Source organism: Pelomonas candidula (assembly GCF_043555985.1).
In the GTDB taxonomy this organism is placed as follows: domain Bacteria; phylum Pseudomonadota; class Gammaproteobacteria; order Burkholderiales; family Burkholderiaceae_C; genus Pelomonas; species Pelomonas candidula.
Genome location: NZ_JBIGIC010000017.1, coordinates 57,032 through 103,152, shown reverse-complemented (window position 1 = coordinate 103,152; position 46,121 = coordinate 57,032). Strand labels below are relative to the sequence as shown.

The 46,121-nt window shown below is 64.0% G+C and carries 32 protein-coding genes and 1 pseudogene (1 of these 33 cut by a window edge); 19 read left to right on the top strand and 14 right to left on the bottom strand.

Annotation, left to right across the window (positions count from 1 at the left end):
* Nucleotides 1–52: 52 nt before the first annotated feature.
* From ACG04R_RS25495 to ACG04R_RS25485, 3 genes are all read right to left on the bottom strand, one after another.
* Entirely contained in the window at nt 53–901 is an 849-nt protein-coding gene (locus tag ACG04R_RS25495; RefSeq protein ID WP_394416771.1) for an ABC transporter transmembrane domain-containing protein, read from the bottom strand.
* 467 nt (nt 902–1,368) lie between these two features.
* Nucleotides 1,369–2,049: an RES family NAD+ phosphorylase gene (locus ACG04R_RS25490; RefSeq protein ID WP_394416769.1), complete on the bottom strand. Its 681-nt coding sequence runs from the start codon at nt 2,047–2,049 to the stop codon at nt 1,369–1,371.
* Nucleotides 2,046–2,459, bottom strand: coding sequence for an MbcA/ParS/Xre antitoxin family protein (locus ACG04R_RS25485; protein WP_394416767.1), 414 nt, complete (start codon nt 2,457–2,459; stop codon nt 2,046–2,048). The genes ACG04R_RS25490 and ACG04R_RS25485 overlap by 4 nt, the downstream gene beginning before the upstream one ends.
* A gap of 162 nt (nt 2,460–2,621) precedes the next feature.
* On the opposite strand from ACG04R_RS25485, the gene imuA reads away from it, so the two are divergent.
* The 3 genes and pseudogenes from imuA (at nt 2,622) to ACG04R_RS25470 (ending at nt 7,893) form a co-directional block, all read left to right on the top strand.
* A complete protein-coding gene (gene imuA / locus ACG04R_RS25480; protein ID WP_394416765.1) occupies nt 2,622–3,515 on the top strand; it encodes a translesion DNA synthesis-associated protein ImuA in 894 nt (297 codons plus the stop codon).
* Nucleotides 3,430–4,767, top strand: a complete 1,338-nt coding sequence (locus ACG04R_RS25475) for a Y-family DNA polymerase (protein ID WP_394416763.1) — start codon at nt 3,430–3,432, stop codon at nt 4,765–4,767. Before imuA ends, ACG04R_RS25475 begins: the two co-directional genes overlap by 86 nt.
* A 15-nt stretch (nt 4,768–4,782) precedes the next feature.
* Nucleotides 4,783–7,893, top strand: a pseudogene (locus ACG04R_RS25470) (error-prone DNA polymerase).
* Nucleotides 7,894–8,466: 573 nt separating this feature from the next.
* Here the strand turns inward: ACG04R_RS25470 and ACG04R_RS25465 are convergent.
* The 5 genes from ACG04R_RS25465 to ACG04R_RS25445 all read right to left on the bottom strand — a co-directional run bounded on the left by ACG04R_RS25465 (nt 8,467) and on the right by ACG04R_RS25445 (nt 14,755).
* Nucleotides 8,467–9,537: a hypothetical protein gene (locus ACG04R_RS25465; RefSeq protein ID WP_394416761.1), complete on the bottom strand. Its 1,071-nt coding sequence runs from the start codon at nt 9,535–9,537 to the stop codon at nt 8,467–8,469.
* A gap of 323 nt (nt 9,538–9,860) precedes the next feature.
* On the bottom strand, nt 9,861–11,324 hold the full coding sequence (locus ACG04R_RS25460) for an HlyD family type I secretion periplasmic adaptor subunit (RefSeq protein ID WP_394416759.1): 1,464 nt from the start codon (nt 11,322–11,324) through the stop codon (nt 9,861–9,863).
* Nucleotides 11,321–13,504, bottom strand: coding sequence for a type I secretion system permease/ATPase (locus ACG04R_RS25455; RefSeq protein WP_394416777.1), 2,184 nt, complete (start codon nt 13,502–13,504; stop codon nt 11,321–11,323). The genes ACG04R_RS25460 and ACG04R_RS25455 overlap by 4 nt, the downstream gene beginning before the upstream one ends.
* A 652-nt stretch (nt 13,505–14,156) precedes the next feature.
* Nucleotides 14,157–14,405, bottom strand: coding sequence for a helix-turn-helix domain-containing protein (locus tag ACG04R_RS25450; protein ID WP_394416757.1), 249 nt, complete (start codon nt 14,403–14,405; stop codon nt 14,157–14,159).
* A 98-nt stretch (nt 14,406–14,503) separates the two neighbouring features.
* Complete coding sequence (locus tag ACG04R_RS25445; protein WP_394416755.1) at nt 14,504–14,755, bottom strand: helix-turn-helix domain-containing protein; 252 nt, start codon at nt 14,753–14,755, stop codon at nt 14,504–14,506.
* Nucleotides 14,756–14,913: 158 nt separating this feature from the next.
* On the opposite strand from ACG04R_RS25445, the gene ACG04R_RS25440 reads away from it, so the two are divergent.
* The 5 genes from ACG04R_RS25440 (at nt 14,914) to ACG04R_RS25420 (ending at nt 22,818) form a co-directional block, all read left to right on the top strand.
* Nucleotides 14,914–15,735: a transposase gene (locus ACG04R_RS25440; RefSeq protein WP_394416753.1), complete on the top strand. Its 822-nt coding sequence runs from the start codon at nt 14,914–14,916 to the stop codon at nt 15,733–15,735.
* Between the two features lie 10 nt (nt 15,736–15,745).
* Complete coding sequence (locus ACG04R_RS25435) at nt 15,746–16,231, top strand: RNA polymerase sigma factor (protein ID WP_394416751.1); 486 nt, start codon at nt 15,746–15,748, stop codon at nt 16,229–16,231.
* Complete coding sequence (locus ACG04R_RS25430; protein WP_394416749.1) at nt 16,228–17,292, top strand: FecR family protein; 1,065 nt, start codon at nt 16,228–16,230, stop codon at nt 17,290–17,292. The genes ACG04R_RS25435 and ACG04R_RS25430 overlap by 4 nt, the downstream gene beginning before the upstream one ends.
* 78 nt (nt 17,293–17,370) lie before the next feature.
* On the top strand, nt 17,371–20,397 hold the full coding sequence (locus ACG04R_RS25425) for a TonB-dependent receptor plug domain-containing protein (protein ID WP_394416747.1): 3,027 nt from the start codon (nt 17,371–17,373) through the stop codon (nt 20,395–20,397).
* A 96-nt stretch (nt 20,398–20,493) separates the two neighbouring features.
* Nucleotides 20,494–22,818, top strand: a complete 2,325-nt coding sequence (locus tag ACG04R_RS25420; protein WP_394416745.1) for a prolyl oligopeptidase family serine peptidase — start codon at nt 20,494–20,496, stop codon at nt 22,816–22,818.
* Here the strand turns inward: ACG04R_RS25420 and ACG04R_RS25415 are convergent.
* The 5 genes from ACG04R_RS25415 to ACG04R_RS25395 all read right to left on the bottom strand — a co-directional run bounded on the left by ACG04R_RS25415 (nt 22,815) and on the right by ACG04R_RS25395 (nt 27,602).
* The gene (locus ACG04R_RS25415) at nt 22,815–24,566 is read right to left on the bottom strand and encodes an ABC transporter ATP-binding protein (protein ID WP_394416743.1); all 1,752 of its coding nucleotides are present in this window, start codon (nt 24,564–24,566) and stop codon (nt 22,815–22,817) included. The two genes, ACG04R_RS25420 and ACG04R_RS25415, sit on opposite strands and share 4 nt — an antisense overlap.
* Before the next feature lie 61 nt (nt 24,567–24,627).
* The gene (locus tag ACG04R_RS25410) at nt 24,628–26,433 is read right to left on the bottom strand and encodes an asparagine synthase-related protein (RefSeq protein ID WP_394416741.1); all 1,806 of its coding nucleotides are present in this window, start codon (nt 26,431–26,433) and stop codon (nt 24,628–24,630) included.
* A 13-nt stretch (nt 26,434–26,446) separates the two neighbouring features.
* A complete protein-coding gene (locus ACG04R_RS25405) occupies nt 26,447–27,214 on the bottom strand; it encodes a lasso peptide biosynthesis B2 protein (protein ID WP_394416739.1) in 768 nt (255 codons plus the stop codon).
* Complete coding sequence (locus ACG04R_RS25400) at nt 27,211–27,336, bottom strand: hypothetical protein (protein WP_394416737.1); 126 nt, start codon at nt 27,334–27,336, stop codon at nt 27,211–27,213. Before ACG04R_RS25400 ends, ACG04R_RS25405 begins: the two co-directional genes overlap by 4 nt.
* A gap of 143 nt (nt 27,337–27,479) precedes the next feature.
* On the bottom strand, nt 27,480–27,602 hold the full coding sequence (locus ACG04R_RS25395) for a rubrivinodin family lasso peptide (RefSeq protein ID WP_394416735.1): 123 nt from the start codon (nt 27,600–27,602) through the stop codon (nt 27,480–27,482).
* Nucleotides 27,603–27,908: 306 nt separating this feature from the next.
* Between ACG04R_RS25395 and ACG04R_RS25390 the strand changes: the two genes are divergently transcribed.
* Complete coding sequence (locus ACG04R_RS25390) at nt 27,909–28,916, top strand: hypothetical protein (protein ID WP_394416733.1); 1,008 nt, start codon at nt 27,909–27,911, stop codon at nt 28,914–28,916.
* Nucleotides 28,917–29,206: 290 nt separating this feature from the next.
* Here the strand turns inward: ACG04R_RS25390 and ACG04R_RS25385 are convergent, their stop codons facing one another.
* Complete coding sequence (locus ACG04R_RS25385) at nt 29,207–30,667, bottom strand: efflux transporter outer membrane subunit (RefSeq protein ID WP_394416731.1); 1,461 nt, start codon at nt 30,665–30,667, stop codon at nt 29,207–29,209.
* 83 nt (nt 30,668–30,750) lie between these two features.
* On the opposite strand from ACG04R_RS25385, the gene ACG04R_RS25380 reads away from it, so the two are divergent.
* From ACG04R_RS25380 to ACG04R_RS25335, 10 genes are all read left to right on the top strand, one after another.
* Complete coding sequence (locus ACG04R_RS25380; RefSeq protein ID WP_394416729.1) at nt 30,751–31,368, top strand: TetR/AcrR family transcriptional regulator; 618 nt, start codon at nt 30,751–30,753, stop codon at nt 31,366–31,368.
* Between the two features lie 75 nt (nt 31,369–31,443).
* Nucleotides 31,444–32,562 (top strand): efflux RND transporter periplasmic adaptor subunit, encoded by a 1,119-nt coding sequence (locus ACG04R_RS25375; RefSeq protein ID WP_394416727.1) that lies wholly within the window; start codon nt 31,444–31,446, stop codon nt 32,560–32,562.
* Complete coding sequence (locus tag ACG04R_RS25370) at nt 32,559–35,687, top strand: efflux RND transporter permease subunit (protein ID WP_394416725.1); 3,129 nt, start codon at nt 32,559–32,561, stop codon at nt 35,685–35,687. Before ACG04R_RS25375 ends, ACG04R_RS25370 begins: the two co-directional genes overlap by 4 nt.
* Before the next feature lie 114 nt (nt 35,688–35,801).
* Nucleotides 35,802–36,608: an oxidoreductase gene (locus ACG04R_RS25365; RefSeq protein ID WP_394416723.1), complete on the top strand. Its 807-nt coding sequence runs from the start codon at nt 35,802–35,804 to the stop codon at nt 36,606–36,608.
* 82 nt (nt 36,609–36,690) lie between these two features.
* Nucleotides 36,691–36,837, top strand: coding sequence for a hypothetical protein (locus ACG04R_RS25360; protein ID WP_394416721.1), 147 nt, complete (start codon nt 36,691–36,693; stop codon nt 36,835–36,837).
* 8 nt (nt 36,838–36,845) lie between these two features.
* Nucleotides 36,846–38,252, top strand: a complete 1,407-nt coding sequence (locus ACG04R_RS25355; RefSeq protein WP_394416775.1) for a porin — start codon at nt 36,846–36,848, stop codon at nt 38,250–38,252.
* A gap of 173 nt (nt 38,253–38,425) precedes the next feature.
* Nucleotides 38,426–38,680, top strand: coding sequence for a hypothetical protein (locus ACG04R_RS25350; protein WP_394416719.1), 255 nt, complete (start codon nt 38,426–38,428; stop codon nt 38,678–38,680).
* A 313-nt stretch (nt 38,681–38,993) separates the two neighbouring features.
* Nucleotides 38,994–41,321: a GH32 C-terminal domain-containing protein gene (locus tag ACG04R_RS25345; protein ID WP_394416717.1), complete on the top strand. Its 2,328-nt coding sequence runs from the start codon at nt 38,994–38,996 to the stop codon at nt 41,319–41,321.
* Nucleotides 41,322–41,448: 127 nt separating this feature from the next.
* The gene (locus ACG04R_RS25340; protein WP_394416715.1) at nt 41,449–44,109 is read left to right on the top strand and encodes a TonB-dependent receptor; all 2,661 of its coding nucleotides are present in this window, start codon (nt 41,449–41,451) and stop codon (nt 44,107–44,109) included.
* A gap of 15 nt (nt 44,110–44,124) precedes the next feature.
* A protein-coding gene (locus ACG04R_RS25335; protein WP_394416714.1) for a hypothetical protein crosses the window boundary here: on the top strand, nt 44,125–46,121 show its 5' portion. The gene runs 139 nt beyond the window's last position; the window shows 1,997 of its 2,136 coding nt (coding positions 1–1,997); the start codon lies at nt 44,125–44,127; the stop codon falls past the right edge of the window.

Here is a 46,121-nt window from a genome sequence, read left to right as displayed (position 1 = left end):
CGCGACGAGGCGGGCTGACCGAGCTCAGCGCTACAGTTGTCCACAGCCGGCGTCAGCCGATGCCGGCCCCAAGCCCTGGGTCAAAGTTCAATCGGCAGGGTGGGTCAAATTTAGATCGGCGCCAACAGCGCAGGGGCAGCTTGAGGAGGTGCTCCCAGACCGCGGCACCCAGCACCGCATCGACACGGTTGCCGGTATGCAGGACCAAGTACTGGCGGACCCAGGTCAGCAGGCTGGAAAAGACCGTGAATATGACCATCGCGATGGCGATGGCAATCAGCGTGCTCTCTGTCCTGTGAACGACGACCTTGTCGATGATGGCCTGCGTGAACAGTGGCGTCGCCAAGGCGATGAGTTGCAGTGCCAACGAAGCGAGCAGCACATCGCGCCAGACCTTCCCGTGTTTCAGCAGTTCAGGGACAAACCACTGGAAGCCAAACTTCCGGGCCGACGCAGGCGCATCGGGATCCAACGCAGTTTCGACTTTCGGGCTTAACAGCCAGGCATCGCCTTCCAGACGCTTGGTTAGCTCGTGCAGAGGAACGGGCAGCGGTTGGTTGCTGCCGGCCTCGAACAGTACGGCTTGCCCATCGCTGATGGCCGTGATGATGCCCAGGCATGGCGCTGGTTTTTCTTCGTCTTGCCGTGGGTCCGCCTCGGCGGCGCGCAGGGAGACGACCAGCGGGAACACCATGTGCTCTACGCGCTTGGCATCCAGGCTGACGTGCTTGACCTTGAAGCCAATCGCCCGCGCCGCCGCAACCAGCACGGCGGACGAACAAGGCGGGGGAAACATCCTGGCGACCAACTCGGCCGCGAATGGAACCCTGTGCAACGCGCACACCGACCCCAAGGCCCAGAGCAACTGGTCCTGCGGGATCGCTTTTGCGATCTCTTTCATTCTCTCCCTCGCTCAGCCAAAGTTTGCTGAGCCCCTCACAAAGCGACACGAAATTTAACCTAACGGAAGTCTAGGTCGGTACCTTCATGTCGGGGTGGCGTTAGGGGGCGCGGGCGTGTGCAAAGCTACCGGTCAGTCTCTACGGTTCCTTGCAGAAAGCCTTCAGAGGCGTTATGCGCTCAGCAGTGGGAGACTTCACTCTGCGGACAGCCCCTCGGACTTTGAGAAGTCGCGGAAACCCAGTGCTCAGCCTTTCCCGAGCTTCGAGTCAACACGCCGCGCCGATATGCCACATGCGCGTCGCAGCATGTACAGCGCCATATGTGCCGCTCGGCCAGTTCCTCCCGCATCGGATATACCTCGACACCTGTGACCAGCCCGACGGCCGAATGGCAGTACGGGCGGCGCTCCGGTGGCCCCCGCGGTACGCGCGACGTCAGTTGAGCCATGGCGCAAGCGCTGTCTTGTCAGACCGCGTGGATGTCCGACTTGCGGTACCAGGCCTTGACGCGCTGGCCGTCCCAGCACAGGGTCACGTGCGGCCCCTGCGTCACGGGCACACGGATGGCGGGCGGCCTGAAGATCGCCACGCACTCATGCTCAGGGTCTCGTACGGAGCGGTAGAGCAGGCCGGCGGCACCCTGGGCTCGATGGGCTTTTGCGAACTCGCGTGAGGCCGCGTAGCTGTCCGGGACATGGATCTCCGCCACGGCGCGCACGTCCAGAAGCGGCGCCTGGACGGTCGCGATGTAGCAGCGCAGGTCGACGTCGATGGCCGGCTGTGCCGTGGCTTCCAGGAACTTGGTCCGGTGGTGGCCGACCTCGGCCACGGCGGTCTCCAAGGTCTGCGCCCCGTAGTACACGCCCCAGGTGCCGTCGCTGAAGCGTGAGCCCTCCGGGTTCAGGTGGCAGAACGCCGCCATGATCGGCGAGCTGCCGACGCCGAACACGCGGTCGGCCGCCGGCACCAGGTCGATCTCGCCAACCTCCTGCCGGATGCGCGGGTTGACCAGCGCCTGCACGGCGTACAGCGTGTCGAAGTCCTCCGCCGACGCCACATTCTCGAAGACAGAGATGGGCGGAAAGCGGCTTGGGATCAGCCGGTAGCAGGGGTTCCAGGGCGGATCGACCGCCGTCAGGTTGCTCATGAGAACTCGCCGCCTCGCATCGCGTCCAGGTAGTCCGCAACGACCTTCAGGTCGCCCACCCTGCCACCGAGCATGCGCTTGAGCGCAGGCCCGCCGCCAAACAGTGGCGCCGTGTTGGGCTGGCGAACCCAGGCATCAGCTCGCTCCTGGATGGGCAGCAGGATCTGCAGCGCGGCATAGATGTTCAGGATGTAGCCCAGTCGCTCCAGGGTGTCGCCGCTCAGGGCAGAGGCGACCTGGTCGTTTCGCCACCGATAGCAGGTGGGCTGGCTCACGCCCAGCAGCACCTCTTGCTCGCCAGGGGTCAACTGCCAAGCCCTTGCGATGTTGAAGAATGCGCGCAGCACCTTGCGAGCCGCCTCCACGGTGCCAAGGTCTCTGATCTGCGGATGGGTTTGAACTTCAGGCATATCGACTCTCCTGCATGCTTGAAGTAATTTTCCATTCTTGGGAATTCAAGTGCAAGCAAAGAATTCTTGGGAATTTTTCATGCCACCGGGCGATCGCGGGTGGACGGCGGTCATTGGGATGGTGTACTGTATAAAACAACAGTAATTTGTACCAGTCCCAGCATGCTTGCGCCCAACCAGACGGAGTTCATTCTGTCCTCCGCCCCAGAGCCGTCCAGTGCCCCTCCAGCGGCGCCGGCCGAGGGCGACCTGGTCGCACCTGCACAGAACGCCCAGTCGCCTGCGACCAACCTCCCGCCCGAGCTGATCGACACCGTCTGGCGTGGCAACCAACTGGGCGGCGGTCGTGCCAGCTTTGTCGCCACCGGCTTCCCCGCGCTTGACGCCGAACTCGTCGACGGCGGCTGGCCCGTCGGCTGCCTCATCGAGGTGCTGCAGCCGCAGCCCTCCTTGCTCGAATGGCGCCTCATCGGCCCCTGTTTGCGTCCGCTTGTCAGCGGCGGCCGCGGCGTGGTCGTCATCGGCCATCCCAAGCGGCCAGGCACCGAAGGGCTTCGCCACCTCGGCATCGAAGATGAGAACCTGCTGTGGGCCAAGGTCGACCCGCCGTCGCATCGACTCTGGGCCACCGAGCAGGCCATCCGCGCCAACTCAGCCGCAGCCATCCTGACCTGGCTGCCGCAGGCTCGCCCGGAGCAGCTGCGCCGGCTGCAGGTCCTGGCGCAGGGCTGCGAATGCCCTGTCTTCATCATCCGACCGAGCCAGGCTCGCCACGACCCCTCACCGGCGCCACTGCGCGTCTTCGCGTCGCTGCTCATCGACTGGCAGATACGCGTGGAGGTCTTCAAGCGTCGTGGGGCGCCGCTGGAGACGCCGCTTCTTCTCGATTCCACCCCGGGCGGCCTCCACCATGTGCTCACCGAGCGCATGCGTCGACCCAGCCAGCTCATTGCCCTCAAGGAGGCCCAACGTGCTCTGGGTCGCCCTCGTCATCTCGCCGACACCACCGCCCGAACCGCCGCGGACGCCATCGCCCGAGCAGCCAGCCTCGCCTGACCCGCTCGACGGCCTGGCGCTGTGGTGCCTGCAGTTCACGCCGCGGGTGGCGAAAGTCGAAGGCTGCGCGGTCGTCCTGGAGGTGCAAGCCAGCCTGAAGCTGTTCAAGGGCGAGGCTGCGCTCAAGGCACGCATCAGTGACGAGGCGCCAGACCTGGGCGTCATCGGCATCGGCTGGGCGTCCAACGCCAAGGCCGCGCTGGTGCTCGCCCGCTGCGGCATCCTGGATCTCGGCGGCCGCGACCTGCAGACCGTGCTCGACGCGCTGCCGCTTGTCGAACTCACGGCATCCGCCGAACACGCAGAGGTACTGGCACGCATGGGTGTCACCACGCTGGGCCACCTGCGGACGCTGCCGCGCGACGGCGTCAGCCGTCGCTGGGGCGACGACATCCTCATGGCGTTGGACCAGGCCTACGGTCGCATGCCCGAGGCATTCAAGTGGGAAGTGATCCCGGAGACCTTCAGCGTCCGGTACGAACTGCCCGCGCGCGAGGACAACGCGTCGGCATTGCTGGCCTACGCGCGACCCATGCTGATGCAGATGTGCGGCTGGCTCGCGTCACGCCATGCTGGGGCCGAGGGCTACACGCTGCGATGGGTTCACGACTCGATGCGCGCGAAAGACGCGGGCGACGGCGGCGAGGTCACCATCCGGTCGGCCGAGCCGATGCGGGATTTGGAGCACTTCACGCGGCTGCTGGCCGAGCATCTCGCCAAGCTGGAACTGCTCGCCCCCGTCGGCGAGCTGCGCCTGGATGCCGTCGGCGTCGAGCGTGTCACCGAGCAGTCCCTGTCGCTGCTGCCGCAGAGCCTCGGTAGCGGCGAATCGCTGATCCTGCTGGCCGAGCGGCTGGCCGCCCGTTTCGGGCCCGAGTGCGTGTTGACGCCGTACCGCTGCGACGACCATCGCGCCGCCTTCGCCGCGCGCTGGTCGCCAGCGGCCAAGCGCAAGCCGCGCAAGCCCGAAGCCGTGCCAGAGCTTCCTGCACCGACGATGCTGCAGGACACACCGATCCGCCTGGCGGTTCGGGAGGGCTGCCCGCACTACCAGGGGCCGCTGACCTTGCTGGTCGGGCCCGAGCTGGTCGAGTGCGGCTGGTGGGACCGCGTCCCCGGCACGTCAACGACGCAGAGCGTCCAGCGCGACTACTGGGTTGCCATCTCGGAGACAGCCGGCGCGCTGTCGATCTTCTGCGAACAGCTCGACAGCGGCGAGCTGGCTTGGTTCCTCGATGGCGTCTACGCCTGAGCCCATGGTGTTGCGATGGCCGAGCTACCCGCCTACGCCGAGCTGCGGTGTGTCAGCAACTTCTCCTTCCTGAAGGGGGCCAGCTGGCCGCAGGAGCTGGTCGAGCGCGCCCAGCAGCTGGGCTACTCGGCGATCGCCATCACCGATGAATGCTCGGTGGCCGGCATCGTGCGGGCGCACGTGGAGGCGAAGGCGCGCGGCATGAAGCTGCTTGTTGGCAGCCAGTTCAACGTGGCCTGCGAGTTCCCGTTCACGCTGGTGGTCCTGGCCTGCAACATCAACGGCTACGGCAACCTCTGCCAGTTCATCTCGCGCCTGCGGCGCGCCGCCAAGAAGGGCAGCTACCGCCTGGCGCTGGAGGACTTCCATCCCGGTTCGCTGGACGACTGCGTCGTCATCGCCTGCCCCGAGCGCCACGCCAAGCCCGCCGCGCTGATCCAGCTTGGCCGCTGGCTGCTGACCCACTTTATGGGGCGTGTGTGGCTGGGGCTGGATCAGCTGCGGCGCAGCGACGACGAGATCCGGCTCGAACGCCTGCGCGCCGTCAGCGCCGAGACCGAGATCCCGCTGGTCGCGGTGGGCGACTCGAGCATGCACGTGCGCGGTCGCAAGGCGCTGATGGACGTCATGACGGCGGTGCGCCTGCGCAAGCCGCTCACCGAATGCGGCAGGGCCCTGGACATCAACGCCGAGCGCCATCTGCGCACACGCGGCCGGCTGGCCAGGACGTTCCCCGAAGACCTCATCGCGCAGACCGTCGTGGTGGCGGACCGGTGCGAGTTCAGCCTGGACGAGATCCGCTACAACTACCCGCGCGAGGTCGTGCCCGAGGACGAGACGCCGGCGAGCTACTTGCGCCGCCTCACCTACGAGGGCGCAGGCCGGCGCTGGCCCGATGGCGTGCCGGCGTCGGTGAACGAACAGATTGAGAAGGAACTCGAGCTCATCACCGAGCTGGGCTACGAGCACTACTTCCTTACCGTCGCGGACATCGTGCAGTTCGCGCGCAGCCAGCACATCCTCTGCCAGGGCCGCGGGTCCGCGGCCAACAGCGTCGTCTGCTACTGCACCGGCGTGACCGAGGTCGACCCGGCCAGGCTCAGCACGCTGCTCGAACGCTTCATCAGCAAGGAGCGCGACGAACCGCCGGACATCGACATCGACTTCGAACACGAGCGCAGGGAAGAGGTCATCCAGTACCTCTACGAGAAGTACGGCCGCGAGCGCGCGGCGTTGACTGCCGTCGTCATCTCCTACCGGATCAAGAGCGCCCTGAAGGATGTCGGCAAGGCGCTGGGCTTCGAGCTGGACCTGCTGCAGAAGCTCAACGACAACTTCCCGTGGTGGGAGGAGGGGGTCGAGCCCCAACGGCTCGTCGAGGTCGGCATCGATCTCAACGACCTGGGCGTCAAGCAGCTCATCGCGCTGGTGCGGCAGATCCTGAACATGCCGCGCCACATGTCCCAGCACCCCGGCGGCTTCGTCCTCAGCAACGGCCCACTCACGCGCCTCGTTCCTGTCGAGAACGCCTCGATGGACGACCGCACCATCATCCAGTGGGACAAGGACGACATCGACGCGGTCGGTCTCATGAAGGTCGACGTGCTCGGCCTTGGCATGCTCACCGCGATCCGCAAGACGCTGACGCTCGTCAGCGAAACCAAGGGATTCGAGTTCCTGATGCAGGACATCCCGCCCGAGGACCCGAAGACCTACGACATGATCTGCCGCGCCGAGACCATCGGCGTGTTTCAGATCGAGAGTCGGGCGCAGCGGTCGAGTTTGCCGCGCATGTTGCCGCGCAACTTCTACGACCTCGTGGTGGAGGTGGCCATCGTGCGGCCGGGGCCGATCCACGGCGGCATGGTGCATCCGTACATGAACCGGCGCCAGGGCATCGAGCCCATCGTGATCCCGAGCGAGGAGTTGCGGCCGGCGCTGGAGCGCACGCTGGGCGTGCCGATCTTCCAGGAGCAGGTCATGCAGATCGCCATGATCGCGGCGGGCTACACCGGTGGCGAAGCTGACGGCCTGCGACGCGACATGGCGGCGTGGAAGCGCAAGGGCGGTCTCGAGAGGCACTACGACAAGATCACCAAGGGCATGGCGGCGCGCGGCTATGAGGCGTCGTTTGCCGAGTCGATCTTCAAGCAGATCCAGGGCTTCAGCGAGTACGGATTTCCGGAGTCGCACGCGGCTTCATTCGCGCTGCTGGTCTATGCCAGCTGCTGGCTCAAGTGCCATCACCCGATGGAGTTCTTCGCGGCGATGGTGAACGCGCAGCCGCTGGGCTTCTACAGCACCAGCCAGTTGCTGCAGGACGCCCGGCGCAACGGCGTGGCCGTGCTGCCGGTCGACGTCATGTACAGCGACTGGGAATGCGTGCTGGAGCCGCACGCTGGAGGTACGGCCGTGCGGCTGGGCATGAAGATCATCAAGGGGCTGCAGCTGGAGGCAGCGCAGGCGATCTGCGCGGCCCGGCGCGAGGCGCCGTTCCGCAACGCCGAGGATTTGGCGCGTCGTGCCGGCCTCAACCGGCAGCAGATGACGGTGCTGGCATCGGGCGACGCGCTGGCCAGCCTGAGCGGCCATCGGCGCCAGCAGGTATGGACGGCGTCAGCACTGCAGGCAGCCCTGCCGCTGCTGAAGGACGCGCCGGTGCATGAGGACTACCTGGAACTTCCACAGGCGCCCGAGGGCGAAGAGGTCACGTTCGACTACGACGCGCTCAGGTTGACCCTGAGGAGTCATCCGCTGCAGTTGCTGCGGCCGGCGCTGCAGGCGCTGCCCAACCGCCGGCTGCTCACGTCCAGGCAGTTGCTGGATATGCCGGACGGGCGGGAGGTTTAGACTGTGGGCCTCGTGACGACGAGACAGCGGCCGGAGACCGCCAACGGGGTCATCTTTGTCTCACTGGAGGACGAGGAAGGCGAGATCCAGCTGATCGTCTACCGCACCATCTCGGAGAAGCCTCACCTGCGGCACACGGTGCTGGGCGCACGGCTGATGGCAGTGAAGGGGCGCTGGCAGCGCCAGGGCGAGGTGTGCAACATCATCGCCAAGCACCTGGAAGACCTGACCCCGATGCTGGGCGAGCTGGCGACGAAGAGTCGGGATTTCAGGTAGCCGCTGAAACCGACTGGATTTCCGGAAGGCCGTAGGCGTGCGGCGAAGGCATCTTGAACCAGCTGCCGCCTACGGATGCGGTTGTTGTACTACTACCTCGTCTTGGTCGGCTTCGAAGGCTTGCTCGGCTGGACCTGTGCGGGCCGGCTCAGTAGATTGCAAATAGACCCATCAACCTTGAGCGCGTTGCTTTCCTCGATTGCCAACTTAATCGCCTTTTTCTCTACACGAGCAAAGTCATCCAAGGGATAGCCAGACGCTCACGCCCTAGCGGCTGGCCATCAATTTGCGGCGCTCGACTGGCTCTAGACGGCCCGCCGAGAAGCCAATCCGCGGCTGCCCGTACGCTGATTCGACAACTTGTCGCGAAGGGATGGACGTGGCGCGGATCGTGCAGTTTCGAAGCGCGCCGTATTCGTAAGTCTGCTTCTGATCAGGCTGCCGCTTGCGAGGGCAAGTAGCCCATGCCCTCGCAGCCTTTGTGCTTCAACTCGTGAAATCTATATCCCTAGAGAATCTGAACGCAAATACCAATAATTATCTAGGCCGAGATGCTGCCAATTATTGATTGATCTAGACAATAGAGGCGTACAGATCTGCTGGGCGAACCATTGCCATTGAAGCGAGCTGATCTCCGCTCAATGCGGCATCACCACCCGCAGTGAATGAAGCCATTGCTGAAATGAGGGAATCAGCAGTGTTGAGGACGGCGACACTGCTATTTGGACGAACATCTTGCACATACTTTGCCTGATCGAGGTTGAGTGACTCAAACTCACTTCGACTGGAGTCGGTGCGTTCCTTGCCTGCGTCCATATTGCTAGCAGACGTGACGCTGATATCGGCATTTCCCGAGATCTCTACTCGGGGCGCGCGAAGAGCCTGCTGCTCCTCAGTACTATACTCGCGCTCGCCTATCTTGTAGTCATGCGCATTATAGATATCATACTTCCAACGCATGTGGGGCTGACCGTTAAAGAAATACCGCTCCTCCGAAACCTGGACCTCATATGCCGGGATATCCCAGTCAGCAAATGGGTCGGTAGTCGAGCCATTCCCGTCGTCATACCAGTGATGCTCCCAAACTCCTTCAGGATTATATCCACCACTGTAAATAACACCCGTTGGATCGTATTGCGACGGTTCGCCCCCTACACCGCCACCCCCTCCACCGCCACCTCCTCCACCTGACGGTCCCCCAGTCAAACTGCTGATGGCCGTACTCACATCATTTACGAATGCACCGAATCCCCCAGATGCATCGATTGCGTTTGCGACTGCGCCCGCGCTCGCAAGAGCAAGGCCGAGCGCCGCAACCGTTAGGGAAATAGGCGCTCCCGCCGTAATTGCGACGGACGCGCCTACGAATCCAATTGCCGAACCAGCCAGCGAGAAAACGTCTCCCGGCGCGATGCCTCGGCCGTCGTCAATGTCGATTGCCACCTTGAAAGCGGTGGCAACAAATGCTGCCGGTGCAGAAATAAACGCACCCAACGGCGTGAAAGACGCTACGCTGGATGCGATGGAAGCGCCGGACGCGAATACCGCCAGATCGCCCGCCAAGTCGCCGTTCGATGAGTTCAAAGTGGCCGCACCATCCGCGGTCGTTATAATAACCACAGCGAAATCAACAATATTAGCCATATTTTAACCTCAAGACAGTTTGTATGCGAACAAAACGACAAGTTGGACTAACAGGAACACAACTATCGCCCTATGCTTTCCTCGCCCAATGATTGATATCAACCATGTTTTGTCCTTAGATTTAAATCCTCCCAATGGGCTGGTTGCAACCTTAAATCCCACATATATTGCAATTAGTAGGTCAATTGCAATCGCAGCAATTAAGAATAGAGTCAAGAAAATTTTTAAGGTATTCACAGTGAATTCAGCAGCTCAATTAATTAACGCCAGAAAATGCACCAAAACACATATCCACAAAATGACTCGAAATATCGATAAACAATCTAGCGCTCGACAAAACTTTCATGGGCATGTTTCTTGAATGGACTCAAGATATAATCGATTGCCGAACGTGTGCCAGTTTTTATCTCGGCAGTGAGGTTCATGCCCGGAACGAGCTTTATCTGCTTGCCCTCAACTTCGATGGAAGGTTTTTTTAGCACCAATATGGCAGGGAAAATTGCACCTCGTTTTTCGTCCTGGACTGCGTCTGCGGTGATACTTTCAACCTTCGCCTCAACCATGCCGTACCGGGTGTACGGGAAGGTCTCCAGCTTGATCGTCGCGACTTGGCCTGCTTTAACAAACCCGATGTCCTTGTTCTCCAGCACCACTTCAGCGGTAACCGCGCCGTCGTCCGGGACAAGGACCAGCAGCACCTGCGCTGGCGTGACGACGCCCCCTGCCGTATGAATGGCCAACTGCTGGACCGTGCCGGCCACCGGCGCGACCAGCCGGGTCAGCTCGTTGCGCTTGTCGGCCTTCGTGCCCTCCATTGCTAGCTGACGCGATTTCAAGCCGGCTTGAGATTCACGGTCCTTCAGCGCACGGAGAGTCTCGGCGCGATAAGCATTCAAACCTTGCTCGGCTTCAAGCAGAGATGCCTTTGCCTCCTCCAGGCGCGCCTGCGACGTTGCTAAGTCGCGTTCCAACTCGATGCGCTCACGGGTGCGATCCTGCCCAGCGTGATGCGCAACGAATCCTTGATCGGTCAGTGACTTGAAGTCCTTCTCGCGCTGCTGAGCCAACGGTAGCGTCGTCTGCAACTTCGCGACGAGTTGCTCCGCGGTTGCAATCTCAGCTTTGCGCCTTGCAAGCTCAGCCGCATACCTCATCAGCTTGGCGCTGATATCCGCCCACTCACTTTGCAGCTGAATTTCGACGTTCGCGCGATCAGACGCGCTCAGGCCAGCAAATATGCCTTGGTCGACTGCAGGCGTGCTGTCTTTGCTCAGCGCAGTAAGCAGTGCTTGGCTACGCAGCGCCTCTGCCGTCGATGCGCTGCGCTCCTCAGAGACCCTGGCGCTGTCAGCCGAAGTCAGGGTGCTGTCCAGTTCGATGAGGAGGTCGCCTACCTTCACCCTGTCGCCGTCCTTCACATGAATCGCCTTGACGACGCTTGTGTCCAGCGGCTGAATGGTTTTGCTGCGCTGGCTGACGACTATGCGGCCTTGCGCTATAGACACGATATCGATTTGGCCAATGCACGCCCATAGCAGCGCGATGGTGAAGAGTGCGCAGATGGCGATGATGGCCCGGCGGGGCGCGGGATGTGGCGGCGTTTCCTGCAACGAGATAGCTGCGGGCAAAAAGGCTTGCTCGTCGAGCATGCGCTTCGGGCCGGCGAGTTCGTCGCGGCGGTCCCAGGCCGCCTTGAAGACGGCGCGGTAGCGGCCTAGTAGGTCAAGGAGTGGATAACGTGGGGTGTCGGCGACTTCCGGCTTGATCGGGGCGGTGGTCGCGTTCATGCCGTGGCCTCCGCCGTGTTGCCGGCCTGCATGCGCCACAGGTGCGCATAGAGGCCCTTGGGGTTGGCCAGCAGCTGGTCATGGCTGCCCATCTCGACGATGCGTCCCTTGTCCATCGAAATGATGCGGTTCGCATGGCGCACGGCGCTAAGCCGGTGGGCGATGATGAAGACTGTGCGCCCCTGGCAGATGGCGCGCATGTTCTTCTGGATGATGGCCTCGCTCTCATAGTCGAGTGCACTGGTTGCCTCGTCGAAGATAAGGATGCGAGGCTGACTGAAGAGTGCCCGCGCGATGGCAATGCGTTGGCGCTGGCCTCCTGAGAGGCTGCTGCCCTGCTCGCCGACGATGGTGTCGTAGCCCTGTGGCAGCTCGGTGATGAACTCATGAGCGCCAGAAAGCTTGGCAGCGTGAACGACGGCATCCAACGGCGCCGCCGGATCCGCGATGGCGATGTTCTCTCGCACAGTGCGGTTGAAGAGCATGTTCTCTTGCAGCACGACACCGATCTGACGACGTAGCTGTGCGGCATCGATCAAAGCGATGTCGTGCCCGTCAACCAAGACTCGGCCGCTCTCCGGAACGTACAGCCGCTGTATGAGCTTAGTTAGAGTGCTCTTGCCGGAGCCACTGCGACCGACGATGCCGATGATTTCCCCAGAGTGGACATCAAGGCTGACACCATGAAGCACTGGTTGCGCTTCCGGGCGGTAACGGAAGGTCAGTGCGTCGAGCGTGACTCGCCCGTGCAGATACGGCAGCGCGCTGACGCTTCGCGGTGGCAGTTCGTTCCGAGTGTTCAGGATGTCACCCAGTCTCTCCATCGACAGACCGGTCTGTTGAAAGTCGGTCCACATCTGCGCGATACGCATGATGGGTTGCGCGACACGTCCGGCGAACATGTTGAACGCGATGAACATGCCCACGCTGAGCTGGCTGTCCATGACCAAGTGCGCACCGTACCAGAGCGTGGCAGCGTTGACGATCTTGCCGATCAGGTTAATGCCTTCATGGCCGTATTGAGCAAGCGTCTGGGTTCGAAGGGACGCACTGACATAGGCAGCGAGTTGCTCGTCCCAACGGCGGGCCATTTGGGGCTCCAGTGCGCTTGCCTTGACAGTCTGGATACCAGTGACGGTTTCCACCAGCAGCGACTGGTTTTCAGCGCTGCGCGCAAACTTTTCGTTCAGGCGGCCACGCAGGACAGGGACGATGCTCAAGCTGAGCATTAGGTAGAGTGGTAGTGACGCCAGCACAATTAGCGTCAGCGGCACGCTATAGGCGAACATCACCGCGATAAAGATCAACGAGAAAACTACGTCCAGCACCAACGTCAACGCATTGCCGGTGAGGAATTGACGAATGTTCTCCAATTCACGAACGCGCGCAACCGAATCCCCAACCCGGCGAGCCTGGAAGTACGCAAGCGGCAGGTTGAGCAGATGGCGGAACAGCCGAGCACCCAGTTCGACGTCGATGCGGCTAGTGGTGTGGCTAAAAACATAAGCGCGCAATACAGTGAGCACGCTTTCGAAGAGCATGATCACGGTCAAGCCGATAACAATGACGTCTAGCGTCGTTGCCCCCTTGTGCACGAGCACTTTGTCCATCACCACCTGGAAGAACAGTGGCGATGCCAGCGCGAATAGCTGGAGAAATAAGGAGACCAACAGGACCTCGCCCAGCAACTTTCTGTGTTTGACGATGCTGGGAAAGAACCAGGAAAAGTCAAACTTTGCGAGAGCCCCGACCAAGCTTGCTCGGCTGGCAAAAAGTATCAGATCGCCGGTCCAATGCTCGGCAAACACTTTTAACGGCTCGATAGTGGGAGGTGCGGCGCGCACACTGTCAACAGGAGTTGGGTCAACGAAGAGAACGCGCTGGCCGTCGCATTGCGCCAGGACAACCATGCGACCATCACGAAGGGTGGCGACGGCCGGTAAAGGCACGAGGTTCAGCCGCTCTAACGTTGAGTGCGACCTCTTGGCCCTCAACCCAATGCGCTGGGCTGCGGTCAGAAGATCTCGCTCGCTGACTGGTTCAGAAGCGCCTAGGCCGAGCTCATGCCTAATTGAATGTGGCTCCGCTGCGATGTGGTGAAGCCTGGCGACGACGCACAACGCATTTAACACGCATGTTCGCTGCCCAGTCTCATTTTTCCTCTGCCATTCGCCGAGCAGGTCAGCACCTGGACCGTGACCCTGGACTTGCCCACCCACTCTTTGCCTCCCCACATAGTGCCGTGCCTGATGACTCTTGACCGGCGTTAAGTTTTTTTGCCGAACGAATGTAGCTGCAATCAGATTGATAGTTAGGTGTTTTCAACCCTTGCCGAAAATCAATCATTCTTTTGATCGAATCGCGTGCGATAGATCCCCGGGGGGGCGCCAGGCTCTCCTCTCCAGCCGATAGATGGGCATAAGACACGATGCGACAGTTCCTGGAGTACAACACGGTCGCATCGCTGTTGGGGGGGGCAACCGGTCTGATCGGATTACTCGGCGTTTGAGTCAACGCGTCGAAGACGCCCCCCAGACGCGCTGTGAGACATTGTCGAGAGCGATCTATTCGGTCCGCTACGCGCGACCAATTCGTGCGAGAAATTGCTGATCACGGCCGGCAGCCGTCAACGACCGGTTTTCGCCGTTGCGGTCCCTCGGTCCAGAACCGTGAACGTCTCAGGCCAGCCTGTTGTGATCTCGCCTGCGCATTTGCACGCTATGCCGCCGCCAGGCTATGTATGCACCTTGATGTAAGGGGCCTACCGAATCAGGTCGGCCAGGAACGGCGGAATGTCAGGGGCTTCCACGGCGAACCGTGCAATGCGCGGTGTTACCCGCGCTTACTGCGTCTAACGATGGCGCCAATGAGTTCCGCGGCGTCCGTCTCGAGCGCTGCAGCGATACGAACCAGCACCGCAAGAGTAGGTTGTGAACTACCGACTTCGAGTCTGGCAATGTACGAGCGATGAACCTCAGCGCGATGCGCCAATTCTTCCTGATTGATGTCAATGCGCCCACGACGCCATTTGATCTCTGCTGCTGCAGCCTTGACTATGCGTTCGTCGTGCTCTTTCCCCATTCTGGGGAATGTCGGTTTCTCATCCTATATATGCACCCGCATATCGGGTACAAAATGAACGCTGCATGCTGATGCTCCGCAGGGAGCCTTGCGGTGGTCTACGGCCCGCGCTTGCAGCGCTTGAGAATCGAGCTGACCAACTCCTCCGCGTCTATCTCCAGGGCACCAGCGATTCTTACAAGGACTGCTAGTGACGGCTGCGACTTGCCCACTTCGACCTTCGCAACGAAAGACCGATGAACGTCGGCCCGATGGGCAAGTTCTTCCTGGCTGATATCGAGGTGTCCTCGGCGCGCCTTGATCTCAGCTGCCGCTGCCTTAACAACACGGGCGTCTTGCTCTCCCCTCATTCATTGGAATGTCGAAATTTGTGCGCATATGTGCACCCTCATATGTGGTACAAAATGAAGTCGGCGACTAATGTTTAGGACGCCGTAGCAACTGACTCCTTCACACCAAGGACGATGCTGACCACGCCCACTTGCGATCCAGGTTGAGGAGCAGTGCGATGAAGACTCTTGACCCCAGCGTGCAGCGAGAAAGATGGCTGCGCCGCACGCTTTGTCGGCGGTATGCCGCGGTTGTGTTCAGCACGTTTTCAGCACCTCCCCTCAAAGGGCAACAGGCTGAAAACCGAGCGATTTGTTGGGCGTTCGGCAGCCTGATCAGGGGCGAATGCGAAATATTGGGCGCATGGAATTTGAACGGCGAGACCGCAACGATGCCTGCAGTGTTCGGCGATCTTTCCGACCGTGGCGTCGAATTCGTTCGCTGCGGCCTTGGCGATCTCAGAGGCGCCGAGGCGGCTTTCCTGGCGACTTTCAGGATGTCTGCGCTGTACCCGTCCATCGAACAAGATTTGGCGTCCGCGCTCAGCTCCGTGAAGCCACGGCACCGTGCCGCCATGTCCAGCGAAATGCGGAGCATGCTCGGCGAGCCGAGCGGGGTTCCGGCCACGGTCTTACAGCCCGGAATTTCAAGTGAAGGCTTGCGCCAAAAATACCCGGGAATCCTGGAGCGATGGAGCGGATCCGTAGCAGCATTTCGGCAGCTCTTTGCGCTGCCTGAACCGTACCGGCAGCTTGTCCGTTCGGTCGACCGGACCGCCATCGGGATGCAGCAGCGCCTGATGAAGGCGATCTCTCGGCATGGCCCGTTCGTCGACTCCGTCGAAGCGTTCGACTTTGTTGTTGACGGGCTGTTGCGCGCTGATCTTCAGCTTCGGCGAGAGGCGGAAGCCAAGCAGCTGGCGCGCGAGGCACTGGTGTTGCAGTCCGGCCGCTATGCGCCGGTGTCGGGCGGTGCCTATGGCGCTCCTGTGTTGGCCTGAGGGTGATGCCATGAACATCGACTGGCGGAAGGTATTCTCCGAAACGAAGGCCATGCTGATGAGGCATGGACGCTCGGCGCAGGACGCGGAGGACTTCATGCAGGATGCGTGCATCCGCTTGATGGACTTCGCGAAGAAGAACCGCGTCGACAACCCGAAGGCACTGTTCATGCGAACGGCATACAACCTGTCCATCGATGCGCACCGCGTCAAGGCAACCCGTGGCGACGAGGTGCAGCCAGAGGAGGTCGAGATTGTCGACCCGCAGCCCAGCCTTGAAGCCGGCGTTCTGGGGCGTGAATGCATCGAGCGTATGGATGTTTGCCTGGGGCGGCTCGACGAGCGCACGCGCCAGATGGTGTTGCAGTACCACGTGCACGGGATGACGTTCGAGGAGATCGCGCGCAAGCATGGGGTGAATGGCAGCACGGTGCACTACCAGGTGTCGACGGCCATGTTCAAGATCGCTGGCTGGATGCATGGCTGGTACCCATGAGCCATCCCGAATCAGGCGCTGACGATCATCAGGGCTCCGGTGGGCGGGTGAAGGTCACGCCTGAAATCGCCGCGGAGGCCGCGGCGTGGATCGCGAGTCTTCATGGGCCTGACCGCAGCCAGGAGATGGAAGAGGACTTCCGCGCTTGGCAGGCCCTCTCGCCGTCCCACCGTGAGGCGTTCGAGAAGATGACGGACATCTGGCAGGCGATCCCGGGCACTCAGGCGGCGCGGGCATTCGCGGAGGCCAGCGAACGCGAAGAGCGCAAGGCCAAGCAGGCGCGGAGCGCAGCATGGCGCTGGGCTGGCGCGGCTGCATTGGGCGTGTTCGTGACGGCCGGTGTGGTCGGGTTGCAGCAATGGCGGGAGCGAGATCACTACGTCACAGCGACTGGTGAGCTTCGCTCGGTGATGCTGGCCGACGGCACGCGGATGCTGTTGAACACGGCGACCCAGGCGCGCGTGGACTTCGGGCCAAAGCAGCGGACTGTCGAGGTCAACGCGGGCGAGGCCCTGTTCGAGGTCGCGAAGGATTCCTCGCGGCCCTTCGTGGTCCGGGTGGCCGGCAGCGAAGTGGTTGCCGTCGGCACAGTCTTCTCGGTCCGCCTGGAGGATGGTCCTCGGAAGGAAGACGCGCTCACCGTGACGCTTGTCGAGGGCCAGGTGAACGTACGGCCGGCGACCGGGGGGGGGGATAGCTTGCGTCCTCAAGCAGCCGTTGCGCTCAAGCCAGGGGACCGCCTGACCGTGCAGTACGACGCCCGTCAGTCGTCAGCGGGCGTCGAGTCGAAGATGGACCACCCGAACATGGAGCGTGCGCTGGCCTGGCAGCGCCACGAGGCATCGTTCGATGCGACGCCGCTCGCCGATGCCATTGCCGAGTTCAACCGCTACAGCCGAACAAAAATCGCGTTGTCCAACGACGTGCTGGAGGAAAAACACCTCATCAGCGGGGTCTACAAGACTGGCGACAACGCCGCTTTTGCCAATGCCGTTGCGATGTTGTATGGCCTGAAGGTCCGCGAAAGCAGCGGACGAATCGACCTCGAGAAAATCCGATAGGGCAATCACGGGGCAATTTGCCTATCGACAAACCCGTCTTCTTGTTGTCACTCCGACAACTACAGAAAAGGGTACGAGATGCTCGAAAAGCCGAATGCCAAAGAACGCCGACAAGCGCTTTGGCGTCCCATCCCGATCGCGATATCGCTTCTCATCGGCTTCGGTGCGGTCGATGCCGCCGAGCCTACGCTGGTGGTGCGTTACCAGATCGAACAGCCCGCGCAGGACATGGGCGATGCGCTGCGCGCGATTTCGCGGGTCACGGGCACGTCTGTGATCTTCGACGCGCGCGTCACCGCAGGCCGGACGGCGAAAGCGGTCTCAGGAAACCTGTCAGGCGTGGAGGCCATCGGGGCGGCCATCCAAGGGTCAGGTCTTGAATTGCAGGTGGCGCGCGATGGTGCGGTGATCGTGCGGCCCGCTGCACTGCCGGCTGCGGCCCCGGCAGTTCCCGCCAGCAGCGGGCCGGCGCCGGTCCGGACCAGCGCTACTTTTCAGCCTGCCGGCTTGCAGGCATCCGCCAACGACGACGAAACGCGCACCGCAGGTCGCGCGGGGACCGATGGCGAGGGGCGTATCGAACAGATCACACGTGTCGAGGTCACCGGGTCGCGGCTGCGGCGCGTCGACGCGGAAGGGCCGGCACCGGTCAACATCTACACGTCGAAGGACATCGAAAAGAGCGGACAGCCCAATCTGCAGCGTTTCCTGGCCGGCCTGACGGAAGTCTCGACATCGGCCGGGGAGGGGGGCGTCAGCCGAACATTCGGGCAGGGCACCGTGCAGCTGCGCGGCCTGCCGCTGGGCTCCACACTCGTGTTGATCAACGGGCGGAAGGTGGAAGCCGTCGGTTCATCGACCGGAGCGGTCTTCAACCTCAACCTCATCCCGATGGCCGCCATCGACCGGATCGAGGTCGTCCCGTCGGGCTCGTCGGCGGTCTACGGTGGAGATGCGCTGGCCGGTGTCGTCAACGTGATCCTGAAGAAGGCCGTGGATGGCCAGTCGCTCACGATGCGCATCGGTGCGGGCCGTGGCTTCGGAGACGGCAACATCTCACTGGCGACGGGCGGCCGGTCCGCCGGAAGCAGCTACCTCGTGATGGGCTCATACAGCCGCTCCTCACCGCTGACGATGCTGGACCGCGCCTTCTTCCTGGATGCGGACTACCGGCGGTTCGGCGGCGACGACGAGCGCCTGACCTACTGCGCGCCAGGCACCGTGCGCAGCGCGAACGGATCGAACCTGCCCGGGCTGACCGCCAGCGTGGCGGCCATCCCGAAGGTGGCGGTGGGACAGACGCTGCGCATCTCGGACTTCCAGGCAACGGCGGGCACGCAGAACCTCTGCAATCTCTATGCGACCGGGGGAGGGGTGGCGCTCGTCCATGGCGCCGAGACCTTCGCGTTGCATTCGCAGGCTGAGCACCAACTCGCGGGCAGCTGGGCGGTGTTCGGTGAGCTGACGCTGACCAAGGACCGCATGTACGCGCCGGGGAATGGCCTGCCTTTGACCAACGTGCTGGTGCCAGGCGCGAATCCCTTCAACCCCTTCGGCGTGGACGTTCGGGTCACGGCCGCGTTGGGCGGGGAGAACGGCTCGCAGGGCTACTCTCGCCAAGGTCGATTCACGCGTGCCCTGGTAGGCGTGAAGGGCGAACTGGCCGGTGACTGGGAAGCCGAGTTGACCGTCTCCACGAGTCGTGACCACGGCGGCGCGCAGAGCTGGATGGACAGCCGCAGTGCGACCGCACTGGATGCCGCGCTGGCCTCGACCAATCCGGCGTCAGGGATCAACCTTTTCACGTCGGGACGTGCGGCCAATGACGAGGTGCTGCACGGCATCTGGTCCGACACGGTCCGTCGTGACAGCGGCCGCAAGGACCAAGTCAGTGGCATTGTTCGCGGCAGCGTGGGCCGGTTGTGGGCAGGTTCGGTGGATGCCATCGTCGGCGCCGAGGCGGTGCGAGATGCGTACGACATGTCCATCCCATCCCAGTCGTCCGAGGCTCATGGCACGCGCAGCAGCTCCGCGATCTATGGGGAAGTCCGCGCACCGCTGTTGAGTGGTGGCGAAGGCGGGCGCAACACCTGGGACATGGCTGCCGTCACACTGGCCGGGCGCCGCGACCGCTACAGCGACTTCGGTGCCGCCAGTACCTTCCAAGGCGGCATTGAGGTGCGTCCGTTGCACAGCCTGTTGATCCGTGGCTCGGCAGCCGGCTCCTTCAAGCCGCCGACGCTGCTGCAGACACATGTGGTGGACGTCTCGAGGTCAGCCGTGAGCTCCCGCCTGGTCGACCCTGCCCGCAACAACGAGCCCATCACGTCCGGCACCGTCGTGCGCACGACGAACACGGAACTCCGCCCCGAGCGCGGCCAGTCGCGCAACATTGGTGCAGTCTGGGAACCAGAGGGTGGGCTGGGGACCCGCTTCAGCGCCACCTACTGGCAACTGCGTATCCGCGGCATGATCGCCGTGCTGAACTCCCAGTCGGCGCTCAACTACGAGAGCCTCTTCCCATACCTTGTCACCCGCGGGCCTTCCGTGGACGGACAGCCCGGCGTGGTGCTCAGCGTCAAGAACACCGAGGTCAACGTCGGCCGCGTGGACACGGCCGGCACCGATGCAGATGTCGCCTACGTCTGGAAGACTGCGCTCGGCCGCGTGACGGCCGGCGCCGGTGCCACGCGTGTCAACAAGTACCGCGTCGTGGTCACGGCCGGTGCCCCCGAAGTGGACCGCCTCGGGCGCCGCTTCACCGACTACTGGGCCCCGCAGTGGAAGGGGCGGCTGTCGCTTGGCATCGACGGAGGTGCCTGGAGCTTGGGCATGACGAGCCGCTACCTCGGCAGATACCTGGACGCTGGCACCAGTACCCGGCAGCTCGGCACCTTCTGGCTGCACGACCTTGCCGGCAGCCTCAACCTGCGCAAGCTGCTGCCGAATGTCCTGCCGGGCTTCAAGGCCGCCACCCTGGCGGTGAGCATCGCCAACGTCACGGACCGTGATCCGCAGTTCGTGCCCGGATCGCCGGACTTCGACGTCACCCAGGGTGATTGGCGCGGCCGCTACGCCGCGGCCCGGCTCTCGCTGGACTGGTAGCCCCTCGGTCCCCCGGCCGGCGTCTCGCCGGCCATTCCCTCACGCGCTGCCCTGCCGCCAGTCGGCGGGTGGGCGGCGCCATGCCTGAAAGTTCCTATGCAGTTTCCCCTTCTCGCCCCGCTGCTCGCGGGCCTCCTCGGCATGCTCACCGCGGTAGGCGCGTGTGCGGCCGATGGACCGACCGTCCGCGATGTCGTGGAGTTCACGGCCTTTGTTCAGCCTCGCAACAACAACTCGGAGTCGCTGCGCCAGCAGGTCTCCCCCGACGGCACCCGCGCCTTCTTCGTGACCCGCAAGGCCAATGTCGCCAGTGACAGGAACCGGTACGAGATCCGGTTGCTGGATATCTCGTCCGACGTGCTGGCGTCAGGGGAGGCACGGGCCCCGGAGTTGGTGTTCTCGTTCGAGTCCGACCAGGACTACAACTTCGGCGATCCGGCCATTGACCGCGTCCGCTGGTGGGACGACAAGACGCTGGTGTTCATGGGCCGCCTGAAGGACGGCCAGGAGCAGGTCTACCGGCTCGACCTCCTGACCCACGACCTTCAACAACTCACGTGGGCGACCACGCCCATCGTGTCGTTCGCGGCTTCGGCCGATCTGAGGCGCGTGCTGTACGCGGCTCAGGTTCCCAACCCGCCGTTGAAGGCTGGCGCCCGCAGCTTCGTGATGGCGGACCAGTCGGTGTGGAGCGCCAAGTTCGGACAGAACCGCCTGGCGAGCCAGATCCGCAAGTACGGCTTCTTCGTCGCGGACGCGGGCGCGACACAGCCCCGTGCGCTGGGAGAGCCGTTCTTCATGGCGAACCTGGCGCCGCCGCAGGTGAGCATCTCGCCCGATGGCCGCTGGGCGCTCCTGCCGCGCTACGAGCCGCAGAGAACACTCGACTGGAGCCGGCAGTACCCGATGGTCGCGGAGATCATCGCGGCCTACGGGCCGGCAGTCCGCAACGATCCCCTGCGGTACTACTCCGGCTCGAGAGTGCAGTCCGCCCGGCGCAAGACGGTCTGGCGGCTGGATGACGGCCTGGAACAGACTGTGGTGGATGCGCCTGACGATTCGCAGCCGGCCGGCTTCCAGGAGCGGCCGGACCATGTCTGGCAGGGCGGTGGCACGTCGGTCGTCCTGGCCGGCACCCATCTGCCCTTGGGCGTGGGCGGCAACACATCGACCGCGTCCCACGTCATCGAGTACTGGCCGGACACCGGTCGCTGGACGGTCGTCGCGAAGTTGGCAAACAGGTTGGATCGACTGCTGCCGCGCCGCGAAGGCTTTGCGGTGATCGACGGCGCTCGACGTCGAGAATTCCGACGTGATGGGGCCGGGTGGCGGGAGATCGCGGGACAGGGCAGCGAAGCGTCATCTTCGGCCTGGACCTTGCGCGTCCGCGAAAGCCTCAACGAGCCGCCCGATATCGTCGCAGACGGCCCTGCCGACCGGTCAATTCGCCTGACCACGCTGAACCCGCAATTCGATGCCGCGACCTGGGGCGTGATGAGGACCTACACGTGGCGTGACGCCAAGGGACGCGAGTGGCGAGGGGGCTTGATGGGGGGCGAGGAGGGGGGCGCGTCGAAGCGGCTCCCGCTCATCATCGAGACGTATGCCTACTCGCCCGACAACTTCTATCTGCAAGGGCCGAACGCGTCATCGCGCAACGGCACGAGCGCCTTTGCCGGCCGTGCCTTTTTGCGGGAGGGCTTCCTGGTGCTGGCAATGGGAAAGAGCTCCCCGGACGCTCGCATTGCGCCCGACCAGTCGTTGTTTCGGCTCTTCAATGAGGGCGTGCGCGGCGCGGTAGACGCATTGGTCAAGGAGGGCCGCGTCGATCCTGCGCGCGTGGGGATCATCGGCTGGAGCACGACGGGCGAGCGAGTCCTCAACCTGGTGACGTTCTCCGACCTGCCGATTCGTGCAGCCACCCTGGCCGACGGCGACGCGAATACCCAGTTCTTCTTCACGATGACCTACGGATTCACGGACTCCGCGTGGGCATGGTTCGAGAGCGTGAACGAAGGCCTGCCGTTCGGGCCAGGCCGTGCAAATTGGTTGCGCAACGATCCTGCGCTGAACACGGATTGCGTGAACACGGCGCTGCGGATCGAGTCCTATGGTGTGCCGCTGTACAGCAACTACGACATCTATGCGTTGCTCAGGCGGCAGTTCAAGCCCGTCGAGATGGTGCTGATCCCAGGCGGCGCGCATTCGCTGTCGACGCCGAGCGAACGCATGGTCTCGCTGCAGGGCAATGTGGACTGGTTCCGGTTCTGGCTCAAGGGCGAGAGTCGCACCGAGCCGTTCCTCGCGGGCGAGACGTCCGCGTCCCTGCAGGCCCAGTACGACGCCTGGCGGCAGATGGAGACGATGAAGGCTGCAAACGACAAGTTGCCTCGATGTGAGCGGGAGGCCAGTCGCGGCTAGCTGTCCACACGGGCGGTCTGCTGATGCCACAGCTGGGCATACAGGCCGCACTTCTCGACGAGGTCGTCGTGCCGTCCGCGCTCCCGTATCCGGCCTCCCTCCAGCACGACAATCTCGTCCGCATGCATCGTCGCTGCAAGGCGGTGGGCAACGAGGATCGTCGTGCATCCTGACGTTACCTGCCGCAGTGTCCGCATGACGGCCGCTTCCGTGGCGGTGTCCAGCATCGAGGTCGGCTCGTCGAGGAGGTAGATCAGCGGACGCCGTATCACGGCGCGAGCGATGGCCAGGCGCTGTCGCTCACCGCCGGAGAGTGTTTGCCCCCGTTCGCCCAGGACGGTGTCGTATCCCGATGGCAGTGCGGTGATCACGTCGTGCAGCTCAGCGCGCCGGGCGGCCTCTTCGACATCCTGTCGCGTGGCCTCAGGCAGGCCGAGCGCGATATTGCGGGCTGCGGTCGTGTGCAGCAAGGCGCACTCCTGGGCCACCAGCCCAATGTGCGCCCTCAGGTTCGCCACCGCCAGCGCATCGATGGGACGCCCGCCGAGCAGGATGCGTCCTCCCTGTGGGACGTACAGGCGCAGCAGTAGGCGGATGAGTGAGGACTTGCCGGCGCCGCTTCGGCTGACGATGGCGGTCGTACGACCGGCCGCAAACTCGATGTCGAGGCCTTGCAGCACGGGCTGGGCGGGCGCATAGCCGAAATGGATGTTCTCAAGTCGGATGGAGGGCGCCGACGTCGAGTTTGCCGCTGGCTCTGTCGATGGCGGCACTGTGTCTGCCTCGGGCGGCTCGGCCAGGATGTCGAGCAGCGGCCGCATGAAGCCGAGGGCCCGGGAAAGATCCCTGCTGGCGGAGCCGAGAACCTCGAGTGGGCGGACCATCTGCAACAGGTAAACGGTCGCCAGCACGAACCCGCCGACGGTCATGGTTCCTGCCGCTACGGCATGCGTGGTGACGGACAGGCATCCCGTCATCGCCAAGGCAAAGATCATCGTGGCCGCCAGCCCCGTGCCGACGGTGAACCGATGGAACTTGATCCATCGGGCAGTCAGACGTGTCGACGCGTGCTTGAGCGCTTCTTCGGCCTGCGGGCCCGCCGAGAAGCATCGGAGCGTTTCGACGTTGTCGATGGCTTCGCCGATCTGGGCGTGTACGTCCAGGCTGGCCTCGGACACCTCGCGCGCATGCTCCATGTACCAGCGCGCGCTCAGTGAGAACACGATCAGGTACATCATGGCAGTCACGGCGAAGCCGATGACGAGCGCGGGTTGCTTCAAGCCGGACAGGATCACCGCCATGCCCGCAAGCTCGATGAGGACGGGTGTCAGGCTGTTCGCGACGTGAGAGATGATCAGCTGGCTGCCGGCGGTTGCCAAGTCGACACTGTGCTGAACCTCTCCGCTGCGGCGGTGGATCAGGTAGGCCATCGGCAGCCGCAGCAGATGCTCGAAGAATCGTTGCCTCAGCCCCGCCGCCACGGTCTGCTCGATCTTTCCGATCACCAGTGGCCGCACGTCGGCAGCCACGCGGCCTCCTGCCAGCACCATCAGGTACACGGCGCCGTTTCGCAGGACTTCTCCGGCGGTGTCCAGGCTACCCGTGGGTGCCGTGGCCGCCGCGGCGTCGATGAGGTGTTTCAGCGCGAGCGGTGATGCGGCAGCCAGAGCGCCCGAGAGACCGACCAGGAGCACCGTGATCCCCAGGCTCAAGAGCAAGGTGCGATCGGCTTGCGCGCTGATGATCATCAGTGCGGACCGAAGTGTGGCAGGGCGCGGCATGATGGGCGAGCTGATGGCCGATCCGTGGTCAGCGCGTTGTCATGCGCTGCACCCAGAGCTCGGTGGCGATACACGTATGCACCTCGGCGACGTAGGCGGCATTGGCTGAAGGCCGATCAGACAGCGCCGATGACACGCGCTTGCGGTCCAGAAGCCCGCGCCGGACCAGTTGCCCATCCAGCAGCAGCTCGCGTGCGAAATCCAGATTGCGCTGAAGGGCTGTCACGGCATAGGACTCCATGCCGCCTTTGGAGCGTCGCGCCGCGATGGCCGACGGAAGGACGTCTGCGAAGGCACGACGCGCAAGCGCGCGGCCCCGGCCGCCCCGGGTCAGGACATAGGTGGGAGTTTCGAGGCTCACTTCCAGCAATGGTTGCGATGCGAGGGGATGAACCAACTCGGGCGACGCCTCGTTCCTGTACGGGTTGTGATAGTCGAGCGAGTGGATCAGCGCGCTCACCTGGTGAAACTTGCCAATGGGCAGGTCGGCGGCATCCAGCAGGCCGGGGTGCACGAACCGATGCACGGTGCGAGCGGCGTGCTCCTTGGCCTCCGAGGCCATCAACGTCAGATGGCTGCCCGCCCCCGTCCCAGGGCGCCCGCGAAACGAGCGGTCCGTGATCGCCTGGCGCACCGATGCCCAGAACGACACGCGGCCCAGTTGCGCGGAATCAAGCGCCACCCGGATGAAGTCGAGGTCCCAGCCATGGTCCTTCAGGTAGTCTGCAGCCGGCCACGTGCGAGGGAATTCGTAGAAGGTCTGGTCGCCGGCGGTGCCTGTGAAGATGGCGCTGGCTCCATGGGCCAAGGCCACCTCGACATCCATGTTCCGTGACCCCATGCCGCCGATGTAGTGCGCAGGGCAAGGTGTGCGGACGGCATTCAGCAAGTCCTCCAACTGAAAACCTTCATCAAGAGGGCGCTCCACGAGGGCGGTGCCGGCGCGCTGCGCAGCCAGACGGGCGTACGCGCGTTCATCGCTATCCGAGCCGGGTGAGTGGTAGTTGAGGCAGGTCACGCGCTCCGGCGCGGCAGCCGGACAGAGGTTTCCGAGCACGATCGAGGAGTCCACACCGCCCGACAGCCGCAGGAGGATGGCTGGGTAGCAGGCCGCCCAGCTCTGCACGCAGCGCGCCGTCGCCTCGCGCAGCCGTCGCGCGGCGTCGGCCGGATCGACCGTTGCAGCGCGACCCGCAATGTTGACCGCGTGCCACAGTGGGAGCGCCTTGCCGTTGGCCGGCAGCATCGATGCGAGTTCACCACCCAGGTGCTGAGAGATGCCCTCCAGGGCAGTCTCTCGGCCGCCGATGCGGCCGAGCAGGAGGTGGGCCGTGACGGCGTTCCAGTCCACGGGTGGCGGCGGTATGTCCAGTAGCGAGAGCACGTCCTCGAGTTCCGAGGAGAAGATGCTCAGCCCCTGCGTCTCGATGCGAAAGCAGGGAAGGGTGCCCGTAGGATCACGGAGCACGCGAGGCTCGCCGGTCCGGGATGGCAGGAAGGCGATGTAGCGCCCCCAGAAATCATCGACGAGCGAACGTCCGTCCGAATGCACGATGCGTTCGGCCTCGAGCGTTGAGAGCTCGATCTCAGCCGGCCCCAGAGGCGTTGCGTCATGGCGCCGGAACAGATGGCCCAGGATGGCGCCCTGATCGCGCGGCAGCAGGTAGACATCGTTGACGCCGAGGGTTGTGCCCGTCACGTAGACACGCAGGTTGGACCGCTTGAACGCACTCTGCCAGCGGCCATCGGCGCCGATCACCTGATCGAGGCGCCTTGCGGCTCCTGACTGCTCCTGGCTGGCCAAGTTCCAGCCGAAGGCGACGTAGCGAAACATGATCCGGCTCCGCTCAGACGACCAGGATGGGGTGAAAGGCCCGGACGTTCTCGTGCAGGTCGTTCAACACGGTGTTGCCGCTCTGTACCCAAGAATGCGCGGCGAAGGGCCGTGTCCGCACACCGATGACCCAGCTTGGGAACAGTGCCCGCGCCGCGAGGAACCGAATCAGCGTCAGCGAATCGTGCAGGCATTGGTCGCGTGCCGTGAGGACGAAGGGCCGGACGCGCATGTACGCCGAAACCTCGCGTTCCAGCGCGCCGACCCCGGACACGACGGAGCCGTGGGCGCGTCCGCGCAGGCGCATGACGTTGCTGGCGATCTGGGCCAGAGAGTGCCGTCGCAGCCAGTAGGCTGTTGTCGCGGCCGACAAGCCAAGTCGCAAAACGTCTCGCCAGTTGCGACTCGGCAGGGCTGCGGTATCGCTGGGGTGCCAGCTTTCGAGCGGTTCGCTGAGTTGCTGCCGCACCGGTGGCGCGCGATCAGCGCGCGTCAACATGGCGTTGCTGGACAGCATCGAGACCAGGGCCTTCACGGAGGCGGCGTGGTCGGATGAAGACTGCCGGGGCGACTGGATGTCGCCGCCGGGCCAGTCGATGACGACGTCTGACACGGAGGCGGCTCCTGTGCCGCCCACGCCCTGGTACTTGTTGCGTCGCAGGTCCAACAAGATCACCTGCCCATCGATCCGGCACGCGCGCACGTGGTCTGCGAGCCGGTACGTTGCGGGCTGGACGGCGTTCGGCGACACGTCATTTCCCTTCAGCTTCGCGGGGATCAAGACCAGGTTCGACGCAGGGGCAGCACATCGCCTGGCTTGGCGAGCGGGCGCTGAACATCGTCCGGGGTGAGCGGCTTGGCGTCTCCGAGCTCGCCAATGTCGAGGGAACCGTCATCGCTCATGGTCCTTTCCTTCAGAGCGTGCTGGCAGCCATACAGCTGGAGTGGCGGCATTGAGGCGCAATGCGTCAAGGGGCGGCGCAGTCTCGTGTTCACGGCGCCGCCCCGGCGCTGGCGCGCAGCTCATGGCTACACGCCAGGCAGGCTCAGGGGATGTCCCGGAACGGCAGGAGCTCGTTGGGCTCCGGGTACTGGGCCTTCTCGACGCCCTTCGTTTCTTCCTTGGCGTCGCCCAGGTCGACCACCTCCAGTTGCAGTTCGTCGTTCATGACGTTCTCCTTCAGTTGAGTTGAGGACACGGATGCCATCGGTGTTCACCTTTGGCGGCTCAAAGATAGAGAGCGTGTGGGTCAGCTCAAAGCGCTTTGTCCAAAGTCGATTTCGAGTTCGGTCGGGCGTAGTAGGAGGAGGCTGGCGCCAGCATTGGCGCTGCAGCCGATCGGCCGCATGGGGCCGGATGGGCCAACGTGGCCGTGCTCGTTCGGAAAGGTCGTTAGCAGAGTCGAAAGCCGAACGAAATCGGCCGCGCTGAAAAAAGAGGGGGGAAATTTGCGCGTCCCGTCCGTCTTAAAGATATGGATCGATCCATCTTTGGCGGCGAGGCTGCAAAGGTCTGGCACATCTACTGGCAAGCCGTGGTCGGACGTGACCTGGTCGCCCACGCCTGGCTCGCCCGACAAATTCGCACGCGACTCATTGGCGCCCATGAGTCGCAGGGCCGCCAGCTCCTCTACTACGTCATATTGCCCAGGGAGATCCATCTGTTGTCGCTGCTCCAGAACGATGACTCTGCCGCAGCGCTCGGCAATGGGCTGTCTAACATGATTGCCAAGCGGGTTCGCCAGGTGGACGGAACATCTGGCGCAGTCTTCATGGATCGATACAAGGCACAGTGGATCAGCGATGTTGACGCGCTGTGCAGCGAGGTCCGAATGCTGGCCTGGCGACCGGTGTCGTTGAGTCGAAGCGCCGTTCCGTCGAACTACGTGTTTGCGGCCCTGCGACCCATCCTGGGGCTGAGCCTGAGCGAGGGTCTTCATGTCAACGCTTTGCTCGAACTCCTCGGCGAGAGCGCGCCGCTCGGGCGAATCGCTCTTCGTCGAGCGCTGGCGAGCCGACCGACGGACCTCGAGACGTTGCAGTGGGAACTGGGAAAGGGACTTGTCTCCGCCAGGGGGACGGCCGGTGCCGCAGGCGCCGTGGCGAGGCACGTCAAGGGACCTGCGGCGGCGCTCGTCGCGGCCAGCGCGAGCAAGAGCATCGATGGGGCCCTTGAGTTGGTGGAGCTCTGGGTGGCAACCCGGCTAGGCATCGAACCCGGACCGTTGCTCGCCGAGGGCCGGGGATTTCTTGCGTCGCGAGGCCGCGCGCTTGTTGCCTGCCTGGCAGTTCAAATCGGCCTGTGTCCGGCGTCGTACGCGGCGCGCCACTTCAAGCGGGCCAAGGCGACTCTCAGCGAGCAGATGGCTGCGATTCGCAAAAGGCCTGCGGACAAGACGATCCTCGCCACGCCGCCAGACAGGATTGTTCGAGAGGCCATTGCTCTGCTGGCTCACAAGCTCGAGGCCGGGGACGGCACGTGAATATTGCTGTCGTCCTCATACAGCGGCATGTCAACCGTTCAACGCCTCCGAACGGCTTCGAAATGGGGACCGTCGGGCGATTTTGAAGGCTTACACGCAAGCCCGTCGGCGCTGTCCGTGGCACGCCATCGACACGCTGCAGAACACCTAAAGCGGATTATCGAAACGGCAGGTCTATTCTGCGAGCAGCCGTGGGCCAGTCACGCCGCCCGTTGCGAGTTGCTTACTTCGAGATCATCGGACATGCCAGGCAAACAACTGCTCCGGACTCCTGCTGGCGAAATGGCGTCCTATGGCAATGCTGCTGCGTATCGTGCGTCAGGCTGCCAGCCACCACCCAAAGCTTTGAACGAGGAAATCGCAGCCCGAGCCGCCTCCGTTTCCGCCTGAGCGCGGGCGTCGGAAGCCCTCAACAGGTTTTCATCGGCCTGAAGGACCTCTATCAGGCTGACGACGCCCTTCTGATAGGCGGCGTACGTCGCGGCGCGCGCGCGCGTGAGCGACTCGACACCTTGCGTCAGCTCGGCCACCTGCACCTCCCTGTTGACGAGGGTCGAGAACGCGTTCTCGACGTCTTCGGTTGCCCTGAGAGCGGCGAGGCGATAGCCGGCCAGCAGTTCGGCTTCCTGGCCCTTCGCCTGCTCGATCTGTGCATCGATGCGGCCGAAATCGAAGAGCCGCCACCTCAGGCCGAGCACCCCGGCGGCCTGGCTGGCGCCGCCCGTGAAGAGGTCCCCGCTGGAGACGGAGGTGGCGCTGCCGATCAAGCCGCTCAAGGAGAGCTTTGGGAAGTACTCGGCAACGGCGACGCCAATGCGGGCGTTCGACGCGGCCAGGCGGCGCTCGGCCGCAATCAGGTCCGGGCGGCGCCGTAGTAGTTCGGCCGGGGATCCCGAAGCGCCGATCTGTGGCGCGGCAGGGATGCCGCCGCCTTCCGCCAGTGCGGCGCTATAGGTGCCAGGCAGTGCGCCTAGGAGTACATCCAACGCGTTCATGGCGGTCGACAGTCCGGCCCGCAGAACGGGGACAGACGCACGGACTTGCGCAAGGGCACCCTCGACCTGATGGACTTGCATCTCCGCGGCGAGCCCCTTGCCGTACAGCAGCTTGACCTTGTCGAGCAGGTCCTGCTGGGTCTCGACCTGCCGATGAGCGATTGCCAGGCGAGTCTGCAGGCCGCGGATGCTCACGTAGACATCAGCGGTCTGGGCAGCCGCCACGAGGCGCACAGCGATGGCGCCTGCTTCCGACGCCTGGTAATCGGCCTGTGCCGCTTCCTTGCCGCGCCGCAGACCGCCGAACACATCGAGTTCCCAGCCCGCGCTTACGTTGGTCTCATAGGAACTTCCCGAGCGGTCGAAATTCGGGTTGGAATTCAGCACGCGGCCCAACGGCGTTTCCACCGATTGGTAGGCCCTCGCAGCCTGAGTGCCGACGTTGCCCGACGGAAGCAACGCGGCATTTGCCAGACCAACAGCTGATCGTGCCTGGCTCACCCTGGCCGTCGCCTGCGCCAGGTCGAGGTTCTGCTCCAACGCGATCCTCACCAGCCGCGCCAGTTGGGCGTCGTCGAAGGCCGCCCACCATTCGGCAAGATCGGCATTGCCGGTGGCCGGTCGGCGATCCACCGCGGCCTGACCCTGAAAACGTTCGGGGATGGGTGCGGTGGGGCGGCTGTAGGTCGGACCCACGGCGCAGCCGGTCAGGCTGGCGACGAGGAGGGTGGCGACAAGAACTGGGCGAGTGGACATGGGCTCATCCTTTAGCGATTGTGACCATAATATCAAATGGTCACTCGTTGTCCAATCTCTGGGGCTACCGTAAGCTGACGCCCATGACCCCGACGAGCACTCTTCCCGCACCGGCCCGCGGCCCGGCCGACCATGACGTCCGCGACCAGATCGTGGCCGCTGCCACCGAGCACTTCAGCCGCTACGGCTATGGCAAGACGACGGTGTCCGACCTTGCCAAGGCCATCGGCTTTTCGAAGGCCTACATCTACAAGTTCTTCGAATCCAAGCAGGCCATCGGCGAAATGATCTGCGCGAACTGCCTCAGGCAGATCGAGGCCGAAGTCAGCGCATCGGTCGCAGAAGCCAGCCTGCCGCCGGACAAGCTGCGCCGCATTTTCAAGGCTAGCACCGAGGCGACCCTGCGCCTCCTCTTCCAGGACCGCAAGCTTTTCGAGATCGCCGCCTCGGCGGCGACCGAACGCTGGCAAGCGGTCGTCGATTACGAAGAGCGTACGCGGCAACTGCTTCGCGACGTGCTGCAGGAAGGCCGGCAAAGCGGCGACTTCGAGCGCAAAACGCCGCTGGACGAGACGGTGCTGGCGATCCATTTGGTCATGCGCCCTTACCTCAATCCCCTGTTGTTGCAGCACAGCATGGACAGCACCGATCAGGCGCCGGCGCTGCTGGCCAGCCTGGTTCTGAGAAGCCTGTCACCTTAAATTCAATGTGACTATTGACTGAATTGGTCACACGTTCCAAAATGAAGGTCCTGATTCGTCACCCAAGGGACCTTCATGCGCCGGCCTCGCCTCGCTCTTTCTGCGCTCATCTGCGTACTGCCGCTGGCCTTGGCCGCATGCGGCGAATCGACGGCAACCACTGATGCGCGCACCCAGCTGCCGCTGGTGCGGACCGTAGCCGTACAGGACGCCTCGGGTTCATCGCGGTCCTTCACGGGAACCGTCGCGGCTCGGGTCCAAAGCGACCTGGGTTTTCGGGTGCCGGGCAAGGTGCTGGAGCGCCTGGTCGACACGGGCCAGACCGTGAAGCGCGGCCAGGTCCTGATGCGCATCGATCCGGTGGACCTGAAGTTGGCCGCAGAGGCCCAACTCGACGCGGTCGCGGCCGCCAAGGCGCGCGCGCAGCAAACGGCTGACGACGAGCTCCGATACCGCGATCTCCGCGGCACCGGCGCCATCTCGACAGCCACCTACGACCAGGCCAAGGCGGCGGCGGACGCGGCCAAGGCGCAGCTCAGCGCCGCAGAAGCCCAAGCCAGCGTGGCCCGCAACGCGAGTCGCTACGCTGAACTGGTGGCTGATGCCGACGGCGTCATCACCGAAACGCTGGCTGAACCTGGCCAGGTGGTGGGGGCTGGTCAACCCGTGGTACGGCTGGCGCATGCAGGTCATCGCGAGGCTGTCGTCCAACTGCCAGAGACGCTGCGCCCGGCGATTGGGTCGAAGGCAGAAGCCTGGCTGTTTGGCGGCGAGAGCGCGGCCAGTCCGGTCAAGCTGAGGCAGCTCTCAAGCGCGGCCGACCGGCTCACCCGAACCTTTGAAGCCCGCTATGTCCTGGACGGTGCGCTGGCGGACGCTCCGCTTGGGGCAACGGTCACGGTGGAAACGGCTGCCGAATCATCCACCGGTCAACCGGCCTGGCAGGTGCCGATCGCGTCGCTGTTCGACGCCGGCAAGGGCCCAGGCGTGTGGGTCGTCAATGGTTCGCCGACCAAGATCACCTGGCGCCCAGTCACGATCAAGCGTGTCGACGATGACCGCGCACAGATCGTGGGCGACATCAAGCGCGGCGAAATGGTCGTGGCACTCGGCGCGCATCTGCTGCGCGAGGGCTCGCAGGTCCGGGTGATGGATCAGGCCATGGCTGCTGCGAACAGCGGGAGCCACCCGTGAGCGAGAGCCGCTTCAACCTGTCGGCGCTTGCGGTCCGTGAGCGCGCCATCACCGTCTTCCTGCTGCTGTTGATCTCGATGGCGGGGGTGATGTCGTTCTTCCGGCTCGGCCGCGCGGAGGACCCGGCCTTCACGATCAAGGTGATGACCATCATCACCGCCTGGCCTGGCGCCACCGCGCAGGAGATGCAGGACCAGGTTGCCGAGAAGATCGAGAAGCGCATGCAGGAGCTGCGCTGGTACGACCGCACCGAGACCTACACGCGGCCGGGCCTGGCCTTCACGACGCTGACGCTGCTGGACAAGACGCCACCTGGCGAGGTGCAGGACGAGTTCTACCAGGCCCGCAAGAAGGTGGGCGACGAGATCCGCAACCTGCCGCCGGGCGTGATCGGGCCCTTCGTCAACGACGAGTATTCGGACGTGACGTTTGCGCTGTATGCCCTGAAGGCCAAGGGCGAGCCGCAGCGCACGCTCGTGCGTGATGCCGAGAAGCTGCGCCAGAGGCTCCTGCATGTGCCAGGTGTCAAGAAGGTCAACATCGTCGGCGAGCAGTCGGAGCGCATCTTTGTCGAGTTCTCCCATGAGCGCATCGCCACGCTGGGGCTCAGCCCGCAGGACGTGTTCGCCGCGCTGAACGGCCAGAACGCGCTGACGCCTGCGGGCTCCGTCGAGACCCGAGGCCCCGAGGTCTTCATCCGTGTCGATGGTGCGTTCGACGACCTGCAGAAGATCCGCGACACGCCTTTGGTGGCGCAGGGGCGCACCCTGAAGCTGTCGGACATCGCCACCGTCAAGCGGGGTTATGAGGACCCGGCGAGCTTCCTGATCCGCAATGGCGGCGAGCCCGCACTGCTGCTCGGCATCGTCATGCGCGACGGCTGGAACGGCCTGGATCTTGGCAAGGCGCTCGACGGCGAAACGAAGGCGATCAACGCCGAACTGCCGACCGGCATCAGCCTCACCAAGGTCACCGACCAGGCCGTGAACATCAGCTCGGCCGTCGACGAGTTCATGGTGAAGTTCTTCGTCGCCCTGCTGGTGGTGATGGTGGTGTGCTTCGTCAGCATGGGCTGGCGCGTGGGCGTTGTCGTGGCCGCTGCCGTGCCGCTGACGCTGGCGGCCGTCTTCGTCGTAATGCTGGCCACGGGCAAGAACTTCGACCGCATCACCTTGGGCTCGCTCATCCTCGCGCTGGGCCTGCTGGTCGACGACGCCATCATCGCCATCGAGATGATGGTGGTGAAGATGGAGGAGGGCTACACCCGCCTGGCCGCTTCGGCCTATGCCTGGAGCCACACGGCCGCGCCCATGCTGTCGGGCACCTTGGTGACCGCCGTCGGCTTCATGCCCAACGGCTTCGCGCGGTCCACCGCCGGTGAATACACCAGCAACATGTTCTGGATCGTCGGCATCGCGCTGATCGCGTCCTGGGTCGTCGCCGTGTTCTTCACGCCTTACCTCGGCGTCAAGCTGTTGCCGAACCTCAAGACGGTGGAAGGTGGACATGAGGCGCTGTACGACACGCCGCGCTACAACCGGTTCCGCAGGACGCTCGGCCGCGTCGTCGCGCGCAAATGGTGGGTCGCCGGCTCGGTCGTTGGACTGTTCGTCCTGTCCGTGCTCGGCATGTCCGTGGTGAAGAAGCAGTTCTTCCCGATCTCGGATCGGCCTGAGGTCCTGGTCGAGGTGCAGATGCCCTACGGCACTTCGATCAGCCAGACCAACGTCACGGCCGCCAAGGTCGAGGCCTGGCTGGCCAAGCAGGCGGAAGCCAAGATCGTGACCGCCTACGTGGGTCAAGGCGCGCCGCGCTTCTACTTCTCGATGGCGCCCGAGCTGCCTGACCCGTCGTTCGCCAAGATCGTCGTGCGGACCGACAACCAGAACGAGCGCGAGGCGCTGAAGCACCGGCTGCGCCAGGCCATCGCCGACGGCCTGGCGCCCGAAGCCCGCCTGCGCGTCACCCAGCTCGTGTTCGGTCCCTACTCGCCCTTCCCGGTGGCCTACCGGGTAACCGGCCCCGACCCCGACGTGCTGCGCAAGATCGCGGCCGAGGTGCGCCAGGTGATGGACGCCAGTCCCATGATGCGGACGGTCAATACGGACTGGGGTACGCGCACGCCAACGCTTCACTTCACGCTGAAGCAGGAGCGCCTGCAGGCGGTGGGGCTGACGTCCAGTTCGGTCGCGCAGCAGCTGCAGTTCCTGCTCAGCGGCGTACCGGTCACCACCGTTCGCGAGGACATCCGGACGGTCCAGGTGGTCGCGCGATCGGCGGGCAATGTGCGGCTCGACCCGGCGCGGATCGGCGACTTCACGCTGGCCGGTGTCAACGGCCAGCGCATCCCGCTCTCGCAGGTCGGCGTCGTCGACGTGCGCACGGAGGAACCCATCATGCGCCGGCGCGACCGCATGCCCACGATCACGGTGCGCGGCGACATCGCCGAAGACCTGCAGCCGCCGGATGTGTCCACCGCCATCACGAAACAGCTCCAGCCCATCATGGAGAGGCTGCCGAGTGGCTACAAGATCGAGCAGGCCGGCTCCATCGAGGAATCGGGCAAGGCGACGGTGGCGATGCTGCCGATCTTCCCGATCATGCTGGCCGTCACGCTGTTGATCCTGGTGCTGCAGGTGCGCTCTCTGGCTGCCATGGTGATGGTCTTCCTGACCAGCCCGCTCGGTCTGATCGGTGTGGTGCCCACGTTGATCGTGTTCCACCAGCCCTTCGGTATCAATGCGCTGGTAGGCCTGATCGCGCTGTCGGGCATCCTGATGCGCAACACGCTGATCCTGATCGGGCAGATCCACCAGAACGAGTTGGCCGGGCTGCCGCCCTTCCAGGCGGTGGTCGAGGCGACCGTGCAGCGGGCCCGTCCGGTGATCCTGACGGCACTGGCGGCGATCCTCGCGTTCATCCCGCTGACCCACTCCGTGTTCTGGGGGACTCTGGCCTACACGCTCATCGGCGGCACCTTGGCGGGCACCGTCCTGACGCTGGTGTTCCTGCCGGCGATGTACTCGATCTGGTTCCGAATCCGGCCAGGCGGAGAAAGGGCGGTGACCGGCGCTTCGCCGGCCAGCCATGCCCAGGTGGGCGACTTGCCCAGCCCCATCAGCTGACCTGCCAGCCGCTGCGCGGCCAACAGCGGCACCCACACAACGAGGCATCGCGCCTGCTGCGCCAGGCGCGAGGCCGCGCTTCGCCCTCGTTCACTTGATCAAGAAGAGATTTCCATGAACAACCCACCTGTCGTCCTCGTCACTGGCGTTTCGTCCGGCATCGGCCTGTCCACGGCCAAGAAGTTCGTTGCCCGAGGAAGCCGTGTCTTCGGAACCGTGCGCAAACCCGCCAAAGCCCAGCCGCTAGCCGGCGTCGAGCTGGTCGAAATGGACGTCCGCAACGACGCCTCGGTGCTCGCCGGCGTGCTCGACGTCATCAAGCGTGCCGGTCGCATCGACGTCCTCGTCAACAACGCTGGCTTCAACATGGTCGGTGCGGTGGAAGAGACGACGCCCGCCGAGGCGGCCTCGCTCTTCGACACCAACGTGCTTGGCGTCCTCAGGGTCTCGCAGGCGGTGCTTCCGCACATGCGGGCTCAGCGACAGGGCCGCATCATCAACGTGAGCTCGGTGCTGGGCTTCCTGCCCGCGCCTTACATGGGCCTTTACGCGGCGTCCAAGCATGCCGTCGAGGGCTTGTCGGAGTCGCTGGACCACGAAGTGCGCCAGTTCGGCATCCGCGTGACCCTGGTCCAGCCCTTCTATACGAAGACCAACCTCGAAGCCAACTCGCCGCTGGCCGCGACCTTGATCGATGCCTACGACCGTGAGCGCAAGGCCGTGCTGCATGCCATCCCCGCCAGCGTGAGTGCGGGCGACGAACCCGAGAAGGTGGCCGACACCATCGTCGAAGCGGCATTCGGGCCCTGGCGGATGCGGCGCACGCCGCAGGGGCAGGCGGCCCTGCTGAGCAAGTTGCGCCGCTTCATGCCGGCCGGCCCGGTCGACAAGAGCCTGCGCAAGTCGCTGGGCCTGGGCTGAGCCCCGTCCGGTCGCGTGTCGATTTCGGCAAGCCATTGCCCTACCGGGCCCACTGGGGCCAAACCTTGAAGGAGTTCCCCAAATGAAGACCTACCTACGCGCTTCTCTCCTTGCGGTGCTCACCGCGCTCGCCGGCTGCGCGGCACCGGTCGACAAGAAGTCGTGCGATGCGCCTCAGATCCAGCGAGAGCTCAGTTACACGCCGCCGGGCTGCGAGCAGACCTCCTGAACTTGAACGTGGCCGACGCGAGCCGTTGGCTCGTCAGCAACTACAACCATCCGGGGACAAAGATGAACATTCGCACCCGCGTCGGCCTGGCGGCCGCGCTTTCTGTCTGCGCGTTCGGTGCCAGCGCACAAGCGGTCCTTACGCTGTACGGCAACGTCGACACTGCGGTCGACACGACGCACAAGACGACGGGCAGCGCCGGCTCGCCTACAGGAGCATCCGCTGCGCTGATCTTTCCGCCCGGCAGCGCCGGGACAAAGACCCGCGTGACGCAGAGCCTTTCGCGCACCAATACCTTGGGCTTCAAGGGACGCGAGGACCTGGGCGGCGGCTACGCCGCGGGATTTGTGCTTGAGTCTCAGCCCGGCAGCGACGACGGCACGTTGTCACAGGACGGCCGCTTCTTCGGCAAGCAAGCCATGGTGTACCTGACGACGCCTGGCGGTGAAGTTCGCCTGGGTCGCCAGTACGCGCCGATCTTCTTCTCCTTCGCCGCGGGCACGCCCGATGGCCTCGCTGGCACCGATCTGTTCACCGCCGGCCTGGTCACCAACACGCTGCAGATCAGGCAGGACAACCAGATCAGCTACTGGGCCCGAGTTGGAGGCTTTGCCGCTGCGATGTCCTACAGTCCTAACGCGGGTGTATCGCGCATCGTTAGCCCGGCGCGCGGCAGCACCGTGACCACCTCAACCGGGTCGATGCTGGGCGGTGCCACTTCCGGCGTCGAAGCCTCGGGTTCCGAGTCCGGCGGCAAGCGCGGGCGTTCCGGTGGTCTGTTCCTGGGCTACACCGCACCGACGTTCAGTGTGAGCGCAGGCGTCCACTACAACGAGTTCGACGTCCCTGTGCTGTCGCAGGGCGGCTCGATCTTCGAACTGGATCGCTACTGGGGATTCGCTCTGGCCGGCAAGTACCTGCTGTCTGCTGAGGGACCTTCGCTGCACGCTCTGTACCACGAGGGACGCTACTTCGATGGCAGCGTCCTCAATCTGCCTGGGCAGCCGCCGTTGCGCCTGCCCGGCGCCGGCGGCTTCGATCCAAAGATTCAGACGTTCGTCGTCGGCGCGCGAGTTCCCGTCGGCAACTTCGCCTGGATCGGCGAGGCCGGCGAGAGTCGCTTCACCAACTTCACGCGCGGCAAGAACATCGGCGTCTCGCTGGGCGTGGACTATCAGTTGTCCAAGCGGACGGTGATCTATTCGCGCCTGGCCGTGGCGGAGGACCGGCAGGGCAACGTGCTGCCCATCGTGGGCGTGACGCCCACCGGCGCGAGGCCGATCAATGTCTCTGGCGGCCCCGACGCGGTCCTGGCCGCGCTGGGGCTGCGTGAGACGCCGGCCTTCAACGGCGTCGGCATTTCTCCGGACGGAAGGTCCAGCATCCTTGCCTTCGGGATCCGTCACAGCTTCTGAACCACGCCAGTTCCACCTCGACACTCCCGGCTTTGGCGCGTCGAGGTGGTTTGGAAAGTTGGAGTTGACAGCTATGCCCTTGAGCGAATGTGAGGAAGAGCGCGTGCCCCATCGTTGCGGCGGCGCGCGGGCATTGACGGCAAGAACGCAATATGAGCGCGAGGCTGTTGAACGTGCAACAGATGGTCGCCGAGCTGCTGACAGACCCGAGGAATCGCGGCAACGTCAGCCCTGCCTTGGCGGATCTCATGCTGGCGGCGGCCGTGGGGGCTGCAGCGATCTCGTTCGGTGTGCGCAAGACAGCGAATGCATATGCGGTCGCCTTCTCGTCCCGCGTCCGTCACACCATCGACAAGTTGATCGAGCGCGAGCTCCGTTTCGCTCGACACGAATCGAATCTTCCGGGCGCCGATAGGTTGGCCGAGTAGTTGCGAAAGCGTGCGCCACGCGTTTGAAGCGTACCTGGGGGAAACACTAAAGCCAGTTTTTTGCCGAAGAACTACCATCGATAGACATTTCAGGTCCTTGCGGGCCTTTCTTCTCCCTAAAAATGACCATCGATAGTCAAAGCCAGTTGAGAATCGCGATCAGCGCTTCGACGGCCGGCGCCTCCCGAGGCAGCGTTGATCCGCGTGGCATGGTCACTCGCGCATCCGGCCCAATTGTCTGCCAAAAATGTCTATCGATAGACCAATCTGTGGAGCAGAACCTCTTTGTTTATCGTTGTCATAGGTGCTTCACGTGATCTCGGCTGACGACGCCTTGAAGGCGCACGCTCGAACCGGCTCTGAGCCGGCTCATGCGTCGCTGCGCGATCGCCTGAAGCGAGGTTGGCTGGTCACGATGGCGCTGCTGGTATGCGTGACAGGCTCGAACGCCGTCATGGCGGCGGCGACATTGCCTGACCCAGTCGTGCATGCCGATTTTGATGAGCTCTCGGCCGGAAAGCTACCGGGCGGCCTGCAGATCAAGACGCAGTTCTCGGCACCTGACGTGGTGCCAGGCGTCGCCGGCAGCGCATGGCGAACCGACGGTTTCTCAAGCTACGCCGAAGGGAAGCTCTCCCTGAGCCCGAGCAGCGGCCTCACGCTGTCCTTGTGGGTCGCCCTGGAGAGCTATCCGTCGGACCTCGAGGTGCCGGTCAAGGACATGGTGCCGTCGTCGTTCATTCAGCAGGCCGCTGGTGGCAAGGGTTTCGATCTGTACATCGACGCTTACGGACGGTGGGGATTCAAGGTGGCAACGTCCGCCGGCGTCTTGCGCATCCAGGCCAAGTCGAAGTTTCCCCTTCGGCGGTGGGTGCACCTGGTGGCCACGGTCGACGTTTCCACCGGCGTCGCCTCGCTTTACCAAGGTGACGAGCTGATCGGCACCGTACGAGGTGTCCCTGGCATGACGCTGGAGTTGGCGTCGACGCCACTGCGGCTGGCTGCAGCGCCCACCGACACCAAGATCCTGGACTTCACGATCAATCGGCTCAACGGTGCGTTCGACCAAGTCGCCGTGTACGCGGCTGCACTCAATGCCGAGCAGCGCCGTTTGCTGTCGGGCCCGTCATCAACGACGAGCGCGGAGCCAGCGCTCGTGGTGCCGGCAACGCGCTTCGCCAACGACACGTTGCGTCCTCGCGTGCATCCGCTGCCGCCGGCCAACTGGACCAACGAACCTCACGGCCTGATCCGTATTGGCGACACCTGGCACGTCTTCTACCAACGCACGCCCAACGGCCCGTTCAAGACGTTGATGCACTGGGGTCACATGACGAGTCGAGATTTGGTCGTCTGGGAGAGTCAGCCTGACGCGCTGATGCCCGAGTTGCAAAGCGACGACTTCGGCTTCGACATGAAGGGCATCTGGTCGGGGCATGTCATCGCAGATGGCGGCAAGGCCTTCGCTTTCTATACGAGCGTCAACCATGGCGATCGGCTGGCGGCGAGCAACCCGGGCGTGGCGATGGCCATCAGCGAGGACCCGCAGCTGCGCGAATGGAAAAAGACCGGTCCCATCCTCAACTCACGTGGCGCCCGGGACATGCGCGACCCTTTCCTGTGGAAAGAAGGCGGCACCTGGCACATGATCATCGGCGCCGCGCTCGATACCGGCGGTGGCCTGCTGTACTACGTGCTCGAACCGGGCGACAAGGGCGGACGTTGGCAACCCAGGCCCCGGTTCACGGATCCCAGCTATCGGATGCTGGACATCGGCTCGGAGATCTGGGAAATGCCGGTGTTCGAGCAGCTGTCGGACGGCGTGTGGATTCTGTTGGTCAACCCCATCGGCGGCAAGGTAAGCAAGTACGGCGAGCCGAGCACGCGTGCGGTCTATTGGACCGGCACCTGGTCCGACGGCACGTTCAAGCCGTTCTCGCCGACGCCCAAGCTCTTGGATCTCGTCCCGGGCCATCTCGCGCCGACCGTAGGCCGGGCCGACGATGGCAGCTTGCGAGCCATCGGCATCATCGATGAGCGCCGCACGCCGCTAGCGCAGAGGCAAGCGGGCTGGGCGCATACCTTCAGCCTGCCGCGGACGTGGTATCTGCTCCGCGACAACCGCACCCTGGGCCAACGACCCGCACCCGAGCTGGTAAAGCTGCGTCAAGGCGCGGTGGTCGACCGATCCGGCGTATCGATCGGCCGGGATCCAGTCTCCCTCGACGCAGGCCATGGGGCCTACGAGATGCTGATCGAACTTGACGACGCACCTGCTGATGCGGCGCCCGTCCAACTCGATGTGCTCGCCTCGCCGGACGGCCGGGAGTTCACCCGGCTGATCTTCGACCGCGTGCGCGGCGAGGTGATGGTGGACAAGTCGCGTTCGACGTTGTCCGCTGATGGGGAAGGTCCTCAAGTGATGAAGGGGAGCTACGCCGCGGATTCGTTTGGCGCCATGCGCCGCATAAGGGCGATCGTCGATGGGTCGACGGTCGAGGTATTCATCAACGACGCAGCGGCCTACTCGGTGCGCAGCTATCCGTCGTTGGCAAACAGCACGGGGATTCGGATTAGCGCAGACACCGCGCAGCCCATGAAGGCGGCGGTCAAGGTCTGGCCACTGCGATTGCCGCAATAGACGCGGCGACCGCCCGCACGCCGAGATGCGGGCACGAACTGTTGATTTATCGGATCGGGCGATTCGGGCCGGGCGAGAAGCGGCTGGCCGACATCGAAGCGCCAAACACTAAAACTAGGAGCGAGACATGAGATTGAAGCGAGGCGCGCTGCGCCTGTTGCCCCTGGCGTTGTCCCTTCAGGTCGCATTCGCGCAGGAGGCGCCGGATACGACCTCGAAGCCAACGGAACGCCTGGATGACGTTGTCGTCACCGGCAGCGTGAAGAAGACGCTGAAGAAGGACTCGACCAACACCATCAACACGCTGTCGGCGGAAGAGATCCGCCGGCTTGCGCCGATCAGCACTGCCGACCTGCTGCAGAACGTGCCGGGCATCTTTGCCGAGGGCAGCACTGCCGGCGAGGCCAGCAACAACATCACGGTCCGCGGCCTGCCGGTCACTGGCGGCTACCGCTACGCCCCACAGCTCATCGACGGTCTGCCCTGGTTCGAAGAGCCGGAAGTGCCGTTCATGAACAACGACGTCGCGGTGCGCGACGACCTGATGACCAAGCGCGTTGAAGTGGTCAAGGGCGGCACCGGCGGCATCCTGTATTCGAACGGCCTTGGCGCCACGGTCAACCACATCACCCGCACGGGCGGCCAGACCCTGGAAGGCGGCTACAAGCTCGAGGTCGCCGACTACAACTTCCTGCGCAACGACTTTTTCCTGTCAGGGCCGATCAACAAGAACCTGACCTTCGCCGTCGGCGGCTTCTATCGCACCTCTGACGGCTTGCGCGACACCGGCTACACGGCTGACAAGGGCGGCCAGCTGCGCGGCAACCTGGTCTACCAGACGGACGACGGCCGCACCGAGGTCCAGTTGCACGCGCTGAAGATCAACGACCGCACGGCGTTCTACCAGAACGTGCCGTTCCAGATCCCGGCCATCTCGCAGCCCGGCACGCCGGCCAACCCGGTGAAGATTCGAATGGATCAGGTGTGGCCGATCGGTATCGACTTCGCCCACGGGACGGTGGCTTCGCCGTCCAACCGCCGCTTCCGGATGATCGGCGAGTACGGTGAGCGCGAGGTGGACATGGCCGACGGCATCCACCCGAATTTCGATATCTATACCGTCAAGCTCAGCCACGAGTTCGACTCGGGCTGGACCTTCGACGGCGGTGTGCGCCATTCGTCCGGCAGCAGCGGCTTCAATGGCCTGTTCACCGGCAACGACACGACCACGGCGGCGCGCTTCAACAACGCCCGCTACAACAACGATGTGCTGCGCTTCGGCGCCTTCTACCCGACGGCCACCGGTGTGGCGGCCTACGGCCTGAACGGCGGCGCGCGCGTAGCCGACAGCGCCTACCTCGACTTCTTGATCCCCTTCATCACCACCACCGACGCCAAGAGCACCTCGGTCGACCTGAAGCTGGGAAAGACGCTGCAGTGGCTGGGCGAGCATCGGGTGACGCTGGGCGGCTACTTCACCGACTATTCCAACAAGCAGAACTTCCAGCAGTCGCTGCTTGTTTCCACCATCGGCGAGCATCCCGAGCTCGTGGATCTACGAGCCATCGATGCCTCTGGCAACCCGGTCGGCCCCTCCGTCACCTCCAACGGCGTGATGCGACTGGGCTTCAACGGGTACCTGGCTGACACGAAGGTCAAGGGCGAGGCCGTCTACCTTCACGACCACTGGGAGACGCTGGACCGCCGCCTGAAGCTGGACTTCGGCGTGCGCCATCAGACCCAGCGCGCCAACGTCGTCTACAACGTGCGCGACCAGACCACCAACCTGACCCCAGCGGGCGTGGTGCCCGGCAGTACGGCCGACACCATCGCGGATGACGAGGTGCTGCTGCCTGGCGCGAACCAGTACCTGAACTCCAAGGTCAGTGGCACCGGCTGGTCGCTGGGCGGTAACTATTCGGTCCGCTCCAACCTAGCGGTGTACGGCCTGGTGTCCCGATCCTTCCGTCTGCCCAGCCTCGAGCAGCTCAATCAGCTGCAGTTCGACCCGAACGCACCAGGCAGCAAGGTCGAGAGGATCATGCAGTACGAGACGGGCCTCCGCTTCTATGCGGACACTTGGGACACCCAGGTCGCGCTTTTCTACAACAAGTTCACCCCACGCGACCAGTACGTCGATTACCGCGACTTCACCTCCTCACAGTGCAAGCAGGCCGGCACCGTGGTGGACATCAACAGTTGTCCCCTGGTGCGCGAGTTTTACCGCCGCGGCATTCAAAACATTGGTCTGGAACTCGAAGCGGCCTGGCGGCCGCGCGCCGTGAAGGGGCTCGAGCTCCGCTTCAACGGCGTGATCCAGGATCCCAAGGTCGTCGACGCGAACTACCGGACCGTCAAGGAGATCCGCGTCAACGATGTCGTCACGGGCTACACCTTCGAGCAGATTGGGGAAGACGGCCGGCGCCCGCGTCGTCTCGCCCAGGTCATGGCCAACGTGCAGGCCAGCTGGGACCTGAAGCCCTATACCGGTCTGCCGTTTAAGCCCTATGCCAAGTACACCTACTTCGGCAGCCGCTTCTCTGAGTCCCAGGACGTCAACGTCACGCTGTACCCCGCGTACTACCACCTGGACGGTGGCTTCATCTGGGACTTCAACAAGAACAGCGCGTTCCAGTTCCACGTCTCGAACATCACCAATCGTCTCTCGTTCACCGAGGGCGATCCCGTGTTCATCGACCTGAAGGGCCCCAACGGTGCCACGAACCGAGGCGTGAGCCGTCCCCTGTTCGGCCGCACGGTCCGTGCCATGTACACCTACTTCTTCTGATCCAGGAGAACAACGATGAAAAAGCTCCTGTGCCTTCTCTCCCTGAGCCTTGTGCTGGCCGCTTGCGGAGGCGGCAATGGCGGTAGCCCCGGCGCACTGCCGCAGCCGCACTCACCTGTCTTCGTCGACCCGGGGACCATCAGTGTTCCCGAGCAGACTCGCGACGTGACTAAGCTTACGGTGTCAAGCCCGGACGGCAACAGCGTCAAGCTGTCGCTCACCGGACCGGATGCCGCCCTGTTCTCGATCAGCGGCGACGGTTCGATCCGCTTTGCCATCCCGCCCAACTTCCTGGCGCCGGCTGACGCGAATAAAGACAACGTGTACCAGATCACTGCGGTTGCGGACGACACCTACTCGACGCCCTCGACCCTCGCACTGGCGATCAAGGTGACGTCTTGCCCGACCTGCCACGTCGCGAACACTTCTGCGCATGTGACCACCGACGACACAACGTTCGTCGATGAGAACGTCATCGCCAGCTTCGAATTTCCCGCCCAGATGCAGCAGGACACGGTCAAGTACACGCTGACTGGCGCCTTCGCCAACACCACCAATTGGAACAACCTCGAGTACAACAATCCGACCTTGGCGCCCATTGCCGCGCGAATCGGCAACGCTTCGGTGACAACCTGCGAGATCGGCGGCGGCGGATGCGATGCCCCAACGGGCAGCATCACCATCAACAACGTCACCGTCACCAAGGACTCGATTACCTTCCTGATGTCGGGGGGCAACGGCGGGCCGGATGTGGGCGCCCAGGTTCTCTACACGCCTCCGGGTTCGTCAGTCAGCCAGGTACTCGGCACTTACAACCCGAACAGCTGCGGCGACCCCGTGCTCAAGGGCGATCAGCATTACGTCAACTTCGACACCAGCGGGCTGATCGGCGAGAAGGTCCAGATCAAGATCTTCGACAACGCCTCCTCGGGCTGTGGTTTCGTCGCCTTCGACCACTTCTACCAGACCGACAAACCGCGAGGCACGAACGCCGGCGTGCTGACCAAGCCGCTGACGCCCGTCAAGGTCACCGTGGAAGGCGACGTGACCTTCCAAAAGATGATCCCGTTCGCAAGCTTCGAAAATCCGGTCGACATGGTTGCCAAGCGCGGCTGGGTGGGCACGGGTGTCTTTGCCTCGCCGACCGCAACGAGTTGGCAAGGCACCACTGGAACCGACGCGAACGCTGCACGAGTGGGTGACAAGGCCATCAGCACCTGCGAAATCGGAGGACCCGGAACGCCTTGTGACTCGCCCACCGGCACGCTCACGTCGCCGGCTTTCAAGGTTACCGACGCCTATTTCAACTTCCTGATGCATGGTGGCGGCGCGGGCAAGAAAGTCGGCATGCGCATCATGGACACCCTGGGCAACGTCCTGCTGAGCTACAGCCCTGACAGCTGTGGTCCCTCCTTCATCCAAAACGATGACGACTGGACGCATATCGACGTCTCGGCACTCAACACGGCGTACATCAAGGCTCAGCTGTTTGACGAGGAAGCCAGCGGCTGCGGCTTCGTCAGCACCGACCAGTGGTACCAGTCAGCCGATGCCTGGAATCCCTCCGGCAAGGGCAAGGATGGCGGCAAGGTCGCGCTGACGCCGGAAGCCACGGCCAAACTGGGATTCAATGTCACGGTGACGGCCGATGCCTTCACTCAGGTGATTGGCGACTTCGATGACGCCGTAGCCGCAGCTCAGGTGTGGACTGCGACTGGTGACTTCGCCAACCCCGCGAACGCAGATGCCTGGAAAGGGGTGTCCGGCGGCGCGCGAGTGGGGGCGCGAGCCGTCAGTACCTGCGAGATGAATGGCAACAGCAAGGGCTGCGATGCGTCGACGGGCACCCTGACCTCGCCTTTGTTCACGGTGGATGCCAGCCGGCCCTTCCTGAACTTCCTCATGTCCGGTGGGAATGCGAACGGCACGGTCGGCCTCAAGGTGCTGGACGCGTCGGGCGCGGTCCTGGCCACCTACGCGCCCAACTCGTGCGGACAGTCCTCCATCAAGGA

What these genes read in the sequence shown, in the direction of transcription:
- ACG04R_RS25495 (WP_394416771.1), bottom strand. Translation starts at nt 901, where the DNA reads ATGAAAGAGATCGCAAAAGCGATCCCGCAGGACCAGTTGCTCTGGGCC.
- ACG04R_RS25490 (WP_394416769.1), bottom strand. Translation starts at nt 2,049, where the DNA reads ATGAGCAACCTGACGGCGGTCGATCCGCCCTGGAACCCCTGCTACCGG.
- ACG04R_RS25485 (WP_394416767.1), bottom strand. Translation starts at nt 2,459, where the DNA reads ATGCCTGAAGTTCAAACCCATCCGCAGATCAGAGACCTTGGCACCGTG.
- imuA (WP_394416765.1), top strand. Translation starts at nt 2,622, where the DNA reads ATGCTTGCGCCCAACCAGACGGAGTTCATTCTGTCCTCCGCCCCAGAG.
- ACG04R_RS25465 (WP_394416761.1), bottom strand. Translation starts at nt 9,537, where the DNA reads ATGGCTAATATTGTTGATTTCGCTGTGGTTATTATAACGACCGCGGAT.
- ACG04R_RS25460 (WP_394416759.1), bottom strand. Translation starts at nt 11,324, where the DNA reads ATGAACGCGACCACCGCCCCGATCAAGCCGGAAGTCGCCGACACCCCA.
- ACG04R_RS25450 (WP_394416757.1), bottom strand. Translation starts at nt 14,405, where the DNA reads ATGGGGAAAGAGCACGACGAACGCATAGTCAAGGCTGCAGCAGCAGAG.
- ACG04R_RS25445 (WP_394416755.1), bottom strand. Translation starts at nt 14,755, where the DNA reads ATGAGGGGAGAGCAAGACGCCCGTGTTGTTAAGGCAGCGGCAGCTGAG.
- ACG04R_RS25440 (WP_394416753.1), top strand. Translation starts at nt 14,914, where the DNA reads ATGAAGACTCTTGACCCCAGCGTGCAGCGAGAAAGATGGCTGCGCCGC.
- ACG04R_RS25435 (WP_394416751.1), top strand. Translation starts at nt 15,746, where the DNA reads ATGAACATCGACTGGCGGAAGGTATTCTCCGAAACGAAGGCCATGCTG.
- ACG04R_RS25430 (WP_394416749.1), top strand. Translation starts at nt 16,228, where the DNA reads ATGAGCCATCCCGAATCAGGCGCTGACGATCATCAGGGCTCCGGTGGG.
- ACG04R_RS25425 (WP_394416747.1), top strand. Translation starts at nt 17,371, where the DNA reads ATGCTCGAAAAGCCGAATGCCAAAGAACGCCGACAAGCGCTTTGGCGT.
- ACG04R_RS25420 (WP_394416745.1), top strand. Translation starts at nt 20,494, where the DNA reads ATGCAGTTTCCCCTTCTCGCCCCGCTGCTCGCGGGCCTCCTCGGCATG.
- ACG04R_RS25415 (WP_394416743.1), bottom strand. Translation starts at nt 24,566, where the DNA reads ATGATCATCAGCGCGCAAGCCGATCGCACCTTGCTCTTGAGCCTGGGG.
- ACG04R_RS25410 (WP_394416741.1), bottom strand. Translation starts at nt 26,433, where the DNA reads ATGTTTCGCTACGTCGCCTTCGGCTGGAACTTGGCCAGCCAGGAGCAG.
- ACG04R_RS25400 (WP_394416737.1), bottom strand. Translation starts at nt 27,336, where the DNA reads ATGAGCGATGACGGTTCCCTCGACATTGGCGAGCTCGGAGACGCCAAG.
- ACG04R_RS25395 (WP_394416735.1), bottom strand. Translation starts at nt 27,602, where the DNA reads ATGAACGACGAACTGCAACTGGAGGTGGTCGACCTGGGCGACGCCAAG.
- ACG04R_RS25390 (WP_394416733.1), top strand. Translation starts at nt 27,909, where the DNA reads ATGGATCGATCCATCTTTGGCGGCGAGGCTGCAAAGGTCTGGCACATC.
- ACG04R_RS25385 (WP_394416731.1), bottom strand. Translation starts at nt 30,667, where the DNA reads ATGTCCACTCGCCCAGTTCTTGTCGCCACCCTCCTCGTCGCCAGCCTG.
- ACG04R_RS25380 (WP_394416729.1), top strand. Translation starts at nt 30,751, where the DNA reads ATGACCCCGACGAGCACTCTTCCCGCACCGGCCCGCGGCCCGGCCGAC.
- ACG04R_RS25375 (WP_394416727.1), top strand. Translation starts at nt 31,444, where the DNA reads ATGCGCCGGCCTCGCCTCGCTCTTTCTGCGCTCATCTGCGTACTGCCG.
- ACG04R_RS25365 (WP_394416723.1), top strand. Translation starts at nt 35,802, where the DNA reads ATGAACAACCCACCTGTCGTCCTCGTCACTGGCGTTTCGTCCGGCATC.
- ACG04R_RS25360 (WP_394416721.1), top strand. Translation starts at nt 36,691, where the DNA reads ATGAAGACCTACCTACGCGCTTCTCTCCTTGCGGTGCTCACCGCGCTC.
- ACG04R_RS25340 (WP_394416715.1), top strand. Translation starts at nt 41,449, where the DNA reads ATGAGATTGAAGCGAGGCGCGCTGCGCCTGTTGCCCCTGGCGTTGTCC.